This is a genomic window from Streptomyces sp. NPDC047130 (assembly GCF_040643475.1).
Lineage (GTDB): Bacteria > Actinomycetota > Actinomycetes > Streptomycetales > Streptomycetaceae > Streptomyces.
This window is the reverse complement of record NZ_JBEYUK010000019.1, coordinates 1-57,671: the sequence shown is the minus strand read 5'-3', so window position 1 is coordinate 57,671 and position 57,671 is coordinate 1. Positions and strand designations below refer to the sequence as shown.

Below are 57,671 nucleotides of genomic sequence, written 5' to 3'. Positions count from 1 at the left end.
CACCGAGTTCGCCTACTTCGCCGAGATGGCCCGGGCGGCCTCCTCGGCGGCACTGGACCGCGGCTACGCCCTGGTGATCCTGCCGGCGACCTCACGGCACGACGTCTGGTCCAACGTGGCCCTGGACGGCACGGTGGTCGTCGACCCGTCGGACCACGACCCGGTGGTCGCCGAACTGGCCCGGCAGGGTTTACCGGTGGTCTCCGACGGCCGCCCGGACGGCACCCTCCCGGTGACCGCCTGGGTGGACAACGACCACGAGGCCGCGGTGCTGGGCATCCTCGACCACCTGGCCGCGGCCGGCGCGCGCCGCATCGGACTCCTCACCGGCACCAGCACGGACACCTACACCCGTCTCTCCACCACCGCCTACCTGCGCTGGTGCGAGAACGTCGGCCAGGACCCGGTCTACGAGTCCTACCCCGCGCACGACCCCTGCGCGGGCGCCGTCGCGGCCGACCGGCTGCTGGCCCGCCCGGACCGGCCGGACGCGGTGTACGGCCTCTTCGACCCCAACGGCACCGACCTGCTCGCCGCCGCCCGGCGGTACGGGCTCCGGGTACCGGAGGACCTGCTGCTGGTGTGCTGCAGCGAGTCCATGGTGTACGCCAGCACGGAGCCGCCGATCACCACGCTCTCCCTGAAGCCGCGCCGCATCGGCACGGCGGTGGTCCAGCTGCTGATCGACGCGATCGAGGGGGTCGCCTCGGACCAGCCGGTCGAGCAGGTCATACCGACGGAGCTGATCGTCCGCGCCTCCTCCCAGCGCCGCCCCACCCGCACCACCGTCAGCCCCCCGCGCACCCCGAACTCCGGCTGAATCGGGGCGCCGTGCCGTGGAACGACCCGGACCGCGCCGACCGTGGCGCCGGTCCGGGTCCCACTCGGTCCGGGGCCTGGTCCGATCCCGGTCCGGTCCGGGTCCCACTCGGTCCGGGGCCTGGTCCGATCCCGGTCCGGTCCGGGTCCCGTCCGGGTCCCGGTCCGGTCTGGGTCCGGGTCCGGGTCCCGGCCTGGGGTCGGGGTCGGGGTCGGGTGCAGGGCCGAGGTCCGGTCCGGGACTTGGTCCGGGGCCGGGCCGGGAACCAGGCCGGAGCGAGGCGTCCGCCGTGCTCTCGGAGACGTGGTCCGGGGGGCCAGGGGTCCGAAGCTCCGGGGGTGGGTCCGATCCGGGGTCGCTTCCGGTCCGGGGCCGGGTCCGGATGACAGCGTCCGTCGCGCTCACGGAGATGTGCGCCGGGGCCAGGGGTCCGAGGGCGGCGTCCGGGAGCCAGGGGACCGCCCGGACACGCGGGCGGTCCCCCGCGCACGCCGACACCGCCGGACGGGGGCCGGTGGCCGCCGGTGCCCGCGTCGCAGGGCCCGGGCCTTCGTGCGCGCCCGCGCCGGCTCGCACACACCGGCTCGCGCACAAAGGGCCCGCAACGGTGACATCCGTCCCGGCGGCGACGTCCCGCAAAGGGCGGCGTCAACCCGCGCACACCGTGCGATTCGACCGAAATCCCGCACGCCACAACGCTTTGCCGCAGGATTCACCACCCCTGGGTCGTCCCACGGCACGATCCGCGTTCCTATGATGGGCGCACGACACCGCGGGCCGCTGCCACCAGGCAGTCCGATGCGGTGCAGACGCGGCGCGATGGTGGAGGGGTCGATGACTCAGGGGGCCGGTCGGGGACCCGAGGTGGAGCGTACGGCGACGCTGCGCGACTTCCGGGTGCCCGCATACGTCCACGAACCCGCACCGCACCCCGCGGCGGGACAACCTCCGGCGCCCCCGGCCCCTCCCGTTCACCTGGCGCCCCCGGCGCCGACGGCCCCTCCGGCGCAGCCGGTGCACCCGGCCCACCCCGCACCGCCGGCACCGCCGGCACCCGCGGCGCACCCGGCCGCTCCCGGGCATCCGGCGGCGTCGGCCCGCCCGGCCGCCCCTCGGGCTCCCCTGGCGCCGCCCGCGCCCGCGGGGCACGCCGCGCCCCCCGCCGAGCCGCACCCCGGTTCCGTGCCCCCGGAGGCCTTCCCGGACGGGATGCCCGAGGACTACACGCCGACCGAGCGCGACCTGCCGGTGATCCGCCGGGGCGACACGCTCCAGCTCGGCCCCTCCGTGGCCGCCGCCGCGGAGCCCGCCGAGGCCCCCGCCGCCGGCAAGCCCGCCCCCGGACCGCTCTACGTGGTGGGCGACGTCCACGGCTACCTCGACGAACTCCTCGCCGCCCTGCGGGAGCAGGGGATCGTCGACGAGAACGGCAACTGGTCGGCCGGCACCACCCGCCTGTGGTTCCTCGGCGACTTCACCGACCGCGGCCCGGACGGCGTCGGCGTGATCGAGCTGGTGATGCGGCTGTCGGCCGAGGCCGCGGCCGCGGGCGGCTACTGCAAGGCGCTGCTGGGCAACCACGAACTCCTCCTGCTCGGCGCCAAGCGGTACGGCGACACCCCCGTCAACTCGAGCGCCGGCACCGCCACCTTCCAGGCGGCCTGGCTGCTCAACGGCGGTCAGAAGGCCGACATGGAGCGCCTCCAGGATCACCACCTGCAGTGGATGTCCCGGCTCGCCGCCATGGAGGAGGTCGACGGCCACCTGCTGCTGCACTCCGACACCACCGCGTACCTGGAGTTCGGCAACTCCACCGAGGAGGTCAACGACACCGTCCGGGAGACGCTGACCCGCAACGACCCCGACGAGGTCTGGGACCTCTTCCGCAAGTTCACCAAGCGGTTCGCCTTCCGCGACGCGGGCGGCGTCGAGGCGGCCCGCGAGCTCCTCGACGCCTACGGCGGCACCCGGATCGTGCACGGCCACAGCCCGATCCCCTACCTCACCGGCGAGGCCGGGGCGGAGGACGGGGAGTCCGGCTCGGGCCGCCCGCAGATCGACGGCCCGCACGTCTACGCCGACGGGCTCGCCATCGCCATGGACGGCGGCGTCACCATGGCCGGCACCCTCCTGGTCCGCCGCCTGCCGATCACCTGACCCGCCCCTGCCCAACCGCCCGAACCGGCCGGGCGGGGCCGGGGCGTCGACCCTCACCGTCAGGTCATGGGTGACCCGTCGTGGCGCCAAGTCCCTTGCGCCCTAGGGGTGTTCATACGCCCCAACGCCCGTCCGAACCGGCCCGATTCCGGCGGGGAAACCGTGAAACTCCCCGTAATCCCCTTGTCATCACCCGCCGCCGCGGCACTACCATCGGACTATCCGTAGCAGGCTCCCCTCCGTCCCAGCCAGACGGCTCGTCGGTATGCCGAGCCACAGCCTTACGGAGCATCGGGGGATGCACATGACCAGCCACCCGCGGCACCTGCGGAACGAGGACCGCCTCGATTTCGAGCACGCCCTGGACGAGGCCCTCCGCGCGATCCCGCGCGAGGACCACCCGGCGGCCCCTTCCGCCCGGCCCACCACCGAGCAGTTGCGCTCGCACGCCCTCTCCTGCGCGGTCGAGATCCTCGCGGAGGCGGCGCCCGAGTACGACCACTACGTCGACCTGCGCGAAGGCCTCCGGAGCCTGGCGGCGGTGGAACGGGAACCGGGATCCGAGGCGGACGACCTCAGCACGGTGCGGGAGGCCGACGACTCCGGGCCCGGGGCCGCCGCCGTGGCGGTCGTCCTGGCCCCGCTGCTGGCGGGGGCCTCCGCGGTCGTCCTGCTGCTGATCGGCTACCTGCTGAAGATGCTCACGCCGGAGCCCGCGATGGCGGGAAAGCTGCTGACCGCCGGCTGGGTCTTCGGCGCGCTGGCCGCGGCCGGGCTGCTGGCCGCGGCGGCCGGGCTGCTGGTCACCGCCCTGCGCAACGGTTCCCGCGCCTACCACGTGGAGCCGCGGCGCCGACGGGACGCGGACCTCGAGCGGGCCCGTACGGAATGGCTCGAGGCACTGCGCGAGCGCGGCCTACAGCCCTTCCTGGAGCGGGCGTCGACCTCGTCCCCGCAGGTTTCCCCGGCCGGTGCGCCCCTGCCGGACCTGGGCGACCGTGACGGCTACCCCGGCCCCGGCCGGGAGTCGAACCGGATCACCAGCCCGCGCTTCAGCAGCCCCGGATACAGCAGCCCGGACTTCTCCAGCCGCAACCGCCGCCCCAGGTAGTCCCCGCGCCGCACGACGCGGAGACACACCCGGCTCGGCAGCCGCCGCCGGAGCCCGGAACCCCGAAGCCCTGAGCACCGGGTTCCGGGCATCGGACTCCGGGCCTCGGGCCTCGCGCGCCGGAACCCCGGGCACCGGAGCTCGGGGCCCCGGAGCTCGGGGGGCAGGCCAGGTCTCAGAGGAACCGGACCTGGCCTGCCCCGTCCGCACCTCCCGCACCGGTCCCGCACCGGTACTCGGCGGCCTGAACCGCGCAGACAGGCCGCCGACGGGTCAGGCCCGGCCCGCCCCCTCCGGCTGTCCGGGCCGCTCGGCGCGTTCCGGCCGTTCCGGTCGTTCCGTCAGCGGCACGTAGACCCGGTTGCCGCCCGCCGCGAACTCCTTCGACTTCTGGAGCATCCCCTCGGCGACCTCCTCCGCCGAGGCGGCCGCCCCGGCGTCACCACCGAACCGCTCGTTGATGTCCCGGCTGATCCGCATGGAGCAGAACTTCGGCCCGCACATGGAGCAGAAGTGCGCCGTCTTCGCCGGTTCGGCCGGCAAGGTCTCGTCGTGGAACGCCCGCGCCGTGTCCGGGTCCAGCGAGAGGTCGAACTGGTCCTCCCACCGGAACTCGAACCGCGCGTCGGAGAGCGCGTCGTCCCACTCCTGCGCGCCCGGATGCCCCTTGGCCAGGTCCGCGGCGTGCGCGGCGATCCGGTAGGTGATCACACCGGTCTTCACGTCGTCCCGGTCGGGCAGCCCCAGGTGTTCCTTGGGGGTGACGTAGCACAGCATCGCCGTACCCCACCAGGCGATCATCGCGGCGCCGATGCCGGAGGTGATGTGGTCGTACCCCGGAGCGATGTCCGTGGTCAGCGGGCCGAGCGTATAGAACGGAGCCTCATCGCAGACCTCCTGCTGCAGGTCGATGTTCTCCTTGATCTTGTGCATCGGGACGTGTCCCGGGCCCTCGATCATCGTCTGCACTCCACAACGCCTGGCGATACGGCCGAGTTCCCCCAGCGTGTGCAACTCGGCGAACTGCGCCTCGTCGTTGGCGTCGGCGATCGACCCGGGCCGCAGACCGTCGCCCAGCGAGTAGGTGACGTCGTAGGCGGCCAGGATCTCGCTCAGTTCCTCGAAGTTCTCGTAGAGGAAGCTCTCCTTGTGGTGCGCGAGACACCAGGCGGCCATGATCGACCCGCCCCGGGAGACGATGCCCGTCTTCCGCCCGGCCGTCAGCGGCACGTACGCCAGCCGCACACCGGCGTGCACGGTCATGTAGTCCACGCCCTGCTCCGCCTGCTCGATCACCGTGTCCCGGTAGATCTCCCAGGTGAGCTCCTCCGCCTTGCCGTCGACCTTCTCCAGCGCCTGGTAGAGCGGAACGGTACCGATGGGGACGGGGGAGTTGCGCAGCACCCACTCGCGGGTGGTGTGGATGTTCCGCCCGGTGGAGAGGTCCATGACCGTGTCGGCGCCCCAGCGGGTCGCCCAGGTCATCTTCTCCACCTCCTCCTCGATCGAGGAGGTCACCGCCGAGTTGCCGATGTTGGCGTTGACCTTCACCAGGAACCGCTTGCCGATGATCATCGGCTCGATCTCCGGATGGTTCACGTTGGCCGGCAGCACCGCCCGTCCCGCGGCGATCTCCTCGCGCACGACCTCCGGCGGGACGTCCTCCCGGATGGCCACGAACTCCATCTCGGGCGTGATCTCACCCCGTCGCGCGTAGGCGAGCTGGGTGACGGGGCCGCCGTCCCGGGCGCGGCGCGGTCGCCGAGGCTGGCCCGGGAAGACCGCGTCCAGGTTCCGCAGTCCGCCCCGCGGCGTGGTGTGGCGGATGCCGTCGTCCTCGGGGCGGACCGGACGGCCCGGATACTCCTCGGTGTCCCCGCGGGCGATGATCCAGTTCTGCCGCAGCGGCGGCAGGCCCCGGCGGACGTCGGTGTCCACCGCCGGATCGGTGTACGGGCCGGAGGTGTCGTACAGCGACACCGCGCGGCCGTTGGTGAGGTGGACCCGTCGTACCGGCACGCGGATGTCGGGGCGGGAACCCTCGACATGGCCCTTGTGCCAACGAGCAGGCGTGCGTGCTTCCTTGTCGGTCATGAGACCTACTCCCTACGCCGGCATTACCCGGTAACAGGTTCGGCGGTCGACGCAGCGGTCTCCGGCGCGATGTTTCCCGTGAAACATCGTCTGTGCGCCCTGTGAACCAGGGCGGAACGGAGGTCAGCGTCCTCTCAGCCCGGTGCTCCGAGCTCCCGCGTGTGCAAAGGTGACCCCACGCTAGCGTCCCGCCGGGCGCGGTGAACAGTAGGCCTCTGTCACTCTTGGGATGATCTGTCCGTGAGCACCATGCAACCGCCTCCCGAACCGCAGCGTCCCTCCTCCGACGCACACGTGCCTCACGGCCATGCGCAGCACGGCCCCCGCCCCGACCGCGGTCGCGGCCCCGGCCCGGCGCCCGAACCCGCCGCCCCCGGACACGGGCACGGGCACGGGCACAGTCACAGCCACAGCCACGCCCATGGACCGGCCGCACCGGCCTCCCGCCGGCTCCGGCGGATCATCGCCGCCGTCCTGGTGCCGTTCGCCGCCGCCGTGGTGGTGGGGCTGCTGGCCCTCTGGCCCGGCGGCGCCCCGGACCACGAGCGTTCCGGCGTGGGCTTCGACCGGCACACCGAGCAGGCCACCGTGACCCGCGTCGAGAAGACGACCTGCGGGCAGCAACAGGACCAGAAGCAGGAGTGCACGCTGGCCACGGTGCGCATCGACACCGGCAAGGACCAGGGCCGCACCTTCGTCGAGACGGTCCAGCGCGACCAGTCACGGCAGTTGGCGAAGGGCGACTCGGTGATCGTCGCCTACGAGCCGACGGCGCCCAAGGAACTGCAGTACTCCGTGATGGACATGGACCGCAAGTTGCCGCTGACACTGCTGGCGGGCATCTTCGCGGTGGCGGTCGTGGTCGTGGGCCGGCTGCGCGGCCTGATGGCGCTGATCGCGCTGGCGGTGAGCTTCCTGGTGCTCACCCTGTTCATCCTTCCGGCCATCCTGCAGGGATCGAATCCCCTGCTGGTGGCGGTGGTCGGCTCCAGCGCCATCATGCTGATCGCGCTCTACCTCTGCCACGGGCTGTCGGCCCGGACATCGGTGGCGGTCCTGGGCACCCTGGTGTCGCTGCTGCTGATCGGCGTCCTGGGCTCGGTGTTCATCGGCTGGGGCGACCTCACGGGCAACACCGACGACAACACGGGCCTGATCCACGGTCTCTACCCGCAACTCGACATGAGCGGTCTGCTCCTGGCCGGCATCATCATCGGTTCCCTCGGTGTCCTCGACGACGTCACCGTCACCCAGACCTCCGCGGTGTGGGAACTCCACGAGGCCAATCCCTCGCTCGGGCCGCGCGGGCTCTACCGGGCCGGTCTGCGCATCGGCCGGGACCACATCGCCTCGGTGGTCAACACCCTGGTCCTCGCCTACGCGGGTGCGGCGCTGCCCCTGCTGCTGCTCTTCTCCATCGCGCAGAGCAGCGTGGGTTCGGTGGCCAACAGCGAGCTGGTCGCCCAGGAGATCGTGCGCACCCTGGTCGGTTCCATCGGACTGGTGGCCTCGGTGCCGGTGACCACCGCGCTGGCCGCCCTGGTGGTCTCCGCCGACCGTCCCGGGCCGGGCGGCTCCGGCGCTCCCCGGCCGGCCGGCCGGGGAGTCGGGCGCTCGGCCGGGCAGGCCTCCGGCCGGAGCTCCGGCGGGCGGGGGACCCGGGGGCGTCGCCGCCGCCGCTGATCCTGCTGCTCCTGCTGATCACCGGGCGTCGTCCCGCGTCGGGTTCCGGCGCGGGCGCCCGCGGCCGGTGGGGCGGAGGAGGAGCCCCGGCGCCCTTCCGGCCGCCGGGCGGAAGCGTTCCTTCACAGGCAGCGACGCGGGCCACGGCGACGGGGTCAGCCGGCGCTCTGCTCCTCGGCCAGGATGCGGTCCAGCGCCTCGTCCAGGTGGGCGTCGAAATCGGCCAGCGCGCCCTCCTGGCCGAGCGGAACCAGCTTGTCCGTCCGGTCCAGGAAGGCCACCAGGGGGGCGGCTCCGGAGCGGAACAGCGCCTGGTCTCGGCCCACCTGCAGCCGGATCAGCACCTCGCCCAGCATGTCGGGGTCGGCGGGCGACACCCGGACGTCACCGTCCCCGCAGGGCCGCCCCACCCCGTCGATCAGCAGCTCGCGACCGAAGGCCCAGGTCACCGGTGCGTCACCAGGAAGGTGAAAGGTCAGCCGCACGGCGAACGGATCAGAGGTCTCGTAGCGCAGCTCGACCGGAATGCGGAACGAGAGCTCGTCCGAGACGAGAAAGTTCATCATGACCTCTGCCTGCACCGACTCGCGCATCGCCTACCCCGTCTTTTGTCCTCGGGTTGTCCGGGACTCATCCTGCTGACCCTGCGCGCCATCTTGCTGAACGTACACGGCGAATCACAAGGAGTGATTTTTCAGATACTGAAAGACAGGGCCAGGACGCCGGGCTCACGCCCGATCTCGGCCTGCAGCCGACGGGCCGCGGGAAGCAGGTGATCGGCCTGCTGGACGGGCAGCGAGACCGCCACCGTGGCGACGAGCGTGCCGATCCGGATGGGGATCGCGGCGCACACCGTGCCCAGCGCGTACTCCTGACGCTCGATCACTGGCTCCCCATGGCGACCGGCCGCCAAACGCCGCAGCAGGACCGGCTCGTCCTCGACGGTGTACCGCGTGAGCGGCTGCACCGGGTGGCGGGCCAGATGGTCCCGCCGGGCGTCCTCGTCGAGCTGCGACAGGAGACACTGCCCGATGGCGTGCGCGTGCCCGGTGGCCCGGAAGTCGGCCCACTCCTCGACGGCGGGGGCCTCGGGGGAGTCCGCGACACCGAGCACCTCGATCTCGCCGTCGTGGTACCGGGCGCAGTACAGCGGCGCGCCGATGGCGTCGTGCCAGTGCGCCATCGCGTCGGCGACGACGCGACGTTTCTGCCGGGCCAGCCTGCGGCCCAGCCGTTCGGAGGCGTCCCCGAGGTGGAAGAGCCCGCTGTCGCGCCGCAGGTAGCCCTCGTGGACCAGGGTGCGCAGCAGGTGGTACGTCGTCGGCAGCGCCAGTCCCGTCTGCCGGGCGAGCTGCTTGGCTGGCGCGCCGCTCTCGTGCTCGGCCACGGTTTCCAGCAGCCGCATGGCCCGCTGGACGGAACCGATCAGCGTCGCCGGCCGGCCCTGCGCCGCTCCGCCCGTGGACCCGCCCCTTCTGCCTCTCGCGGAGCGCTCCTCGGCGGGGGCGGCGGCGTGGCCCGCCTGGGTGGGCTGGACGGGCACGGAGGGGGCGCGTCGTGCGGCGGACGCGGTGTCGGCCGTGGCCAAGGGTCACTCCCGGAGCGCGAGGGGGCTGCCCGTGCCGGGGAAACACGGGGGCTGTGCAGGCCGCCCGCGGGGGCTCGGACTCCCCCGCGACGAGTTCCGGACTCTAACGGTCCGTCACCTGCGGGATACACCCCGCGGACCACACTTCCCCCTCACGAGGGATCCACCCCTTGCGCTCCCGGCTACCACTTCTCGTCGGACGACGAGGACGAGGAGCCCTTGAACTTCCGCACCACGAAGATCAGGCCGCCCACCAGCGCGACGAAGAGCAGCACCTTGAACAGCAGCCCCACGAGGAAGCCCAGCACGCTCGCTATCAGGCCTCCGAAGACCACCAGGGCGATCACCGGGATCGCGACCCACTTCACCCACCACGGCACGTCCGCGAGGATCTCACGCATCGCCCAGCCCCTTCTCCCTGCACGTCTTCCGGTACGCCTTCGATGCTAGGCGTGGACGGGGCCCGGCAGGGGCCCCGGGCACCCTCGTTCGTCCCTGATCGCTCCCCTAGGGGTCGGCGGGTCAGCCCTCCGGGGGCGAGAAGACCACCATGACCCGCAGGTCCTCGCTGATGTGGTGGAACTTGTGGGGCACCCCGGCCGGCACGTAGACCACGCTGCCCCGCGCCACCTCCGTGGTCTCGGTCCCCACCGTCAACCAGCCGCGTCCGCTCACCACGAAGTACACCTCGTCCTGATGGTGCGGCTGCTGCGGGTCCTGCGCGCCGGCGTCCAGGGCGTAGAGCCCCACCGACATGTTCCGCTCGCGCAGGAACTGCAGGTACGCGCCGTCGTTGGCGGCCCGCTCCGCCTCCAGTTCGTCCAGCCGGAATGCCTTCATAGCCCCGCTCGCCCCTTGAGGTCGGCACCGAAATCGATCTCGTCTGCCACGATCAGACCCATGATGAACTTCTTGGTCAAGACGCTCGCCAACGCCGGCGCACTGGCGGTCGCCGTCTGGCTGATCGACAAGATCAGTCTCGAGGGCGGCAGCACCGGCAAGAAGGCCGGCACCCTGATCCTGGTGGCGCTGATCTTCGGTCTCGTCAACCTGCTGGTGAAGCCGGTCGTGCAGTTGCTCACACTGCCGCTCTTCATCCTCACCCTCGGCCTGATCACCCTGGTCGTCAACGCCCTGATGCTGATGCTCACCTCCTGGATCGCCGGGAAGCTGGACCTGAGCTTCCACGTCGACGGCTTCTGGACCGCGGTCCTCGGTGGCCTCGTCATCGCGGTGGTCTCCTGGGCCCTCAACCTGGTGCTGCCCGACAAGGACTGACTCCGCCCGCCCTTCCCCGCCACCCGTCCGCCCTTCCGCGCCACCCGTCCGCCCGCCGGCCCGGCCGCCCTGAGACAGTGGGGGCCGGTGGGCCCGGCAGGCCGCACCGGACGTGAGCAGCAGGAAGGACGGGCCGCATGAACAACGACTCCCCGGCGAACGCGGCGGGCGACGCCGACGGCACGGGGGCCACCCCTGCCGAGAAGGGCGACGGTACGCGCGCGGTGCGTGCCGGTCTGCCGGAACCCCTCAAGCACGAGCCGACCCTCCCGGGCCCCGTCTTCGCCGCCCACTTCCACCTTCCGGGCGAGCCCACCGGCCCGTACACCTACGGCCGCGACGAGAACCCGACCTGGACGCTGCTGGAGAACGCCATCGGCGAACTCGAGGCGCCCGGCCGGAACGACATCGAGACGCTGGTCTTCCCCTCCGGCATGGGCGCGATCTCCGCGGTCCTGTTCTCCCAGCTGAGGACCGGTGACGCCGTCGTCCTGCCCAGCGACGGCTACCAGGTCTTCCCCCTGGTGCGCGCCCAGCTGGAGGCCTTCGGCGTGGAGGTGCGCACCGCGCCCACCGGCGGGGACGCGCAGCTGGAGGTGCTCGACGGCGCCAGGCTGCTGTGGATCGAGACGCCCTCCAACCCCGGCCTGGACGTCTGCGACGTACGCCGGCTCGCGGAGGAGGCGCACGCCCGGGGGATCGCGGTCGCCGTGGACAACACCCTGGCCACCCCGCTCGGCCAGCGGCCGCTGGAGCTGGGCGCGGACTTCTCGGTGGCCAGCGGCACCAAGCAGCTCACCGGCCACGGAGACGTGCTCCTCGGCTATGTGACGGGCGCGCGCGGCGAGGCGATGGACGCGGTCCGGCGCTGGCGGAAGATCGTCGGCGTGATCCCCGGCCCGATGGAGGCCTGGCTGGCCCACCGCTCCCTCTCCACCCTGCACCTGCGGGTGGACCGGCAGGCGGCCACCGCCCTCACCCTGGCCCGGACCCTCAAGGAGCGGCCCGAAGTGGCCGACCTGCGCTACCCGGGGCTCCCCGACGACCCGTCGCACGCCGTGGCCGCGCGCCAGATGCGCCGTTTCGGCTGCGTCGTCTCCTTCACCCTCCCCGACCGCGAGCACGCGGAGCGGTTCCTGGGATCGCTGCGGCTGGTCGACGAGGCGACCAGCTTCGGCGGGGTGCGGTCCAGCGCCGAGCGGCGCGGCCGCTGGGGCGGTGACGCGGTGCCGGCGGGCTTCATCCGTCTCTCGGTGGGCGCCGAGGACCCGGAGGACCTGGTGGCGGACGTCCTGCGCGCCCTGGACGAGGCCGCCCGGCCGGCGGTCTCCGGCGGCTGATCCCGTGACGACGCGGACGCCCGGTCCGAGCCTCCCCCCTCGTGGCTCGGACCGGGCCGCCTGCGCGCCGTGCGACCGTGGCGTCGCACCGCGCCACCAAGGCTAGTTGACTCTGTGTCAGTGTCCAATCACTGTAGCGACAGAGACCTATCGACATATTTATCGTTGTACGCGGCCGACGGGCCGTCAGGGGCGGACCCGCACCGCCCCGGCAAGCCGAGGGGGCGCCCATGGACCTGGCCTTGCTCCGCACCTTCGTGGCGGTGTACCGGGCCGGATCCTTCACGCGCGCCGCCGCACTGCTCGGCCTCTCCCAGCCGGCCGTGACCTCCCAGATCCGCACCCTGGAACGGCAGCTCGGCCGTCCGCTCTTCCTGAGACAGGCCCGTGGCGTCGTCCCCACCACGGTCGGCGACGAACTGGCCCACAAGGCCGCGCCCCACCTCGACGCGCTGGTGGAGATCGCCGAGACCGGCCTCGAGTCCGGTGGCCCCAGCACCCTCCACCTCTCGGGGCCGCCGGAGTTCCTGGCGGAGCGCGCCCTTCCCGCCCTCGCCGCCCTGGCCGCCGAGAAGGGCCGGCCCCTCTCCCTGCGCGCCTCCTTCGGCAACGACCAGGAGAACCTCGACGGCCTGGCCGCGGGTCACTGCGACCTGGCCGTCGCGACGGCCCGCCCGCGCGGCACGCTGCTGAGCTCCACCCCGCTCTGCGACGAGGAGCACGTACTGGTCGCCTCCCCCGCCGTGGCGGCCTCGGCAGGGCTGCCGGTCGGCGTTCCCACGACCGATCCCACCGGTCCCACCGGCCTCCTGGGCGCACCGGACCCCCTGGAGGAACTGCGGGCCCGGCTGGATCCGCTGCCCGTGCTCGAGGTGCACGAGTCGCTCCCCTTCGTGTCCCGGTACTGGTCCTCCGTCTTCGGCGCCCGGCCCACCGTGGCCTCCGGCGCGGTGGTGGTCCCGGACCTGCGGGCCGTGCTCACCTGCGCCCTCCACGGCGCCGGGATCGCCGTGCTGCCCCGCTACCTCTGCGCCACCGCACGGGAACAGGGCTCGCTGGTGGCCCTGTACGAGCCCGATGTGCCCCCGCTGCGGACCTACTTCCTGGTGGTGCGCGCCGGCACCCTCGCCCTCCCGCACATCGGCCGCGCCCACGAACGGCTCCAACGGGCCGCGGCCGCCTGGGCCTGACCCGCGCGGGGCACGGTGAACGGCCGGGGCCGATGTTTCACGTGGAACATCACGGGCCAGATTCCCCCCATGACCGTCCGCCCCGTGGTCAAGCGCACTGCCCGCGCCGTCCTCCTGGACGGCGACGACCTGATCCTGATCAAGCGCACCAAGCCCGGTGTCGATCCCTACTGGGTCACCCCCGGCGGCGGTGTGGAGCCCGAGGACGCCACCGTCGTGGACGCTCTCCACCGCGAGGTGCACGAAGAGCTGGGCGCCAAGATCACCGGCGTCATCCCCTGCTTCGTGGACACCGTGGAGCACATCGGCCCGGACGAGGCCTCGACCGGTGTGAAGGTGCAGCACTTCTTCGTCTGCCGGCTGGAGTCCATGGACCCCGCGCTGCGGCACGGCCCCGAGGTCGAGGAGCCGGCGGGTGAGTACGAGATCGTCCGGGTGCCGTTCACCCGGGTCGGGATCGCCGGCGTCCATCTGGTGCCGCTCTCCCTGCGGCACTACCTGGACGGCAACATCGAGGGCGTCCGCACGCTGCACGCCTCGGACCTCGTCTGACCGTCCCCGGTCCGACCGTCCCTCGTCCGACCGCGTGGCGGGCGGCGCCGGGCCCTAGGGTGCCCCCATGGACGATCTTCTGATACGCCGGGCCACCGCCCAGGACGTGCCCGCCCTCGTCGCGATGTACGCCGACGACCCCCTGGGCGCAGGCCGTGAGACGCCGGACGACCTGGCCCCCTACCTGGAGGCCTACCGGCGGCTGGCGGGGGACCCGAACCAGTACCTGATGGTGGCCGATCGGTCCGGGAAGGTCGTCGGCACGCTGCAGCTGACCGTGATCCCGGGCCTGTCCCGCCGTGGCACCACCCGCTCGGTCATCGAGGGCGTCCGGGTCCATTCCGACGAGCGGGGCGGCGGCCTCGGCTCACGTCTCGTCCGGTGGGCCGTCGAGGAGTCCGGGCGGCAGGGCTGCGGGCTGGTGCAGCTGACCTCCGACGCCACCCGGACCGACGCCCGCCGGTTCTACGAGCGCCTCGGCTTCACCGCCTCGCACATCGGCTTCAAGCTCCAGCTCTGAACCCGGCCCCGGATCACGTGCCCTGCCGCAGCCCCCGCCAGCCGCCCTCGTCGACGCCGCCCGGCACGGGCGCGGCAGGGTCGTAGGGGGTGCGGGTGAAGAAGAAGGACCCGAGGTCGAGGTGGCTCACCGTGCCGTCCGGGCGGCGGACGGCACGCAGGGTCTCCCCGGCGTAGTAGCCCTCCAGGCCGGTCCAGGCGCCGTCGCCCGCGGCACGGAAGCGGGACCGGCGGCCGGAGGCGCCCACCGGGTCCAGGGAAACACCACCGTCGGGGAGCAGGCGCAGCAGGTAGGCCTGGGTGCCCCAGTACCAGGGCCCGGTCAACGCCAGAACCTCCTGGTCGACCTCCGGAAGAGGACGCCACGGCTCGGGGATGCGCGGCTCGGCCTCCGCCACGATGCGCACCAGGTCCGGCCCCACGCTCCAGAAGGGCGCGCTCGAGGTGCAGTTGGCCAGGACCACCGCGGCCACGTCGTCCTCCACGCCGACGGAGAGGTTGGCGAGGAAACCGGGGACCGATCCGGAGTGGCCGACCAGGCGCCGCGGACCCCAGTGCTGGATCTGCAGCCCCAGCCCGTAGCCCGACCCGGCCGCCAGGTCGCCGGGCTCCGGGGGCGCCGCCGGAGCCCGCATCTCGGCGACGGAGTCCGCGCTCAGCACCCGGTCGTCGCCGCGCATCAGGAAGACGGCGAAACGGGCCAGGTCGGCCGTGGTGGACCACAGCTGCCCGGCGGGCGCCATCCGGCCCAGCTCCTCCACCTGCTCGGGCAGCAGCACGTCGGCCCACGGGTGCACGGCCCAGCCACCCGCGGCCGGGGCGACCGGGTCCGTGCCAGTGCGGTGCAGTCCGAGCGGCTCCAGAACCTCCCGGCGCAGCACCTGGTCCCACGGCTCCCGGCGCAGTTCCTCGACCAGCGCGCCGAGCAGCGCGAAGCCGGGGTTGGAGTAGTGGAACCGGCGTCCGCCCGGGTGCAGCACGGGATTCTCCCCCAGGACGTCGGCGAGCTCGGGCCGCAGCGCTCCCGGCGTCCGCTCCCACCACGGCCCGGGCGTCTCGGCCGCCAGCCCCGCGCTGTGGGCCAGCAGTTGGGCGATGGTGGCCTGCCCCGCCGGGGTCCCGGGCAGGTGCTTGTCCAGGGGGTCCTCGAGGGAGAGCCGGCCCTCGTCCCGCAGCCGCAGCACCAGGACGGCGACGAAGGTCTTGGTGATCGAACCGATCCGGTACTGGACGTCGCCGTCGGGCGCGTGCCCGTCCACCGAGGTGCGCGATCCGCTCCAGACGAGCTCTCCGCCCCGGACGACCGCCGCGGCGAGCGAGGGTGCCCGGCCGTCGGCCTGGGCGACCGCGATCCGGTGCAGCAGCGCCCGCCGGGTGGCGGGGAGGAGGGCGTTCTCTTCCTGCTCTTCCTGAGGTGTCGTCATGGGGTCAGTGCACCATCCCCGGTCCGACCGGGGCGAACCGGATTCCGGGGCCGCGCGGAAATTCGTTTGACCGGGCCAGTACCGCGGACTGCACTGGGGCGGGGCGCCACGGAGTCGTGGCACCGTGAGCCGGGGAGGCAGCACCAGCGATGGAGATCCGTTCCACGACCGACCAGGACTTCGAGGTCTTCCTCGACACGCTCCACTGCGCGTTCGGGAGCTTCCGGGACACCCCGCCCGAGGGCAGCGAGGGCTGGTGGGCCGGGTACGAGATGGACCGTGGCCTGTTCGCGCTGGCGGACGACGGGCGGCCGATCGGCACCGCCGGGGCCTACTCCTTCGAGCTCACGCTGCCCGGGGGCGCCGTGGTACCCGCGGCGGGGGTGACCGCGGTCGGTGTCCTGCCCACCCACCGGCGCCAGGGCGTCCTCAGCGCCCTGATGCGGCGCCAGCTCCAGGACGTCCGCGAGCGCGGCGAGACGCTCTCGGTGCTGCTGGCGTCCGAGGCCCTGATCTACCGCCGGTTCGGCTACGGGCCGGCGACCTACACACAGCGCCTGACCGTCCAGCGCCGCCGGGACGACTTCGCCCCCGTCCGGGCACGCGGCGCGGCCGAGGCGGCCGCGAGCGGCTCCGTCGAGGTGCTGCGCCGTTCGGAGTGCACCGACCTCCTCGAGGAGATCTACGACCGGTACCGCCGCGTCCAGCCCGGCGCGCTGTCCCGGCAGCACCACGTGTGGAGCCGGGGCGCGGGACACCCGCCGATCTCCACCGAACCGCGCTACATCGCCGTCCACCGGGACGCCGACGGCGTCCCGGACGGGTACGCCAGCTATGTGCGCGACAGGGACAGCACGCTGACGGTGGACGAGACCATCGCCGTCGACGACACGGTCTTCACGGCCCTGGCCCGCTTCCTCCTCGGCCACGACCTGGTCAAGCAGGTCGTCTTCAAGCACTTCCCGCCGGAACATCCGCTGCGGTGGCAGCTCGCCGACTTCCGAGCCGGTGAGGTGAGCGACAGCACGGACTGGCTCTGGGTCCGTCTGCTGGACGTCCCCCGCGCCCTGGCCAGCAGGGGCTGGTTCTCCGACGGCGAGCTGGTGCTGGACGTCGACGACCCGTTCCTCGGTGAGCGGAACCGGTACCTGCTGACCGTCCGGGACGGCAAGGCCGAGTGCGTGCCGACGGAACGGGAGCCCGACCTGACCCTGGACGTGAGCGATCTCGGTTCGGTGTACCTCGGTGGCACCGCCCCGAGCACGCTGGTGCGCGCCGGGCACGTCCAGGCGCACCGGCCGGACGCCGCGGCCCTCGCCGACGCCCTCTTCCGCGCCGAACGTCCGGCGCACTGCCTGCACTTCTTCTAGGCCCGACGACGGCTACCAGGGTTACCGGGGCTCCGTCGCGGCGACCGGGGCTCCCTCGGGGCGGCCTGGGCTCCGTCGCGGCGACCGGGGCAGCGGGCCGGCCTGGCGGGGCCGGCCCGCGGTCAGCTCTGGGCCATGTCCACGAAGCGCGAGTAGTGACCCTGGAACGCCACGGTGATGGTGGCCGTCGGGCCGTTACGGTGCTTGGCGACGATCAGGTCAGCCTCACCCGCGCGCGGGGACTCCTTCTCGTAGGCGTCCTCGCGGTGCAGCAGGATCACCATGTCGGCGTCCTGCTCGATGGAGCCGGACTCACGCAGGTCGGAGACCATCGGCTTCTTGTCGGTCCGCTGCTCGGGGCCTCGGTTCAGCTGGGAGAGCGCGATCACCGGGATCTCCAGCTCCTTGGCCAGCAGCTTGAGGTTCCGGGACATGTCCGAGACCTCCTGCTGGCGGTTCTCGGCGCGCTTGGAGCCGCCGGACTGCATGAGCTGGAGGTAGTCGATGACGACCAGCTTGATGTCGTTGCGCTGCTTGAGCCGACGGCACTTGGCCCGGATCTCCATCATCGACAGGTTCGGCGAGTCGTCGATGTAGAGCGGCGCCGCCGAGACGTCCGGCATCCGGCGCGCGAGCCGGGTCCAGTCGTCGTCCGTCATGGTGCCGGAGCGCATGTGGTGCAGCGCCACCCGGGCCTCGGCGGAGAGCAGGCGCATGGCGATCTCGTTGCGGCCCATCTCCAAGGAGAAGATCACGCTGGGCAGCTGGTGCTTGATCGACGCCGCCCGCGCGAAGTCCAGCGCCAGGGTCGACTTACCCATGGCAGGACGGGCCGCGATGACGATCATCTGGCCCGGGTGGAGGCCGTTGGTCAGCGCGTCGAAGTCGGTGAAACCGGTGGGGACGCCGGTCATCTCGCCGCTGCGGGAGCCGATGGCCTCGATCTCGTCGAGGGCGCCCTCCATGATGTCGCCGAGCGGCAGGTAGTCCTCGCTGGTGCGCTGCTCGGTGACGGCGTAGATCTCGGCCTGGGCGCGGTTGACGATCTCGTCGACGTCGTCGTCCGCCGCGTACCCCATCTGGGTGATCCGGGTGCCGGCCTCCACCAGACGCCGCAGCACGGCCCGTTCGTGGACGATCTCGGCGTAGTACTCCGCGTTGGCCGCGGTGGGGACCGTCTGGACCAGGGTGTGCAGGTAGGCGGCGCCGCCCACCTTGTTGATCTCGCCGCGCTTGGTGAGCTCCGCGGCGATGGTGATCGGGTCGGCCGGCTCGCCCTTGGCGTAGACGTCGAGGATCGCCTGGTAGATCAGTTCGTGCGCGGGCTTGTAGAAGTCGTGGCCCTTGAGCACCTCGACCACGTCGGCGATGGCGTCCTTGGAGAGGAGCATGCCGCCGAGCACGGACTGTTCGGCGTCGAGGTCCTGGGGCGGGACGCGTTCGAAGGGGGAGACCTCCTGGTCGCCCCACCTGCCGTCCCCCGAGCGGTCGCCCCGGCCGCCGGAGCGGCCCGGGCCCATGTCCTCACGGCGGCGCGACGCGGGGAGACGATCACTGGGACCGCTCTCGGCCCAGGGGTCGTCCAAGGGCTCGGAAATGCTCACCGAGCGACCCTCCTCCCGTCCGCCGCGCGGACCTCGCCGTGCCTCTCCGTTCTACGGCACAGCTCTGACAGATCGAGCTTCCCGCACCCCTCCGACGCTCCGCTTCCGCGGTGGATTTCCGCACGGTGGAGGGGGCGAGCACCGCACCACGCTAAGCCCGTCGGCACCTGCAGCCAATCTGGTTATCCACAGGCCATGTGGAAGACCGCCCGTATGCTGTGGACAACCCCCGGAATCCTGTGCACGAGTCGGTGGACAGGGCTGTGAACAAGCCCGCAGCCGTCCCACCGTTCCCTCTCTGACCTGCGTCGATGCGCTCACCAGGCTGTGCAGAAGAAAAAAATCGGCCGCCCGGCCAAGAACTACCGGAACGCTGTGCGAGAACACACGCCGAACCGCCGAAAGTAAGAGCCCAATCGGCATTGCACCTCTTACCTGTGGAAGATTAGATTGGTGCTTATGACACAGGCTTCCGCGACCGGCCGGGCAGGCCGCCGCCGACACGACCGCGAGATCATCGCGCTGGCCGTCCCGGCCTTCGGCGCCTTGGTCGCCGAGCCCCTGTTCATCCTCGCGGACAGTGCCATCGTCGGACATCTGGGCACCGCTCAGCTGGCCGGGCTCGGGGTGGCCTCGGCCCTCCTCACCACCGCGGTCAGCGTCTTCGTCTTCCTCGCCTATGCGACCACCGCCGCGGTGGCCCGGCGGGTCGGTGCCGGTGAACTCGGTGCCGCGATCCGCCAGGGCATGGACGGCATCTGGCTGGCGCTCCTCCTGGGAAGTGCCGTCATCGCCGTGGTACTGCCCACCGCCCCCGCCTTGATCGACCTGTTCGGGGCCTCCGAGACCGCGGCTCCCTACGCGGTCACCTACCTGCGTATCTCCTCGCTCGGCATCCCCGCGATGCTGATCGTTCTGGCGGCGACCGGAGTGCTCCGAGGACTGCAGGACACCAAGACGCCCCTCCGCGTAGCCGTCGCCGGCTTCGTCGCCAACGGGGTCCTCAATGTGCTGCTGGTCTACGGGTTCGGCTGGGGGATCGCGGGGTCCGCCTGGGGAACGGTCATCGCCCAGTGCGGCATGGCGGCCGTCTATCTGGTGGTGGTCGTCCGCGGTGCCCGGAGGCACGGCTCCTCACTGCGTCCCGACGCTGCCGGGATTCGGGCGTCCGCCCAGGCCGGTGTCCCGCTTCTGGTCCGCACCCTCTCCCTGCGGGCGATCCTGATGATCGCCACTGCCGTCGCCGCCCGCCTGGGCGATGCGGACGTGGCCGCCCACCAGATCGTGCTCTCGCTCTGGAGTCTGCTGGCCTTCGCCCTGGACGCCATCGCCATCGCCGGCCAGGCGATCATCGGACGGTACCTGGGAGCCGGCGACGCCAAGGGGGCGCGGGAAGCCTGCCGCCGCATGGTGGAGTGGGGGATTGCCGTCGGTATGGCCCTCGGTCTCCTGGTGGTGCTGGCTCGGCCGCTGCTCCTGCCGCTCTTCACCGGTGACGCGACGGTGAAGGACGCCGCGTTCCCTGCGCTGATCGTCATCGCGCTGACGCAACCGCTCTGTGGAGTTGTCTTCGTGCTCGACGGTGTCCTGATGGGCGCCGGAGACGGCCCCTACCTGGCGTGGGCGATGCTGGTCACGCTGGCCGTCTTCGCACCGGTTGCACTGCTGGTCCCCATGGCGGGCGGCGGCCTCACGGCCCTCTGGGGTGCGATGACCCTGATGATGGCGGTGCGGTTGGTGACGCTGTGGTGGCGGGCCCGGTCCGGACGGTGGATCGTCACCGGCGCCACCCGCTGAGCCGAGCTGGCGCGCGTTTCACGTGAACATCCCGTTCTCCGCGGTTCTCCGCAGTTCACCGCGATTCTCTGCGGGAAGGTCGTTTCACGTGAAACATGCCGCCGGCGAGCAGCAAGAAGGGCCGCACCCGGTGGATGCGGCCCTTCTCAGAAGTCGCTGAGCCGAAACTCAGACCCGAGCCGAAGCTCAGGCGGCGACGACCTCGACGCTGACCTTGGCAGAGACCTCGGGGTGCAGACGCACCGAGGTCTCGTGGGCGCCCAGGGTCTTGATGGGCGCGCCCAGCTCGATGCGGCGCTTGTCGACCTCGGGGCCACCGGACGCCTTGATCGCGGACGCGACGTCGGCGGGGGTGACGGAACCGAAGAGACGGCCGGCGTCGCCGGAGCGAACGGCCAGACGGACCTTGGTGCCCTCGAGCTGCGCCTTGATGGCGTTGGCCTGCTCGATGGTCTGGATCTCGTGGATCTTGCGGGCGCGGCGGATCTGCGCCACGTCCTTCTCGCCACCCTTGGTCCAGCGGATAGCGAAGTTCCGCGGGATCAGGTAGTTGCGAGCGTAGCCGTCCTTGACGTCGACGACGTCGCCGGCGGCACCGAGGCCGGAGACCTCGTGGGTGAGGATGATCTTCATTCTTCGGTCACCCTTCCCTTATCGCGCGGTGGACGTGTAGGGCAGCAGCGCCATCTCACGGCTGTTCTTCACGGCCGTGGCGACGTCACGCTGGTGCTGCGTGCAGTTGCCGGTCACGCGGCGGGCACGGATCTTGCCGCGGTCGGAAATGAACTTCCGCAGCATGTTCGTGTCCTTGTAGTCCACGTACTGGACCTTGTCCTTGCAGAACGCGCAGACCTTCTTCTTCGGCTTGCGCACAGGCGGCTTCGCCATGGTGATTCTCCTGTGTGATCAAGAAGTGTGGGTGACGACCCCGCCCTAGAAGGGGGGCTCGTCCGAGTAGCCACCGCCGGAGCCGCCGCCCCAGCCGCCTCCACCACCCTGGCCACCGGCGGGAGCCCCGCCGCTCGCCCAGGGGTCGGACTGCTGCGAGCCGCCGCCCTGCTGACCGCCGCCGGGGCCCCCGCCCCAGCCGCCGCCACCCTGGCCGCCCTGGCCGCCGTAACCGCCCTGGCCGCCACGGGCACCGCCGCCGGAGGTCTTGGTGACCTTCGCCGTGGCGCTCCGCAGGCTGGGGCCGACTTCCTCGACGTCCAGCTCGTAGACCGTCCGCCTGACGCCCTGGTTGTCGTCGTAGGACCGCTGCTTCAGCCGGCCCTGAACGACGACGCGCATGCCCTTGGTCAGGGACTCCGCGACGTTCTCCGCCATCTGCCGCCAGACCGAGCAGCTCAGGAACAGGCTCTCGCCGTCCTTCCACTCATTGGTCTGCCGGTCGAAGGTGCGGGGGGTGGACGCGACACGGAAGTTCGCGACCGGCGCACCGGACGCGGTGAAGCGCAGCTCGGGGTCGTCGACGAGATTGCCGACGACCGTGATGACGGTCTCGCCTGCCATGGGGGAACCTCTCAGCGGGTTTGCTGCTGGCTGGTGGTGCTACTCGATTCCCGGGATCGACCGAGCCGGCAGGCTCAGTGCATCTCGGGACGGAGGACCTTGGTCCGGAGGACCGACTCGTTCAGGTTCATCTGGCGGTCGAGCTCCTTGACGACCGCAGGCTCGGCCTGCAGGTCGATGACCGAGTAGATGCCCTCGGGCTTCTTCTTGATCTCGTACGAGAGACGACGACGGCCCCAGGTGTCGACCTTCTCGACCTTGCCGTTGCCCTCACGGACGACGGAGAGGAAGTTCTCGATCAGGGGGGCGACAGCGCGCTCCTCCAGATCGGGGTCGAGGATGACCATCACCTCGTAGTGACGCATGTGGAACCCACCTCCTTTGGACTCAGCGGCCACGGTCGATCCGTGGCAGGAGGGTTGTATGCGTGGTGGTGCGTGAGCAACGGTATCGGGACCCACTGACAGTCGAGCTGACAGTCGAGCTGGTCGCCGTCGTGACGTGGGCAGACACCGGTGCAGACGGTACAGACTACCCGCACACCGGCTTCCGGTTGAAATCCGTGCGCGAACAGCGTCAATCCCTCTCATATCGGGTACTCGCCGACTAGGATGCGCCGCTTCCGTCAGGAGGTGCTCATGGCACAGACAACGCGCTCGCAGCCTCGGCCCGGCATCCACGGGTCCCTCTTCGCGACCGATCACCAGCCCCACCGGAAGGTCAACACCCTGCTCGGGGTGACCCTGGTGCTCGGTGTGCTGGCCCTGGTGACGGCCGGATTCCACCACCTGCACCTGATCACGTCGTGGGCCGGTCTGATCGGGATCATCACCGGCGCCTTCGGCCAGTTCATCTCGGCGACCACCCGAGAACGGTTCGGTCTGATCGTCGGGCTCGGCGCCTGTGCGCTGGGGTTCTTCCTGGGCATGTCCCACGGAGGTCTCTTCGGCGGGGTCTTCTCCTAGGCCGGACGGTCCAGGAGGGGCGCTGAGGGCGCTCCCGCGGCTTCCCCGCATGTCCCGTCCGCCCCGGTCCGTTCCGGCCCCGCCGGTCACGGACCGGGGCGGACCCCCTACGTGTCCGTCAGTACGTTCGGCAGGCACAGTAGGCTTCGGCGCGAGAGCCGGAGCCCCTACATGTGGGGACACGCCAGCCCGAGGAGCGCCCCGAACATGAGCCTGACCCTGAGGACGATCAGCCGAGAACAGCATCTGGCCTACATCCAGAGCCTGCCCTCGGCCAGCCACATGCAGGTACCGGCGTGGGCCGACGTGAAGGCCGAATGGCGTGCTGAGAGCCTCGGGTGGTTCGACGACCGCACCGGTGAGCTGGTCGGCGCGGGTCTGGTCCTGTACCGGCAGCTCCCCAAGATCAAGCGCTACCTGGCGTACCTGCCCGAGGGCCCGGTCATCAACTGGTTCGCGCCCAACCTGACCGACTGGCTCGAGCCGATGCTGGCCCACCTCAAGGCCCAGGGCGCCTTCTCGGTGAAGATGGGCCCGCCGGTGATCATCCGCCGGTGGGACGCCCCCTCCATCAAGAAGGGCATCCAGGACACCGATGTGAAGCGGCTGCGGGACATCGAGCCGGACTTCATCGAGCCGCGGGCCTTCGAGGTCGCCGACAAGCTGCGCCGCATGGGCTGGCAGCAGGGTGAGGACGGCGGTGCCGGCTTCGGCGACGTCCAGCCCCGCTACGTCTTCCAGGTTCCGCTGGAGAACCGTTCGCTGGAGGACGTCCACAAGAACTTCAACCAGCTCTGGCGCCGCAACATCAAGAAGGCCGAGAAGGCCGGCGTCGAGGTCGTGCAGGGCGGCTACCAGGACCTGGAGGAGTGGCAGCGGCTCTACGAGATCACCGCGGTCCGCGACCACTTCCGGCCCCGCCCGCTCTCCTACTTCCAGCGCATGTGGACGGCGCTCAACGCCGAGGACCCCAACCGCATGCGGCTGTACTTCGCCCGCAAGGACGGGGTGAACCTCTCCGCGGCCACCATGCTGATCGTCGGCGGCCACGTCTGGTACTCCTACGGCGCCTCCGACAACATCGGCCGCGAGTTCCGCCCCTCCAACGCCATGCAGTGGCGGATGCTCCGGGACGCCTACGCCCTGGGCGCCACCGTCTACGACCTGCGCGGCATCTCCGACTCGCTGGACGAGTCGGACCACCTCTTCGGTCTGATCCAGTTCAAGGTCGGCACCGGCGGGCAGGCCGCGGAGTACCTGGGCGAGTGGGACTTCCCGCTCAACAAGCTGCTCCACAAGGCCCTCGACATCTACATGTCGCGCCGCTGACCGTCCCGGTGTTTGCTTCCATAGTCAGCTGAGGCCGCCACCGGGCGGCCTCGGCACTCCACACCTCTCATCCGAAGCCACGAGAAAGGGTCCGGACCGGCCATGGCGCTCACGCTCTACGTCGACACCGCGCGCTGGCGGGCACACCACAAGCACGTGCAGGATTCGTTCCCCGGCCTCGTCCCCGTCTGCAAGGGGAACGGTTACGGCTTCGGTCACGAGCGTCTGGCCGAGGAGGCGACCCGACTGGGCTCCGACATCCTCGCCACCGGCACCACCTACGAGGCCGCCAGGCTCAAGGACTGGTTCGGAGGGGACCTGCTGGTCCTGACGCCGTTCCGGCGCGGCGAGGAGCCCGTGCCGCTGCCCGACCGTGTCATCCGCTCCGTCTCCTCGGTGGACGGGGTCTACGGCCTGGTGGGGGCGCGCGTGGTCATCGAGGTGATGTCCTCGATGAAGCGCCACGGCGTCAACGAGGCGGAACTCGCGCAGCTGCACGCCGCCATAGAGAACGTCCGCCTGGAGGGCTTCGCTCTCCACCTTCCCCTGGACCGCACCGACGGCTCGGACGCCGTCGAGGAGGTCATCGGGTGGATGGACCGCCTCCGGGCCGCCCGCCTGCCGCTGCACACCATGTTCGTCAGCCACCTCAAGGCCGACGAACTGGCCCGTCTGCAGCAGCAGTTCCCGCAGACCCGCTTCCGCGCCCGGATCGGCACCCGGCTGTGGCTCGGCGACCACGAGGCGACCGAGTACCGCGGCGCCGTCCTCGACGTCACCCGCGTCTCGAAGGGCGACCGGTTCGGCTACCGCCAGCAGAAGGTCGCCTCGGACGGGTACCTGGTCGTGGTCGCCGGCGGCACCTCGCACGGCGTCGGTCTGGAGGCCCCCAAGGCACTCCACGGCGTGATGCCGCGGGCCAAGGGCGTCGCCCGGGCCGGTCTGGCCACCGTCAACCGCAACCTGTCGCCGTTCGTCTGGGGCGGCAAGCAGCGGTGGTTCGCCGAACCCCCGCACATGCAGGTGTCCATCCTGTTCGTCCCTGCGGATGCCCCCGAGCCCAAGGTGGGCGACGAGCTGGTCGCCCACCTGCGCCACACCACCACGCAGTTCGACCGGCTCGTCGACAACTGAGCCGTTCCGGGCGCGGCGCCGCCGCGCCCGGCGCCGTCCTAGGCGTTCCCGTTCCCGGCGGTCTCCTCCTTGCGGAGGGGGCCGCCGCGGTGCTTCCAGGGGTTGTCGTCGTCGCCGGGATCCTCGCCCGCCCCGTCCCTGCCCTCGACCCCGTCCGCGTCCTGTCCCTGGGGCGCGCGACGCAGGACGAAGACATCGTCCGCCCCGTCGAGGACGCCGCCCGACGGGTCGTCCTGACCCGTGTGCCGCACCACGTCGTCCTCCGGGCGGAGGATGTCGCGAACGATCATGAAGCACAGGTAGAGCGTGCCCAGCAGGTGGACGATGATCACGAAGTGGTACCCCTCCGGCGGCAGCCCCTTGGCCTTGTCGCCGCCGCTGGTGTACGCGAGGTGCATCCAGATGCCCAGGAAGTACAGGACCTCGCAGGCCTGCCAGATGAGGAAGTCGCGCCAGCGCGGACGGGCCAGGGCGGCCAGAGGCACCAGCCAGAGGACGTACTGCGGCGAGTAGACCTTGTTGGTGAGGATGAACGCCGCCACCGCCAGGAAGGCAAGCTGGGCGAACCGCGGCCGCCGGGGCGCGGCCAGAGCGAGAGCCATACCGCCGGCCAGCGCGACGACGGTGAGGACCAGGGCGATCGGATTCACCGTTTCCGGGGTGAGCCCCAGATCCAGGCGCTGGTTCAGGAGCAGCCAGAAGGAGCCGTAGTCGACCGACCGCTCCTGGCTGAAGCGGTAGAACTTCGACCAGCCTTCGAAGGCGAAGAGCATCACCGGCAGGTTCACCACCAGCCAGGCGCCCGCCGCACCCGCCACGGCGGTCGCGTACTCCCGCACGCGCCCGGCCCTCCAGCAGAGGGCGAGCAGAGGCACCAGCAGGAAGACCGGATAGAGCTTGGCGGCCGTGGCCAGGCCCAGCAGGACACCGAAGGCCAGCGGGCGGGAGCGCGCCCACATCAGCATCGCCGCGGCCGTCAGGGCCACCGCCAGCAGGTCCCAGTTGATGGTGGCGGTCAGCGCGAAGGCCGGGGCCAGGGCGACCAGCAGGCCGTCCCAGGGCCGCCGCGCGTGGGTGCGGGCCGCGCACACGGCGATCACCGCGGCGCAGACCATCAGCATGCCGGCGTTGACCATCCAGTAGTTCTGGCTCTGGTCCTGGTAGCTGCCCCCGTCGGGGGTGAGCCAGGAGGCCACCTCCATGAAGACCCCGGTGAGCACCGGGTATTCGAGGAACTCCATCTGGTCGGGCAGCCGGTCGAAGTACGGCACCAGATCCTGGGCGAATCCCCGTGCGTGGTACAGGTGCGGGATGTCCGAGTAGCAGGCATGGGTGTACTGCGCGCCGGCGCCGAAGAACCAGGCCCCGTTGTAGCAAGGCGCCTTCTGGATCAGCCCCAGGGCGAAGAGGGCCATCGCCAGCAGCACCACCACGCGTGTGGGCGACCACCAGGAGCCACCGGTCAGGGCGTGGCGTCCCAGGGGACCCCCCAGGAACTCACTGCCGGAGGCAGCCACCGGGTCCTCGCGGGTGGGGGCCACGGGCTCCTCCGCGTCCCGCGCCACGGTGGCGCCGGTCCCGGGCTCGGGGATGCTCTCGTGCGTCGTCTCAGCGCTGGGCATGGCGCACATCCTGCCGTACCGACGCCCGGAAAGGGCGAGGGCCGCCGCACCCGAAGGTGCGGCGGCCCATGTTTCACGTGAAACGGACGTGACGGCCGAAACCGACGCTAACCGGTGGATCCGCCTCTGCCGTTACTTCCGCCGCTGTTGGTATTGCCGAAGATGCTGCCTTCGCTGACGGTGCCGGAGTCATTGCCGTCGGTGGTTCCACCGTTGTCGGTGTCGCCGTTCATGCCTCCGCCGTCCGTTTCGCCGAGGGTTCCACCGTCGGTGGTCTGCCCGTCGGTGGTGCCACCGTCCTCTTCACACCCGAAGTCGAAGGGGCGGCAGGTGGTCGACGGCTGGGCCGGCGCACTCGGAGTCGGCTTGTCGTCCTCCTTGTCCTCCTCCTCGGTCGCGCTCTCCGAGGGGGTCGGCTCCGGGCTCGGCGACGGGTTGTACACGGTGCCCAGGGGCGCCGGGTCCGGGAAGGGCTGCGGGTTGTAGTCCTTGTCCTGCATGGCCACCGACATGTACTCCTTCCACACGTCGGCGGGGATGTCACCACCGTGGATGGAGGGCAGGCCACCCACCATCTTCATGGAGAGCAGTTCCTTGTCCTTGGGGTTGGTCCGGAACATCGCCACCGCGGTGGAGAGCTCCGAGGTGTACCCCACGTACCAGGCGGACTTGTTCTCGTCGGTGGTACCCGTCTTGCCTGCGTTCGGGAAGGGAAGGTCCGCCAGGGCCTTGGCCGTACCGTTCTGGACGACGTTCTCGAGGACCTTGGTCACGTTGTCCGCGACGGCGGGGTCGAGTCCCTTCTCCTTCTTCGGCTTGTCGAAGTTCGGCAGTTCCTTGCCGGTCTTGGTGTCGACGACCTTGGTCACCGAGAACGGCTCGTAGTGCTTGCCGGAGGAGGCGAAGCCGGCGTAGGCGTCCGCCATCCGGATCGCGCTGGGGGTCGAGGTGCCCAGGGAGAACGAGGCGTTGTTCATGTTCCCCGAGTCGAAGCTCTCCTCGAGGATGCCCAGGTTCATGGCCGTCTTGCGGGTGTTGTCCAGCCCGACGTCGATGCCCAGCTGCACGAACGGCACGTTGACCGAGTGCTGCATGGCCTTGTCGAGCGTGATCATGCCCCACTGCTCGGTGCCCTCGTTCTTCTGCCGGAACGGGCCGCCCTTGGCGTTGGGGATGGGCTTGCCGTTCTGGTCGACGATCACCGTGAGGTCGTTGCCCTGGTAGAGGCTCTGCGGGGAGAGGGGCTGGCCATCGGTGTGGATGGTGCCGTACTCCATGGCGGAGGCGAGCACGAACGGCTTCCAGGTCGACCCGACCGGCACGCCCAGGGTGTCCGCGTTGTTGGTGTAGTGCCCCTTGTCGTACCCCTCACCGCCGTAGACGGCCACGATCGCCCCGGAGTCGGGGTCGATGGAGGCGCCGCCGAACTGCACGTGGGTGTCGGTGTCGGGGCGCTTCTTCTCGTCGAGGAGCTCCTCGCTCGACTTCTGGACGGCCTTCTCCAGCTCCCGCACGCGGTCCTTGTCGAACGTGGTGTAGATCCGGTAGCCGCCCCGCTTCTCCAGCTCGTCCTGCGAGATGCCCGCCGTCTTCGCGACATAGCTCTTGGCAATGTCGATCAGGTAACCGGTCTGGCCGGAGAGCTTGGACTTCTGCTTCTTGAGCTCGGGAAACTCGGTGATCTCACTCCGCTCGGCGGCGGTCAGACTCCCGACCTCGACCATGCGGCCCAGGATCCAGTTCCAGCGCTTCTCGGCGCGCTCGGTGTTCGCCTTCGGCGTCGCGGCGGAGCCCACACCACCGTCGGGGTTGTAGAGGTTCGGCCCCTTGAGGACCGAGGCGAGGAAGACGCTTTCCGCAGGAGACAGCTTCTTGGAGTCCTTGCCGAAGTACGCCTGCGCCGCGGCCTGGACGCCGTAGGCGTCGCGGCCGTAGTAGGCGGTGTTCAGATAGCCGGCGAGGATGTCGTCCTTCTCCATCTTCGCGCCGACCTTTATGGAGATGAACAGCTCCTTGAACTTGCGGGTCAGCGTCTGGCTCTGGTCCAGGTACGTGTTCTTCACGTACTGCTGGGTGATGGTGGAGCCACCCTGGACCTCTTCGCCCTGGGCCATGTTGAAGAGCGCGCGGGCGATACCCATCGGGTCGACGCCCTTGTCCTTGTAGAAGGACGCGTTCTCGGCGGCAATCACCGCCTGCTGCAGCTCCTTCGGGATGTCGTCCAGCGGCACGATCTGGCGGTTGGCCTTGCCGCCCGTGGTCGCCATCTGGCTCCCGTCGGCCCAGTGGAAGACGTTGCTCTGGGCCGTCGCCGCGGCCAGCTCCTGGTCCGGCACTTCCACCATGGCGTAACCGATGCCGCCCACCAGCAGCAGGCTGGCGAAGAAGCCCACGAACATGCCCGAGACCAGGCGCCAGGACGGCACCCAGCGGGCGGCCCCGTACTTCCCCGCGCGCGGGTAGTCGATGAAGCGGTCCCGGGACGCGGATCGGCCACGCCGTCCCTCGGGGGCCGCACGGCGGCGCCCGCCGCCGGTTCCCCCGGACCTCTGCGCGGCGCGCCGGGCCTCGGCCCGACCGCCGTACGGGCGCTCCTCCGCCTCCGGCCCCTGATACGAGCCGGAAGCGGAGCCGGTGGCTCCTCGCGGTGCCGCGCGGCGGCCGGAGGACGAACCGGACTGGGCGCGTCGGGCCGCGGCACGTCCGCCTCCCTGCGGCTGTGGCGGTTTGCGACGGTGCTCGCTCATCGAACGATTACTCCTCGGGCAGGCGCGCAGACACGCGCCTGGAAACAGCGGCTGGTTTCCGGTCCCCCCGACGTACGGCCGACGGTCATTCGCTCAGCCGTACTACACCTGGGACGTGGACGTATCACGGACGTCACTTGGTTCCCGGCGGTATGCATGCCGCACAGACTACGCATCTTCGAATTGCGCCAAATCGGGTTCTCGGCCACGAACACCGCATAGCACTGCACCCGAATCGGCGATGTGACGCCGGTCACCGGGTCTCCCCTTGTACGCCGCTCGGAGCCGACCTATCGTCTGGATGTATCGAGTCGATACATCGGGGGAACATAAAGTCCACCGCGACAGTCCGCGGCAGAGAGGAGGCGACGATGAGCCGGCGATCCGGGATCCTCGAGTTCGCCGTACTCGGCCTGCTCCGCGAATCACCGATGCACGGCTATGAGCTGCGCAAACGGCTCAACACGTCGCTGGGCGTCTTCCGTGCCTTCAGTTACGGAACCCTCTACCCGTGCCTCAAGACGCTGGTCGCAAACGGCTGGTTGATCGAGGAGCCGTCGGCCGAGCCCGTGGACGCCCTGGCCGCCCCCCTCACCGGGCGTCGCGCCAAGATCGTCTACCGGCTGACGGCGGAAGGTAAGGAGAGGTTCGAGGAGCTGCTCTCGCAGACCGGACCCGACTCCTACGAGGACGAGACCTTCGCGGCTCGCTTCGCCTTCTTCGGGCAGACCTCCCGCGACGTGCGCATGCGCGTGCTGGAAGGCCGCCGCAGTCGGCTCGAGGAGCGCCTGGAGAAGATGCGCGCCTCGTTCGCGCGGACCCGGGAGCGCCTCGACGACTACACCCTCGAGCTCCAGCGCCACGGCATGGAGTCCGTGGAGCGCGAAGTGCGCTGGCTGAACGAGCTCATCGAGAGCGAGCGGGCGGGGCGTGACCAGAAGCGGTCGCCCTCCCCGGACTCCGCTCAGCAGGACACGTCATCCGGAGCGACGGGCGACCAGACCCGGCGTGGGGACGGCACCCCGCCCGAGACGCCCGAAGACAACAACACGTGAAGCCACAGGGTTTCACCGAGTACACACAGGGAGCCACCGCAATGGGTTCGGTTCGCGTAGCCATCGTCGGCGTGGGCAACTGCGCCGCCTCGCTGGTGCAGGGCGTCGAGTACTACAAGGACGCCGACCCGGCGTCCAAGGTGCCTGGCCTGATGCACGTCCAGTTCGGCGACTACCACGTCGGTGACGTCGAGTTCGTCGCCGCCTTCGATGTCGACGCGAAGAAGGTCGGTCTCGACCTCGCGGACGCCATCGGAGCCTCCGAGAACAACACCATCAAGATCTGCGACGTTCCGCGCACCGGCGTCACCGTCCAGCGCGGTCACACCCTGGACGGTCTCGGCAAGTACTACCGCGAGACCATCGAGGAGTCCGCCGAGGAGCCGGTCGACGTCGTCCAGGTCCTCAAGGACCAGAAGGTCGACGTCCTGGTCTGCTACCTGCCCGTCGGCTCCGAGGACGCCGCGCGCTTCTACGCCCAGTGCGCCATCGACGCCAAGGTCGGATTCGTCAACGCCCTCCCGGTCTTCATCGCCGGCACCAAGGAGTGGGCGGACAAGTTCACCGAGGCCGGTGTCCCGATCGTCGGCGACGACATCAAGTCCCAGGTCGGCGCCACCATCACCCACCGCGTCATGGCGAAGCTGTTCGAGGACCGCGGCGTGGTGCTGGACCGCACCATGCAGCTGAACGTCGGCGGCAACATGGACTTCAAGAACATGCTCGAGCGTGACCGCCTGGAGTCCAAGAAAATTTCCAAGACCCAGGCCGTCACCTCCCAGATCCCCGACCGGGACCTCGGCGAGAAGAACGTCCACATCGGCCCCTCCGACTACGTGGCCTGGCTCGACGACCGCAAGTGGGCCTACGTCCGCCTCGAGGGTCGTGCCTTCGGTGACGTGCCGCTGAACCTGGAGTACAAGCTGGAGGTCTGGGACTCCCCGAACTCCGCGGGTGTGATCATCGACGCCCTGCGCGCCGCGAAGATCGCCAAGGACCGGGGCATCGGTGGCCCGATCCTCTCCGCGTCCAGCTACTTCATGAAGTCCCCGCCGGTCCAGTACTTCGACGACGAGGCCCGGGCCAACGTCGAGAAGTTCATCGCGGGCGAAGTCGAGCGCTGACCCTCGTCCCCGTCCACGACGGGAGCACCACAGGGACCCTGGAGGGGCCCCGGGCATGTCACCCGGGGCCCCTCCCCCCGTTCCGCGGCCCGGGTATGTGAGGCTGAGCGCCATGTCCGCCGTACGCGACCTGTCCGTCCTGCTACGCCTCCGGGACTTCCGCCGCCTCCTCGGTGTGCGACTGCTCTCCCAGGGGGCGGACGGGGTCTACCAGGTGGCGCTCGCCACGTATGTGGTCTTCTCCCCGGAGCAGCAGACCTCGGCGGTGGCCATCGCCTCCGCCATGGCCGTACTCCTGCTGCCGTACTCGTTCGTCGGCCCGTTCGCCGGTGTCCTCCTGGACCGGTGGCGTCGCCGGCAGGTGCTCTTCTTCGGCAGCCTGCTGCGGGCGCTGCTCGCTCTGGTGACCGCCTTCCTGATGCTGGGCGGCGCGCCGGGCCCGCTGTTCTACGCCTCCGCCCTCTGCGTCACCGCCGTCAACCGTTTCGTGCTCGCCGGCCTCTCCGCGGCTCTGCCCCGGGTCGTCGAGGGCGAACACCTGGTCACCGCCAACTCCCTCACCCCGACCGCCGGCACGCTCGCGGCAACCGCCGGGGGCGGGCTGGCCTTCGTGGTCCGGCTCACGGGGGCGGATTCCGACGCGGTGGTGGTGCTGCTCGGCGCCTTCCTCTATCTCTGCGCCGCCCTGGCCTCCCTCCGGATGGCCCCCGACCTCCTGGGGCCCGACCGCGACGGTGAACCTGCCCCTCGGCTGCGGCAGTCCCTCACCGGCACCGCACGCGGGCTCGCCGACGGGCTGCGGCACCTGGCGGAGCCCGGTCGGCGCCAGGCCGCCTCGGCGCTGGCGGCGATGACGGCCATGCGTTTCTGCTACGGCGCCCAGACGGTGATGGTCCTGATGCTGTGCCGCTACGCGTGGAACGAGGACGCCACCGTCACGGGTCGGCAGGACGGCCTGGCGCTGCTGGGAGTGGCGGTCGCCGTCTCCGGCGCGGGCTTCTTCGCCGCAGCCGTGATCACGCCGTCCTCGGCCGGCCGCTTGGGGCCGGTGCGCTGGATGACGTTCTGTGCGGCCTGCGCCACCGTTCTCGCTCCCGCACTGGTCCTGCCGTTCGCCCCGACCTCCGTCATGGCGGCCGCCTTCGTCCTGGGCCTCGTCACCCAGGGGGCGAAGATCTCCACCGACACGGTGGTGCAGTCGAGCGTCGAGGACCGCTTCCGGGGGCGGGTCTTCTCCCTGTACGACGTCCTCTTCAACGTCGCCTTCGTGAGTGCGGCGGGTGTGGCCGCGCTGATGCTGCCGCACGACGGGCGGTCGCCCGCACTGGTCCTGACGGTGGCAGCGCTCTACGGCGTCACCACGCTTGCACTGCTGCGGCTGACGCGGAGGCACTGACGACGACAGAGCGTCTGGACGCACGATGGGCGATGTTTCACGTGAAACATCGCCCATCGCCACATCGCCCCCCGGAGCGGGCACCGTTGTTTCACGTGAAACGACGAGGCCCTCGCCGACCCTTCAGCTCTGCGCAGCCCACCAGTCCTTGAGTGCGGCCACGGCTGCCTCGTGCTCCATGGGGCCGTTCTCCAGGCGCAGTTCCAGCAGGAACTTGTACGCCTGACCGATCACCGGGCCGGGGCCGACACCCAGAATCTCCTGGATCTGGTTGCCGTCGAGGTCCGGGCGGATGGAGTCCAGCTCCTCCTGCTCCTGGAGCTGGGCAATGCGCTCCTCCAGCCCGTCATAGGCGCGCGACAGGGCGGTGGCCTTCCGCTTGTTCCGCGTGGTGCAGTCGGAGCGGGTCAGCTTGTGGAGACGATCCAGGAGGTGGCCCGCGTCCCGCACGTAACGGCGGACCGCGGAGTCGGTCCACTCGCCGGTGCCGTAGCCGTGGAAGCGGAGGTGCAGCTCGACGAGGCGGGAGACGTCCTTCACCATCTCGTTGGAGTACTTCAGCGCCGTCATGCGCTTCTTGGTCATCTTGGCCCCCACCACCTCGTGGTGGTGGAAGGAGACCCGGCCGTCCGACTCGAAGCGGCGCGTCCGCGGCTTGCCGATGTCGTGCAGCAGCGCGGCCAGCCGGAGCGTGAGGTCGGGGCCGTCCTCCTCCAGGTCGATGGCCTGCTCGAGGACGATCAGCGTGTGGTCGTAGACGTCCTTGTGCCGGTGGTGTTCGTCGCGTTCCAGGCGCAGCGCCGGCAGTTCGGGGAGCACCCTGTCGGCCAGCCCGGTCTCGACCAGCAGGCTGAGCCCCTTGCGGGGGTGCGCGGAGAGGATCAGCTTGTTCAGCTCGTCGCGCACCCGCTCGGCGGAGACGATCTCGATCCGCCCGGCCATCTCGGTCATCGCGGTGACGACCCCGGGATCCACCACGAAGTCGAGCTGCGCGGCGAAGCGGGCGGCGCGCATCATCCGCAGCGGGTCGTCGGAGAAGGACTCCTCCGGGGTGCCCGGCGTCCGCAGCACCTTGCGGGCCAGGTCCTCCCTGCCACCGTGCGGGTCGATGAACTCCTTCTCGGGCAGGGCGAGCGCCATGGCGTTGACCGTGAAGTCGCGGCGCACCAGGTCCTGCTCGATGGAGTCCCCGTAGGACACCTCCGGCTTGCGGGAGGTGCGGTCGTAGGCCTCCGAACGGTAGGTCGTGACCTCGATCTGGTAACCGCCCTTCTGGCAGCCCACCGTGCCGAAGGCGATGCCCACCTCCCAGACGGCGTCGGCCCAGGGCCGCACGATCTTGAGCACGTCCTCCGGGCGGGCGTCGGTGGTGAAGTCCAGATCGTTGCCCAGCCGGCCCAACAAGGCGTCCCGGACCGATCCGCCGACCAGGGCGAGCCGGAACCCCGCCTCCTGGAATCGGCGTCCTAGGTCGTCGGCGACAGGGGCCACGCGCAGCAGTTCGCTCACCGCGAGGCTCTCGGCCTGGCTCAGGCTGGACTTGTCTTCGTTGGCGTTCGGCACAACAGAAAAGAGTACGTGTACCGGCACGCGGGACGCCCGCCAGTAAATTCGGGGAGACGACGTGACGGGCCGCACAGCGACCGGAGGCCCGCTACAGCGGTCCGTGGCACGTCCTCTTCTCCCACCTCGTTACCATGCCTGGACGCACACTCGGACAGGCGCCGACGAGCGGCACGAGCCCGCGACCGGACGCCGTACGAACGGCAGCCGAAGATCCGGTACCGAAGACCATCACCGACGACGAGGGACGGACGAGCGCGTGGCCCAGGCGGCAGACTTCCAGGGGATGAGTTCCTCACCTGGCCGCCGGTTGTTGCGGCGCACCGGCGCAGTGCTGGCCGGAGCTCCGCTGCTGGCCGGCTTTCTCCACCTGCCCTCCGCGGAGCAGGCCGCAGCCGCTCCCGCGACCGCCCCGGCAGCCTCTGAGGCCGCTCAGGACGCCTCGGGGCCGGTCTCGGTCTCCCTGGACAGGGTGACGCCCGGCGTCGTCTCCGAGGGCGACACGCTGACCGTCTCGGGCACGGTCACCAACACCGCCAGGCAGGCCGTCACCGACGCCCGCGTGGACCTCCGGCTGGGACAGGCACCCCTGCAGACGCGCTCGGCCATCGACGGCGTCTCCCGGCGGACCACGTTCCAGAACGGGGTGGACGGCAACCCGGTCGGCGGCAAGTACACGACCGCCTTCGACCGGCTCGAGCCGAAGGTGTCGCAGCCCTTCACCATCACCGTCCCGGCGGACGAGCTCGGCCTGGGCCAGGCGGGGGTCTACCAGTTCGGCGCCTCCGTGTCGGGTCGTACCGCCGACCAGCCCTGGGCGGAGCAGGTCCTGGGCATCCAGCGCACGGTTCTGCCCTGGCAGCCGGAGGACCAGGGCGCCACCACCCGGACCACGTTCCTCTGGCCGCTGATCTCCGAGGTCCGGATGACCGCGGAGACCGGCTCCGACGAGCAGCAGTCCCCGGTGTTCCTCGACGACTCGCTCGCCGCGGAGATCGCTCCCGGCGGTCGCCTGGACCGGATGGTCGCCCTGGGCGACCAGCTGGACATCACCTGGGTGCTGGATCCGGACCTGCTCGCCACCGTCGACGCCATGGCGAACGGCTCCTACGAGGTCAAGACGGAGGACGGCCGGGTCGTCGCCGGAGCCCACCGCGACGAGGCCGTCCGCTGGCTGGCCAAGCTCTCCGCGGCCGTCAAGGACGAGGAGGTCGTGACGCTTCCCTACGGGGACCCGGACCTGGCCTCCATCGCGCACAACGGCCGCAACGTCAGCGGCACGCTGAACCAGCTCAAGGAGGCCACCGACGTGGCCGCCGGCACGGTGTGGACCGTCCTCCACGTGAAGGCCAGCACCGAGTACGCCTGGCCCGTCGAAGGGGCCCTGGACCCGGCGATCAAGAACGTGTCGACCTCGGCCGGCGCCGACAAGATCATCACCCGGAGCGACAGCCTCAGGGACGATCTCGCCTACACCCCCTCGGCCGCCCGGCCCATCGGCGGCGGTACCACCGCCGTGGTCGCCGACGCGTGGCTGTCCACGGCATTCGAAGGGGACCTCGCCCGGGCGGAGAGCTCCACCCTGGCCGTGCAGCAGTTCCTCGGGCAGAGCGTCGCCATCAGCCAGCAGTCCAGCCGGGAACGCGACATCGTCGTCGCTCCGCAGCGGACGCCCTCCGCGAGCCAGGCGCAGGCGATGGCGGAGGCCCTCACCGCGCTGGGGAACGGCGGATGGGCGGCGCCCCAGGCACTGGCGGATGCCGTGGAGGCCGATCCCGACCCCCGGGCCTCTTCCCGCGTGCCTCCGGCCTCGGCGTACCCGTCGTCGCTCCGGAAGAAGGAACTCCCCCGGGAGGCCTTCGAGCAGATCGCGCAGACGCAGACGAAGCTCAACAACTTCAAGGTGATCCTCAGCAACGAGGGCCGTGTGGTGATCCCCTTCGGCCGCGCCATGAACCGCGCCATGGCGGTCTCCTGGCGGGGTCACGCCGCGGCGGCGCGTGACTACCGCGCCGATGTGAAGGCGTACCTGGACGACCTCGCGGACCAGGTCTCGCTGATCGACAAGTCGGAGACCAAGCTCTCCGGACACAGCGCCACCATCCCCGTGACGGTGCAGAACAACCTGGTGCAGGGCGTCGAGGGCCTGGTCCTCCGGCTGACCTCCACCAACCCGTCCCGGCTGGAGATCAACGGCAAGAAGTACGACGAGCAGCCGATCACCGTGTCCGGCGGACACAGCCACTCGGTGAAGTTCACCACCTCGGCCAACGCCAACGGCCCCGTCAACGTCACCGCCCAGCTCTACACCGAGGACGGGCGGGCGTACGGCCGGCAGGTGTCGTTCGTGGTCCGCGCCACCGAGGTGACCGCCACGGTGATGCTGGTGATCGGCGGTGGCGTGCTGATCCTGGTGCTGGCCGGCTTCCGGATGTACACGCAGCGCAAGCGCGCCGCCGCCCGCGGCGAGGCGGAGACCGCAGCGGCCGTGGCCGGCGACGGCACGGCGGACGCCCCGGACGCCCCGGAGCAGGCGAGTGACCCCGGCCCGGACACCTCGGCCGAAAGCGCCGACCCGTCCGCCACGGGTGAGAAAGTGGACCGTTGAGCGATGTCGTGGCCGGTGGGCCCGGGAAACCATGAGGTGGGGTAACCATGAACGCGCCGTACGACGGTGACCGCGGCCGGTCCGCGAGCGGCTCGGGCCACCCCGGCGTGCCGCCGACCGAGCACGGGCAGGTGCCGCCGCACCCGCCCGCGGACATGTATCTCCAGGACGCCTACGACCAGGACCCCTACCGAGGGCAGGATCTCTCGACGCAGGACCCGGTCGGCGAGGCGCTGTACGACCGTGGGGTGCGGCCGCCGGCCACGCCGGAGCCCTACGCCTCGTACGGGCACCACCAGCCCCAGGAGCCGCCTCGCGCCCCGGACCCGCGTGTCTGGGCCCCGCCGCCCGGCCACGGGCCTGACGACCGGCAGCAGCCGTCGCCCGGGGACCCCACCTCCCCGTACGTCGGCGTCGACGAACTGGTGACCGGGGCGTCCTCGCCCCAGCAGAACACCGACGCCTTCGCCAACCTCTACCGCGACCAGCAGCCGAACGGAACCAGGCCGCCGGGCGACCCCGCGGCGGGTCCGGGCATGCCCCCGGTGGGCGTCCCCGGCCCGGTGCAGCCCCCGACGGTCCCCGGCGTGCCCGCGGGGCCCGCCGGGCCGGCCGGGCCTGCTGGGCCGCCCCGGCCCGTCCCCCAGCCGCCCGGCCCTCCGGCCCCCGGACCCGGCCCTGAGTCCGGAGCCGCGCCGGCACCGGCACCGGCGGCCAAGAAGGGCGGCCGCGCCTCCAGCCTCCTGAAGTCGAGCGCCGTGATGGCCGCCGGCACCCTGGTCTCGCGCCTCACCGGCTTCGTCCGCTCGATGCTGATCGTCAGCGCCCTCGGCCTCGGCCTGCTCGGCGAGTCCTTCCAGATCGCCTACCAGCTCCCCACGATGATCTACATCCTCACCGTGGGCGGCGGCCTGAACTCGGTGTTCGTGCCCCAGCTGGTGCGGGCCATGAAGAACGACGAGGACGGCGGCGAGGCCTACGCCAACCGCCTCCTGACCCTGGTGATGGTGGCCCTCGCCGCACTCACCGGGCTCGCCATGCTGGGCGCCCCACTGCTGGTGCGCGCCATGTCGGACTCCATCGCGGGCAATCCGGCCGCCAACGACGTCGCCGTCACCTTCACCCTGTACTTCATGCCCTCGATCTTCTTCATGGGCGTCCACGTGGTGATGGGCCAGATCCTCAACGCGCGCAACCGGTTCGGCGCGATGATGTGGACGCCGGTCCTGAACAACATCGTCATCATCGTCACGCTCGGCATGTTCATCTGGGTCTACGGCACTGCCGCCGACTCGAGCATGAAGGTGAACACCATCCCGCCGGAAGGCCTCCGCCTGCTCGGCATCGGCGTGCTCCTCGGACTGGTCGTCCAGGCCCTGGCGATGATCCCCTACCTGAAGGAGAGCGGCTTCAAGCTGCGGCTGCGCTTCGACTGGCGGGGCCACGGCCTGGGCAAGGCGGCCAAGCTGGCCAAGTGGACCATCCTCTTCGTCCTCGCCAACCAGCTCGGCGCCGTGATCGTCTCCCAGCTGGCCACCGCGGCCTTCCTGGACGGCCGGCAGGTCCCCGGCACCGGCTTCAGCGCCTACGCCAACGCGCAGCTCATCTGGGGTCTGCCGCAGGCCATCATCACGGTCTCGCTGATGGCCGCGCTGCTGCCCCGGCTGGCCCGTTCGGCCGCCGAGGACGACGCCGGCGCGGTCCGCGACGACATCTCGCAGGGCCTGCGGACCACGGCGGTCGCGATCGTGCCGGTCGCCTTCGGCTTCATCGCGCTCGGCATCCCGATGTGCACCCTGATGTTCGGCGGTTCCGGCACCACCGCGGCGACCAACATGGGCTACATGCTGATGGCCTTCGGCCTCGGCCTGATCCCCTATTCGGTCCAGTACGTCGTCCTCCGCGCCTTCTACGCCTACGAGGACACCCGGACGCCCTTCTACAACACGGTGATCGTGGCGGCGGGCAACGCCGGTGCCTCGTTCCTCTGCTTCCTGCTGCTCCCCGCCCGCTGGGCGGTGGTCGGCATGGCCGCCTCCTACGGCATCGCCTACGGCATCGGCGTCGGTGTCGCCTGGCGGCGCCTGCGCAAGAAGCTGGGCGGCGACCTGGACGGCGCCCGCGTGCTGCGCACCTACGCCAGGCTCTGCATCGCTTCGGTGCCGGCCGCGGCGCTCAGCGGAGCCGTCTGCTACGGGATCGGTCAGACCCTCGGCTGGAGTTTGCTCGGATCGCTGAGCGCGCTCGTCCTGGGTGGGATCGTTCTCCTCGTGGTCTTCTTCCTCGCCGCGCGGCGGATGCGGGTGGAGGAGCTCAATTCTCTGGTCGGCATGGTCCGGGGACGCCTCGGGCGGTGAGTCCGGGGTAGGCGCACAACCATCGGCCGCCACCGCTTGTCGTGCGGAGCGACGGACTGTGGGCACAATGGGTTTCGGCGTGGCGAGCACGCGATGGATGGGGAGGCAGGAACGACGGTGGCGGAACGAAGCACAGCTGCCGTCGACGTGGCAGGCAACAGCGGCGACGAGCCGCTGACCGCCGAGGCGGACCAGTCCACGGCCGACGGGGTGGCCCAGAAGCGGCGACCGGGCACGGAGCACGACCAGTCACAGGACGACCCCGCGGCGGCGGACTCCGTCCCTGCCCGGGCGCTCGACCTCCACAGCGGCCACAAGCTGGCCCGGCGCTACCGCCTGGAGGAGTGCGTCACCCGCCTGGACGGCTTCAGCAGCTGGCGAGCGATGGACGAGATGCTCCGCCGCGCCGTCGGCGTGCACGTCCTTCCGGCCGACCACCCCCGCGCCCGTTCGGTCCTCTCCGCCGCCCGCTCGGCGGCCCTCCTCGGCGACCCCCGGTTCGTCCAGGTCCTCGACGCCGTCGAGGACGACGACCTGGTCTACGTGGTCCACGAATGGCTCCCCGACGCCAGTGCGCTCACCGGCCTGCTGGCCTCCGGGCCGCTGGAGGCGCACGAGGCCTACCAGATGGTCCTCCAGGTCTCCCAGGCCATGGCGGCCGCGCACCGCGAAGGGCTCGCCCACCTCTGCCTCACCCCGAGCACCGTCCTGCGCACCTCCACGGGTCAGTGGCGGATCCGTGGCCTCGCCGTGAGCTCCGCGCTGCGCGGCATCAGCACCGACACCCCCCAGCGCGCCGACACCGAAGCCATCGGCGCCCTGCTCTACGCCTCGCTCACCCACCGGTGGCCTTACGAGACGGATGCCCACGGTCTCGCCGGCCTGCCCAAGGACCTCGGACTGATCCCCCCGGACCAGGTCCGGGCCGGTGTCCACCGGGGCCTGTCCGAGCTCGCCATGCGCGCCCTCGCCAACGACGGCGCCACCGCCTCCCGCCACGAGGCCGCCTGCACGACGCCGGAAGAACTCGCCAAGGCCGTCGTCGAGATGCCCCGCGTCCGGCGGCCCGAACCGGCCTTCACCACGCCCTCGGAGTACCCGCGCCCCCCGTACGCGCAGACCGCGTACACGGCGGCAGGGCCCGTCCCACCGCCTGTGCCGCCGCCGCCCGCGCCCCTGGAGACCCGCACCGGCAAGGCGCTCAAGTGGACCGTCTCGGCACTCCTGATCGCAGCCCTCGGCCTCGGCAGCTGGCAGCTCGCGGACGTCCTGATGGGCAAGAACAAGAAGCCGCTCGACACCGTGGAGCAGACCGAGCAGCAGGACGAGAAGCCGAAGAAGCCCGAGGCCATAGCGATCAAGGGCGCCACCGACTTCGACCCCTACGGAAGTGACGGCAGGGAAAAGCCTGCGGACATAAGCAAGGTCTACGACAGCAAGTCCGGCACCTACTGGCAGACGGACTACTACGAGACCTATCCCGAGTTCGGCAACCTGAAGCCGGGCGTCGGGGTCATCCTGGACCTCGGCAAGGTCCAGCCCGTCAGCAAGGTCACCGTCGAGTTCATGGGCGAGACCTCGGTGGAGCTCCGAGCCGCGTCCAGCAAGGCCGCCTCGCAGCCGACCGCCTTCGACGACTTCACCAAGGTGGCCAAGGGGTCCGGCACCACGGTCACCCTCACCCCGGGCAAGGAGCTCGAGTCCCGTTACCTCCTGGTCTGGCTGACCAAACTGCCACCGGAGAGCGCCGGCACCTTCCGCGGGCGGGTCGTGGACGTCAAGGTGACCGGCTGACACACCGACACGGGTCGCGGCCCCCGGCCCCGCCGGGCCGCGGCCCACCGGGGGGAGCGGACCACAGGGGGAGGACCGGATGGCCGACGCCGTCAGGTACGAGGGAACGGGCGACCAGGATCTGCTCGGTCTCCATCTCGAGGGGGATCCCGATGCCTTCGGGGAACTGGTCCGCCGGCACCGCGACCGTCTCTGGGCGGTGGCGCTGCGCACCCTCGGCGACCGTGAGGAAGCCGCGGACGCCGTCCAGGACGCCTTGGTCTCCGCCTACCGCAGCGCACACACCTTCCGCGGCCACTCCGCCGTGACCACCTGGCTCCACCGCATCACCGTGAACGCCTGCCTGGACCGCCTCCGCAAGACCGCCACCCGGAAGACCTCTCCGGTGGAGGACACGGAGCGCCTGGACCAGCTGCTCGAGCCGCACGAGGCCGCATCGGCCCCCGCCGAGCGCAACGATCTCCACCGGGAGCTCATCTCGGCCCTCGGCACCCTGCCTCCCGACCAGAGGGCCGCCCTGGTCCTGGTCGACATGCAGGGTTATCCGGTCGCCGAGGCAGCGGGCATCCTCGACGTCCCGGTCGGCACGGTGAAGAGCCGCTGTGCCCGCGGCAGGGCCAGACTGCTCCCTCTGCTGGCTCACCTGCGGCCCTCCGGCGAGCGATCGAAGCACCCGCCGGGTGCGGGACGGAACCGCTCGCGCCCCGCTTCCGTCCCACCCAGGGCGACAGAGACGCCCACCCCTGCATCCACCGATTCTGCTACCGCGAAGGGCGGAGGTGAACGAGCGTGACCTCCACCCAGGACACGGCCGGGCACCCGGACGTCACGGAGATCTCCGAACTGGTGGAAGGCGTGCTCGCACCCGACCGCACAGTCTCGGTGCGCGAGCACCTCGACGACTGCGCCCTGTGCGCCGATGTGCGGGCGGCACTGGAGGAGATCCGGTGCTCCTTGGGAACCCTGCCGGGGCCGGTCCGGATGCCGGCCGATGTGGCCGGCCGCATCGACGCCGCCCTCGCCGCCGAGGCACTGCTCAGCGCCTCGGACAGCGGGACAGCACCGGCACCGACGTCGGCACCGGCACCGGCCATGGGTGCCACGCACACCAGTGCCACCACTCGCCGCCGCCGTACCGATGTTTCACGTGAAACATCGCCGTCCTCCGCGGCCACCGGAGAGCGCTCGGCAGGAGCGGCCGGATCCCACCCGGCACGCCGGACCGGCTCGACCGGCCCCGGTCGTGACGGCCGGGCCACCCCGCGCTCCCGTGCGGCACGCCGGCGCACGCTGGCCCTCGGCACCGTGCTCGCCGCCGGCGCTCTCGGTATCGGTGTCCTCCTCACGCAGCCGTTCCAGGAGGACCCGGCCTCCCCGGCCGCGGCGTCCTTCTCCGGTCGGCCCTTGGACCAGCAGGTGACCGGACTCCTCACCGAAGCCGGTCGCTCCCAGGAGTCCTCCCCGCAGCCCAGGACGATGATCCGGCCCGCCGTAGAGGTCCCGTCCTGCATCCGGGCGGGCATCGCCCGCACCGAGGACGCCGTCGCTGCCCAGAAGGGGAGGTTCGACGGCAAGGACGCCTACCTGGTGCTCCTGCCCGACCCCGAGGCGGACTCCCGCGTGACCGCCTATGTGGTGGACGCCTCCTGCATCAGGGAGTCGTCGGCGGGCAAGGAGACAGAGGGAGACGTCCTCCTGAAGCGCTCCTACGCCCGCTCCTCGGACTGATACGGGCGGGCAGCCGAGCGTCACGTGCCCGGGCAGCGAGACACTCGCGTGCCCGCGCACAGCGGGGAATGCCCGGCCTCTAGGATCCGTTGGGGTGATGTGAAAGCACCGCACCAGGCGCACCGCATCCGACGAGCCCGCTAGCGAGCCCGCTAGAAGACGTATCCCAGAGACGAGGAACCCTGCCGTGAGCGACGTCCGTAACGTGATCATCATCGGCTCAGGGCCCGCCGGCTACACGGCGGCGCTCTACACCGCGCGCGCGTCGCTGAAGCCGCTGGTGTTCGAGGGCGCCGTCACCGCTGGTGGCGCGCTGATGAACACCACCGAGGTGGAGAACTTCCCCGGCTTCCAGAGCGGCATCATGGGCCCCGAGCTCATGGACAACATGCGCGCGCAGGCCGAGCGCTTCGGCGCCGAGCTGATCCCGGACGACATCGTCTCCGTGGACCTCGCCGGTGAGATCAAGACCGTGACGGACACCGCGGGCACGGTGCACCGCGCCAAGGCCGTCATCGTCGCCACCGGCTCCCAGCACCGCAAGCTGGGTCTGCCCAACGAGGACGCGCTCTCCGGCCGGGGTGTCTCGTGGTGCGCCACCTGTGACGGCTTCTTCTTCCGGGAGCACGACATCGCCGTCATCGGCGGCGGCGACACGGCGATGGAAGAAGCCACCTTCCTCTCCCGGTTCGCCAAGTCGGTCACGATCGTCCACCGTCGGGACACCCTGCGCGCCTCCAAGGCGATGCAGGAGCGCGCCTTCGCCGACCCGAAGATCCGTTTCATCTGGGACAGCGAGGTCGCCGAGGTGCAGGGCGACGCGAAGCTCACCGGCCTGAAGCTGCGCAATGTGAAGACCGGCGAGCTCTCGGACCTGCCTGTCACCGGCCTGTTCATCGCGATCGGCCACGACCCCCGCACCGAGCTCTTCAAGGGCCAGCTCGAGCTCGACGGTGAGGGCTACCTCAAGGTGGCCGCGCCCTCCACCCGTACCAACGTGACCGGCGTCTTCGCCGCCGGCGACGTGGTCGACCACACCTACCGTCAGGCGATCACCGCGGCCGGCACCGGTTGCTCTGCCGCGCTGGACGCCGAGCGGTACCTGGCTTCCCTCTCCGACTCCGAGCAGCAGGCGGAGCCGGAGAAGACCTCCGCCTGATCCCCGTTCCCCCCCCATCCTGTAGTTAGGAGCCCTCAGTGGCTGGCAGCCTGAAGAACGTCACCGACGAGACTTTCGAGGAAGAGGTCCTCAAGAGCGACAAGCCCGTCCTCGTGGACTTCTGGGCCGCCTGGTGCGGCCCGTGCCGCCAGATCGCGCCCTCGCTGGAGGCGATCGCTGCCGAGCACGCCGACAAGATCGAGGTCGTCAAGCTCAACATCGACGAGAACCCGGCGACGGCCGCCAAGTACGGCGTCATGTCGATTCCGACGCTGAACGTCTACCAGGGCGGTGAGGTCGCCAAGACCATCGTCGGCGCCAAGCCGAAGGCGATGATCATGCGTGATCTCGACGAGTTCATCTCCGAGTGAGCGACTCAGCCTGAAAGCCCGAGGGCCATGTTTCACGTGAAACCAGATTTCACGTGAAACATGGGGGGATCCGCACACCCCCGCACGATCGAAGAGGGCCGACCCTGGCAGCAGGGTCGGCCCTCTCGCATTCTCCCGGTCTCCTGTCCGTCACAGAGGGCGGAGGGCCGGTTCCTTCTGCACGGCACCCAGCAGGCGGTCCAAGGCCATCTCGACGTCTTCCTTCCAGGAGAGCGTCGACCGCAATTCGAGACGCAGCCGGGGATAGGTCGGGTGCGAACGGACCGTCTTGAAGCCCACGGCCAGGAGATGGTCTGCGGGAAGCAGGCAGCCGGGTTCCTTCCATCGCGCGTCACCGAAGGCCTCGATCGCCTTGAACCCACGCCGCAGGAGGTCCTTGGCAACCGTCTGGACCAGGACCCGGCCGAGCCCTTGCCCCTGATACTCGGGAAGTACAAAGGCTGTGATCAGCTGCACCGCGTCGGGAGAGACGGGACTGGTGGGAAACGCCGTCGAGCGCGGGACGTACGCCGGTGGGGCGTAGAGCACGAAGCCGGCAGGAACGTCGTCCACATGGATCAGGCGGCCGCACGATCCCCAATCCAGCAGCACCGCGGAGATCCAGGACTCCTTCTCCACCTCTGCGGTGCCCTCCTTGAGCGCTGTCTCCCCACTGAAGGGATCGAGCTCCCAGAAAACGCATCCCCGGCAGCGCTGGGGAAGGTCCTGGAGATTGTCCAGCGTGAGCGGTACCAGCCGACGCCCCATGAACGCTCTTCCTCGCTTCCTGTCGTCCCACCCTCCACCATGAGGCTCCGACGCTCTTCCTTCAAAGCAAAGCGCGGGTCGTGTCCGGAACTCGTCGGACACGACCCGCGCCTGCGGGGTACTGCCTGAGGTGGAGGGCTCGGCTACTCGGCCGTGGCCTCGGCCGGTTCGCCTTCGCCCTCTGCCTCGACCTCGCCCGCGGAGAGCGTCTGGAGCACCGGCGTCGCGTCGGGCGCCAGCGTGGTCAGGATGCGCTCCAGATCCTCCATGGAGGCGAACTCGACCGTGATCTTGCCCTTCGACTTGCCCAGGTCCACCTTGACCCGGGTCTCGAAGCGGTCGGAGAGGCGGGTCGCGAGCTCCGAGAGGGCCGGGGAGACCCGGGAGCCGGCCCGCGGGCCCTTGGCCCGGGCAGGCTTCTCGGGGCTGGTCCCCATCAGAGTGACGATCTCCTCGACGGCACGGACCGAGAGTCCCTCGGCGACGATCCGCCGCGCCAGCCGGTCCTGCTCCTCGGCGTCGTCGATGGAGAGGAGCGCTCGGGCGTGACCGGCCGAGAGTACCCCGGCGGCCACCCGGCGCTGCACCGCAGGGGACAGCTTCAGCAGCCGCAGCGTGTTGGACACCTGCGGCCGGGAGCGGCCGATCCGGTCCGCGAGCTGGTCATGCGTGCACTTGAAGTCCTGCAGGAGCTGGTCGTAGGCGGCGGCCTCTTCCAGCGGGTTCAGCTGAGCACGGTGGAGGTTCTCCAGCAGCGCGTCCAGGAGGAGCTTCTCGTCCTCGGTGGCGCGGACGATGGCCGGGATCGCCTCCAGGCCGGCCTCCCGGCAGGCACGCCAGCGGCGCTCACCCATGATGAGCTCGTAGCGGCCCGATCCGATCTGCCGGACCACCACGGGCTGGAGCAGGCCGACCTCCTTGATGGAGGTGACGAGCTCCGCCAGCGCGTCCTCGTCGAAGACCTCACGAGGCTGGCGCGGGTTGGGAGTGATGGAGTCCAGGGGCAGCTCGGCGAAGTGGGCACCCATTGGGGAAGCCGGGAGATCGGACCCGCCCTGGCTGCTGTCCTCCGCCTCGCGCTGGGCCTGAGGAAGAGACGCCAGCTTGGCCGCCGGCACACCGCGCTCACCCACGCCCCTGGGGACACCCGGGACCGTCTGGGTGGCCGTGCTCGCGGGGGACGCGACGGTCGCCGGACCGCCGACCGTCCTGTCTCCCGTCGGCGCTGCGGGGATCAGTGCGCCAAGCCCGCGGCCCAGCCCTCTGCGTCGTTCACTCACTGGATCCCCTCCACCATGCTCTGTCCGCTCATCATCTGACCGTCCACGCCCTGACCGCCCTGCGGTTGCCCGCTGGGCAGCTGACCCATCGCAGCGCCCGTGTGGGCCTGCGAGCCGTCGTAGTGGATGCCCACACCCCGGAGTGCGATCTCCCGGGCCGCCTCAAGGTAGGAGAGGGCACCACTCGAACCTGGATCGTAGGTCAGAACAGTCTGTCCGTAACTCGGGGCCTCCGAGATGCGGACCGACCGCGGGATGCTCGTCCGCAGCACCTCACTGCCGAAGTGGCTCCGGACCTCTTCAGCCACCTGGGACGCCAGCCGGGTACGGCCGTCGTACATGGTGAGCAGGATGGTGGAGACGTGCAGGTCCGTGTTCAGGTGGCCGCGGATCAGCTCGACGTTCCGCAGGAGCTGCCCCAGGCCTTCCAGGGCGTAGTACTCGCACTGGATCGGAATCAGCACCTCGGCGCCGGCGACCATCGCATTGACGGTCAGCAGGCCCAGTGACGGCGGGCAGTCGATGAGGACGTAGTCCAGCGGCTGCTCGTAGGCCTGGAGGGCGCGCTGCAGGCGGCTCTCACGGGCCACCAGGGAGACCAGTTCGATCTCGGCGCCGGCCAGGTCGATCGTGGCGGGTGCGCAGAACAGGCCCTCCACGTCCGGGACGGGCTGCACCACCTCGGAGAGGGGACGGCTGTCGACCAGGACGTCGTAGATGGACGGGACCTCGGCGTGGTGGTCGATACCCAGTGCCGTCGAGGCGTTGCCCTGGGGATCCAAGTCGACAACCAGGACCCGGTTGCCGTGCAGAGCCAAGGAGGCGGCGACATTGACCGTGGTGGTGGTCTTACCTACGCCGCCCTTCTGGTTGGCGACCACGATGATCCGGGTCTGCTCCGGACGGGGCAGACCTTCCCCGGCGGCACGCCCCATGGCGTCCACCGCCTGCTGGCTGGTGTGTCCCATGGGGGTGTCGTCCATAGGGGGCGGTGTTTCACGTGAAACATCGTCCCCCAACGACTCGGTGCGGGGGCCGGGGACCGGATCGGTCATCGGTCCCGCGATGTTGGCGTCGGACCGCAAGGATTCACTCTCCTCGACTTCAGGCTCTCTCTGTACAGAGCGTCCCATGCCTTCGGGGGTGCGAACCAGTGAGGCCGGTTGTTCTGTGGAGAGATCCGCCTCTGTGGACAACTTGACACCCCTGGACGGTGAACCGCTTGAGGGCTTCCGCAGGGGAGAGGGCTTACGGTCGCGCGGTTCGGCGGCGGCGTGACTGCGGCCAATGATGCCTTGGAGCAGTGAGCGACGTTTCACGTGAAACAACGATGCCGAGGTCGGGGCAAGGGAGCCTTCCGACACTCCGGGCGACAACTACGTGGGTCGCCACAGGAACCGGGGTGGACCATCCAGACCGCCCATGGGAGGACCCTCAGGCTCTCAGGGCTCGCAGGGCTCACCCAGCCTCTCAGCCCTCTGGTCGGCCCTCCCATGGGTCGAGGCTCGTCAGCGGCGACGACGCGAGGGGCGAGCCGGGCGGGCCGCCTTGGCCCGCTTCGCGGCGAACCGGACACCTCCAGGGCTCTCGCCGACCTTCACCTGGACCACCGTTGACAGCGGGTCCACCACACCCTCGCCGACCTGGAGGACGTCCGTCTCCACCGCTCCCAGCTTGCTGAGCGCGGAGGCAGACGCCTTCAGTTCCTCGTCGGCGGTGTCGCCCTTCAGCGCCAGCATCTCGCCGTACGGGCGCAGCAGCGGGATGCCCCAGGTCGCCAGGCGGTCCAGCGGCGCGACGGCCCTGGCGGTGACCACATGGACCGGCGGCAGCTTGCCGAGGACCTCCTCGGCACGCCCACGGACCACTGTCACGTGATGCAGGCCGAGCAGCTCCACCACTTCGGTGAGGAAGGTGGTCCGCCGCAGCAGCGGCTCCAGCAGCGTGATCTTCAGGTCGCCGCGGACCAGGGCCAGGGGGATGCCCGGGAGACCCGCACCCGAGCCCACGTCGCACACGGTCACACCCTCCGGCACGACCTCGGAGAGCACCGCGCAGTTGAGCAGGTGGCGCTCCCACAGCCGGGGCACCTCGCGCGGGCCGATGAGCCCGCGCTGCACACCGGCGTCCGCCAGCAGTTCGGCGTACCGCACCGCATCGTCGAAGCGATCGCCGAACACTTCACGCGCCTGCTCGGGCGCAGGGGGAAGCTCTGCTGCCTCCGTCACGGGGGGACCGTCCTTCCGTACCGCAAAGAGCGCACTGGGCGCTGACCACGAGAACTACCAGGCTGACAAAGTACGGCCCCGTCTGCTCAACAGACGGGGCCGGTGGAACGTACGCGGACCGATCAGGCAGGCAGTACGACCACGAAGCGCTGCGGTTCCTCGCCCTCGGACTCGCTTCGCAGACCCGCGGCCTTGACCGCGTCGTGGACGACCTTGCGCTCGAACGGGGACATGGCCCGCAGCCGCACCGGCTCGCCGGTGCTGCGCGCCTCCGCGGCGGCCTTGGCGCCGATCTCGGAGAGCTCGGCACGCTTGCGCGCCCGGAAGCCGGCGACGTCCAGCATCAGCCGGCTCCGGTCACCGGTCTCCCGGTGCACGGCCAGGCGCGTGAGCTCCTGGAGGGCCTCGAGCACCTCACCGTCACGGCCGACCAGCTTCTGCAGGTCACGACTGCCCGAGTCGCTGATGATCGACACGGACGCCCGGTCCGCCTCGACGTCCATGTCGATGTCACCGTCGAGGTCGGCGATGTCGAGCAGACCTTCCAGGTAGTCGGCCGCGATCTCGCCCTCCTGCTCCAGGCGGGTCAGGGCGTCCGCACCGTCGGCGGCGGAGGGGATGGTGCCTTCCGTCACGGGATGGGCTCCTTCTTACTTCTTGGACGAGGACTTGGAGCGCTGCTGCGGACCCTTGCGACCCGACTGGGCGCGGCTGCGGCCGCCGTTTCCTGGACCGCCGGCCTTGGTGGCACCGCCCTGCGGCTTCTTGCCCTGGGGCTTGGCGCTCTCCGGGTGGTCGGCCTCCGCCGCTTCGGCGTCGGCCTCGGCCTGAGCGTCCTGAGCCGCCTTGACGGCCGCCTGGCGCTGGGCCTTGGTCTGGCGCTTGGGCTGCTGGCGCTTGGCGGTGCCGGTGGGCGTGGCGCCCGAGCCGTCGTGCGCCTGGTCGGCGGCGAGCTTGTCGCTCTTGACCACGCTGCCGTCGGGCTGTGCGGCGAAGCCCAGCTTGTTCAGGCCGTTCACGAACTTCCGCTCGGCCGGGTTGCGGTCACGGCCCTTGGCGACGATGGCCTTGACGATGGCGCGACGGCCACGGCCGCGGATCGTGCCGCTGCGCTCGACCTTCTTGGTCAGGCGCTCGAGGTAGGCCGCCTGAGCCGTGGAACCGGGGGTCGGGTTGTTGTGGATGACGTACATCTGCTGGCCCATGGTCCACACGTTGGTGGTCAGCCAGTAGACGAGGACACCGACCGGGAAGTTGATGCCGAAGACGGCGAAGATGATCGGGAAGACGTACATCAGCATCTTCTGCTGCTGCATGAACGGCGTCTTCACCGTGGTGTCGACGTTCTTCGTCATCAGCTGGCGCTGGGTGAAGAACTGCGACAGCGACATCAGGACGATCATGATCACGGTCACGACGCGGACGTCGGTGACGCTGGCGTTCAGCTGCCCGATGACGTCGGCACTGTCGGTGAACTTGCTCGCCAGCGGAGCGCCGAAGATGTGCGCCTGACGGGCGCTGTCCACGAGGTCCTGGTTCAGGACGCCGATGGTCTTGCCCTGGGCGATGGTGTTCAGGACGTGGTACAGCGCGAAGAAGAAGGGCGACTGCGCCAGGATGGGAAGGCACGAGGAGAGCGGGTTGGTGCCCGACTCCTTGTACAGCTTCATCATCTCTTCGGACTGGCGCTGCTTGTCGTTCTTGTAGCGCTCCTGGATCTTCTTCATCTCGGGCTGCAGCGTCTGCATGGCCCGGGTCGCCTTGATCTGCTTCACGAAGAGCGGGATCAGGCAGATGCGGATCAGGATCACCAGGGACACGATCGAGAGACCCCAGGCCCATCCGCTGGACTGACCGAAAACGGCGCCGTACAGCGAGTGGAACTGGACGATGATCCAGGAAACGGGTGTGGTGATAAAGCTGAAGAAGCTGGCAATCGTGTCCACTAATCATGCTCCTTGGGCATGGGACGGGGTCTCTGCGGCCGGGCTCGGGGAGAGGTCGGGCCGGCTGCCCGTCTCTCCACGCTCCTCGGTGGCGGAATCGGCGGAGGGCCCGCCCTTGCGTGCGCGCCACGAGGCCCGCAGCATCTCGTGCCACCGCGGGCGCTTCCGCGGAGGCACATGGTCCACGCCGCCGAGCGACCACGGGTTGCAGCGCAGGATGCGCCACGCGGTGAGCGCCGATCCCTTGATCGCACCGTGCCGATCGATGGCCTGGTAGCCGTAGTGGGAGCACGACGGGTAGTACTTGCACACCGGCCCGAGCAGCGGACTGATCGTCCACTGGTACAGCTTGATCAGAGCCAACAGCGGGTACTTCATCGGTTGCCCCCTCCCAGCAGCCGCTGGAGGGCGGCGTCCAGGTCTCGGGCCAGTTCTTCGTAGGCCGCACCGCCCGCAGGGGGCAGCGCGCGTACCACTACCAGGCTACCGGGGGGCAGCAGAGCGACCCGCTCGCGCATCAGATGGCGAAGTCTGCGCTTCACCTTGTTGCGCACCACCGCTCCGCCCACGGCTTTGCTCACGACGAAACCCGCACGTGCTGGGGAAGCGCTCTCCCCCTGCGCGTGCGGGTCCGTGGCACCGCTACGAAAGTGGACGACGAGGTGCGGGCGGCCGGCCCGGCGCCCTCGTCGTACAGCGGTCGCGAAGTCCTCGCGCCGCCTCAGCCGGTTGTCGGTGGGCAGCACGACGTCATGACCTGACCGGAATCAGGCGGACAGGCGGGCGCGACCCTTGCTGCGGCGGGTCGCCAGGATCGCGCGGCCGGCACGGGTCCGCATACGCAGCCGGAAGCCGTGGGTCTTCGCGCGACGACGGTTGTTCGGCTGGAAGGTGCGCTTGCTCACTCGGGGGCTCCAGAAATGAATCGGTGGGTGGCGGGTGTCGTCTGGCTGTCACCGTGCGCCCACGAGTAGCTCGCTTACGCCCGAGTGCACCGCTTCTCGACCACTGGTGCGTGATCTTTGCCCATCGGAGGCAGGCGGCAGCAGCCATCGACAACTCGACCTGGTCACGGTACGCGCGGCTGCGCCATCCGGTCAAACCCGACGGTTGTGTGACCCCGGCAGCTTACCCGGTGAACGCTGGTCACGACGGGTCCGGGGGCAGTTCCGCGGCACCTGGCGCGGGGCCCGCTCACCGCTCGATTTCCGGCCCGACGTGGGGCGGCGGCACACTGTCCACAGGCTGGGGACAACGACTTGATGCACAGCCGTCGGCCTGACTACCGTGGGCGGACTCCCGATTCGTTCGGTTCCCCCCGGCCCCTACTGATTCGTTACCCGCCGTCCGCCGGACGGCCGACCCTGATCGTCCCGCGCACCACGCAGACGTGGGACCTGTGAGAGAGCGTGCACTGTGGCTGACGTACCCGCTGATCTTGCCGCAGTGTGGCCTCGGGTGCTGGACGGGCTCCTGGGAGAGGGCCGCGGGCAGGGAGTGGAGCCGAAGGACGAGCGGTGGCTGCGCAGCTGCGTGCCGTTGGCCCTGGTGGCCGACACCGCCCTGCTCGCGGTGCCGAACGAGTTCGCCAAGACGGTGCTGGAGAACCGGCTCGGCCCCCTGGTCAGCGAGACGCTGACCCGTGAGTGCGGGCGCCCGATCCGGATCGCCGTGACGGTGGACACCTCGATGGGTGAGCCGCCGGCGCCTTCCTCGGCCGCGGCCGCCGGGTCGCAGGACGACGCGGAGGGGCCGGCTTCCGCGCCGGAGTCCCGGCAGGAGCCGCTGCCCACGGCGCGTCCCGCCTATCCGGAACACCAGCGCCCCGAGCACCAGCGCTCCGAGCACCAGCGTTCGGAGCACCAGCGCCAGGAGCACCAGCGCCAGGAGCCGGGTGCCTGGCCGCGGCCGGGACAGCAGCAGGACTACGGCTGGCAGCAGCAGCCGCTCGGCTTCCCCGACCGTGACCCGTACGCCTCCCCCTCGTCGCAGGAGTACGGCGGCCAGGACTACGGGGCCCAGGATTACGGCACCCCGGAGTACGGCGGCCAGGACTACGGGCGGCCCCGTCCTGCCTACGGCCGGCCCGCCGAGTACGAGCGCCAGGACTACCCGCGCTCCGAGTACGGCCGCCGGGACCACGACCGCCGCGACTACGACCGGGGCGAGTACGACCGCGGCTCCGCGGACCGCTCCGAGTACGAGCGTCCGGACTACGACCGTGCCGACCGCAAGGAATACGAGCGCAAGGAGTTCGAGCGCAAGGAGTTCGAGCGCCCGGAGTACTCCCGGTCCGACTACGACCGCCCCGCCGAGGCGCGCAACGACCGCGACGCACGGCAGGAGCGCCAGGACCGCGGCGAGTACGAGCGCCCGCCGCGCGGCGACGGCGGTCGGCCCGACTTCGACCGCGGCGGGTACGAGGGCTACCCGTCCGGGCCGTCCTCGGTCTCCTCGATGCCGTCGATGTCCTCCTCCTCGCCCTCGGCCTCCTCGCTCGTCGGCGCCGGCAGCGGTTCCGGCTCCGGCTCCGGCGGCGCGGGGACTCCCGGCGTGGGCGAGCCCGCGGCACGGCTCAATCCCAAGTACCTGTTCGAGACGTTCGTCATCGGCGCCTCGAACCGCTTCGCGCACGCCGCCGCGGTGGCCGTGGCGGAGGCGCCGGCGAAGGCGTACAACCCCCTCTTCATCTATGGGGAGTCGGGGCTGGGCAAGACCCATCTGCTGCACGCCATCGGGCATTACGCGCGTAGCCTCTACCCCGGCACCCGGGTGCGGTACGTGAGCTCCGAGGAGTTCACCAACGAGTTCATCAACTCGATCCGCGACGGCAAGGGCGACAGCTTCCGCAAGCGCTACCGGGAGATGGACATCCTGCTGGTCGACGACATCCAGTTCCTCGCGGACAAGGAGTCGACGCAGGAGGAGTTCTTCCACACCTTCAACACCCTCCACAACGCCAACAAGCAGATCGTGCTCTCCAGCGACCGGCCGCCCAAGCAGCTGGTGACGCTGGAGGACCGACTGCGGAACCGGTTCGAGTGGGGTCTGATCACCGACGTACAGCCGCCGGAGCTGGAGACGCGGATCGCGATCCTCCGGAAGAAGGCGGTGCAGGAGCAGCTCAACGCCCCGCCGGAGGTGCTGGAGTTCATCGCCTCGCGGATCTCGCGGAACATCCGTGAGCTGGAGGGCGCGCTGATCCGGGTGACGGCCTTCGCCTCCCTCAACCGCCAGCCGGTGGACCTGGGGCTGACCGAGATCGTCCTCAAGGACCTGATCCCCGGGGGCGAGGACTCGGCCCCCGAGATCACGGCGTCGGCCATCATGGCGGCCACCGCGGACTACTTCGGGCTGACCGTCGAGGACCTGTGCGGGACCTCCCGGGGCCGTGCGCTCGTGACGGCGCGACAGATCGCCATGTATCTGTGCCGTGAGCTCACCGACCTGTCGCTGCCGAAGATCGGCGCGCAGTTCGGCGGACGCGACCACACCACGGTGATGCACGCCGACCGGAAGATCCGCGCGCTGATGGCGGAGCGGCGCTCCATCTACAACCAGGTCACCGAACTGACCAACCGCATCAAGAACGGCTGACAGGGCCCGCAGCGCCTGCACCGGCTGTACCGGCTGCACAGCACGACCGAAGCGCCCCGGAGACCCCGGGGCGCTTCTCGTTTCCCGCGCCCCGCCCCACGGACCGTCCTCCCGCGGCACCCACGCGATGCGGTGCTCACGCGATGCGGCACCCATGCGATGCGGCTCTCACGGGACGCGGAGCTCGCGGGACGGGTGCCGACGCGGGACGGGTGCCGGCGCGCGGCCGGTGCCTCGCCAGGTCCTCGCCCTCGCCCCGGCTCCGCCTCGCACCGCTCCACCCCGCCGGAGCCCAACGCTCCCAACGCCCCCAACGCCCCCGCCCGGAGGCCCGTCAGCGAGCCGTCGGCGCCCGGCCGGAGGCGGCCGAGGAGGGGAACACCCGCCCAACGTGTTCGAGCCGGACCGGGGTTACGGTCTTCCTCCACAGATTCGGGCACTTTCTGGCGTCCACAGCCTGGGGAGGGCCAAGTTGTCCAGAATGTGTCCACAGGTAACGGCCGTGAAGTCTCATCAGAACAGGTCAGCGCCATGTGGATTCGTGGACGAAGACTGTCCACAACCTGTGGACAGTCTCGATGCCCACAACCCCCGCTTCCGGTTGTCCACCGGCAACCCACAGGATGGGGCCCGTTGTCCCCAGCGAACCGCCGGTTCTCCACACCACTGTCCACTGTTCGGCAACAACGAGGCCCCGATCACTGCTCGGAGTGAAAGGCGTCACACGAGGCTGCTGGAGTGGGGTGTGGGAAACCTGGGAAAAGCTGGGGACGCAGCTGGGGAGAAGTCGCCCCTCCCTGTGCACGGGCTGTGCAGAACTTTCCCCCGTCCACAGAGACCCCGAGTTGTCCACCGGCCACACCCACAGGCCCAGTGGATAAAAAACCGGCGCTGACCTGGGAAAACGGGGTTATCCACGGTATCCACAGCCCCTACTACTACTCCCAACCTGAGAGAGCCGGGAATTCGTTTCGAAGTGGGTCCTGTGCACAACTCGGCTCCGGCCGCTCGAGCGGCCTCCGGTCCGACTTGACCCGAGGGGCAACAGCTGTCAGCGGGATGCGTCAGACTGGTCCCCGGTGGTTCTCCCCTCCCGGGGAGCGAGCTACACCACCGACGAAGGCCAGCAGGGCGAGGGACGCCGGCAACAGCAGGAGGCGGCAACGGTGAAGATCCGGGTGGAACGCGACGTACTCGCGGAGGCGGTGGCCTGGGCTGCGCGCAGCCTGCCCGCCCGTCCGCCGGCCCCGGTCCTCGCGGGCCTGCTGCTGAAGGCCGAGGACGGGCAGCTGAGCCTCTCCAGCTTCGACTACGAGGTCTCGGCCCGTGTCTCCGTCGAGGCCGAGGTCGAGGAGGAGGGCACGGTGCTCGTCTCCGGCCGCCTCCTGGCCGACATCTGCCGCGCCCTCCCCAACCGCCCGGTGGAGATCTCCACCGACGGCGTGCGGGCCACCGTGGTCTGCGGCTCCTCCCGCTTCACGCTCCACACACTGCCTGTGGAGGAGTACCCGGCGCTCCCGCAGATGCCGAACGCCACCGGCACGGTCCCCGGCGACGTCTTCGCCGCTGCCGCCGCCCAGGTCGCGATCGCCGCGGGCCGCGACGACACCCTCCCGGTGCTCACCGGTGTGCGCATCGAGATCGAGGGCGACACGGTCACCCTGGCCTCCACCGACCGCTACCGCTTCGCGGTCCGCGAGTTCCTGTGGAAGCCGGAGAACCCGGACGCCTCCGCGGTCGCCCTGGTCCCCGCCAAGACGCTGCTGGACACCGCCAAGGCGCTGACCAGCGGTGACAACGTCATCCTGGCGCTCTCCGGCTCCGGCAAGGGCGAGGGCCTGATCGGTTTCGAGGGCGCCGGCCGCCGCACCACCACGCGGCTGCTGGAGGGCGACCTCCCGAAGTACCGGACGCTCTTCCCGACCGAGTTCAACAGCGTGGCCACCATCGAGACCGCGCCGTTCGTCGAGGCCGTCAAGCGCGTGGCCCTGGTCGCCGAGCGGAACACCCCGGTGCGGCTCTCCTTCGAGCAGGGCGTGCTGATCCTCGAAGCCGGATCCAGCGACGACGCACAGGCTGTGGAAAGGGTCGACGCCAACCTGGACGGCGACGACATCTCCATCGCCTTCAACCCGACCTTCCTGCTGGACGGCCTGAGCGCCATCGACTCCCCGGTGGCCCAGCTGTCCTTCACCACGTCCACCAAGCCGGCGCTGCTCAGCGGCAAGCCGTCCGTGGACGCGGAGGCCGACGAGGCCTACAAGTACCTGATCATGCCGGTCCGCCTCAGCGGCTGACCTGCTGTCTCTCCGCGGTGCAGGGCGTCCGTCCCGCGCACCGCGGAGCCGTTTTCCGGACGGGTCCGCCCTGCGCGGGCCCTCTCCGGACGGGTGTCGCCGCGTACGGCGAGGCCCGCACCGGTCGAAGCACTAGGTCAAGGGGCCGCCCATCGGGTGGCGGTGCGGAGCCGGGTTTACGCTCGGACGTGGGTGCCCACCAGCATCCACACCCCACCTCGCAACCAAAGGGAACAACTGATGGAGCTCGGTCTCGTCGGCCTCGGCAAGATGGGCGGCAACATGCGCGAGCGGATCCGCCGCGCGGGCCACACCGTCGTGGGATACGACCGCAACCCGGACGTCTCGGACGTCCACAGCCTGCGTGAGCTTGTGGACAGCCTGCAGGCCCCTCGGGTGGTGTGGGTGATGGTCCCGGCCGGCGCCGCGACCCAGTCCACCGTCGACGAGCTGGCCGAGCTCCTCGAGCCCGGTGACGTGGTGGTGGACGGCGGCAACTCGCGCTGGACGGACGACGAGAAGCACGCCGCGGAGCTGGCCGAGAAGGGCATCGGCTTCGTGGAC

Annotated in this window: 49 protein-coding genes, 1 pseudogene and 1 riboswitch (1 of these 51 running past the window's edge); of the genes and pseudogenes, 27 read left to right on the top strand and 23 right to left on the bottom strand. The window is 70.5% G+C overall.

Features of this window, described 5'->3' with window-relative positions:
- From ABZ836_RS21840 to ABZ836_RS21830, 3 genes are all read left to right on the top strand, one after another.
- On the top strand, positions 1–820 hold the 3' portion of the coding sequence (locus tag ABZ836_RS21840; protein WP_356132541.1) for a LacI family DNA-binding transcriptional regulator. Its footprint begins 293 nt before the window's first position; only the last 820 of its 1,113 coding nucleotides appear in the window; its start codon lies beyond the left edge, outside the window; its stop codon occupies positions 818–820.
- Between the two features lie 819 nt (positions 821–1,639).
- Entirely contained in the window at positions 1,640–2,977 is a 1,338-nt protein-coding gene (locus tag ABZ836_RS21835) for a metallophosphoesterase (RefSeq protein ID WP_361144678.1), read from the top strand.
- Between the two features lie 304 nt (positions 2,978–3,281).
- Entirely contained in the window at positions 3,282–4,088 is an 807-nt protein-coding gene (locus tag ABZ836_RS21830; protein ID WP_361144546.1) for a hypothetical protein, read from the top strand.
- Positions 4,089–4,424: 336 nt separating this feature from the next.
- Here the strand turns inward: ABZ836_RS21830 and thiC are convergent.
- A pseudogene (gene thiC / locus ABZ836_RS21825) lies at positions 4,425–6,182 on the bottom strand (phosphomethylpyrimidine synthase ThiC); the annotation flags it as partial.
- A riboswitch (TPP riboswitch) is annotated at positions 6,175–6,351 on the bottom strand. It overlaps the preceding pseudogene by 8 nt.
- 71 nt (positions 6,352–6,422) lie before the next feature.
- Between thiC and ABZ836_RS21820 the strand changes: the two are divergent.
- Entirely contained in the window at positions 6,423–7,865 is a 1,443-nt protein-coding gene (locus tag ABZ836_RS21820; RefSeq protein WP_361144543.1) for a YibE/F family protein, read from the top strand.
- A gap of 155 nt (positions 7,866–8,020) precedes the next feature.
- Here ABZ836_RS21820 and ABZ836_RS21815 read toward each other — a convergent pair whose 3' ends face one another.
- The 4 genes from ABZ836_RS21815 to ABZ836_RS21800 form a co-directional block, all read right to left on the bottom strand.
- Entirely contained in the window at positions 8,021–8,458 is a 438-nt protein-coding gene (locus ABZ836_RS21815; RefSeq protein WP_108956397.1) for an SsgA family sporulation/cell division regulator, read from the bottom strand.
- A 101-nt stretch (positions 8,459–8,559) separates the two neighbouring features.
- The gene (locus ABZ836_RS21810) at positions 8,560–9,294 is read right to left on the bottom strand and encodes a helix-turn-helix domain-containing protein (protein WP_356132641.1); all 735 of its coding nucleotides are present in this window, start codon (positions 9,292–9,294) and stop codon (positions 8,560–8,562) included.
- A gap of 341 nt (positions 9,295–9,635) precedes the next feature.
- Positions 9,636–9,854 (bottom strand): DUF5326 family protein, encoded by a 219-nt coding sequence (locus tag ABZ836_RS21805; RefSeq protein ID WP_356132548.1) that lies wholly within the window; start codon positions 9,852–9,854, stop codon positions 9,636–9,638.
- A 121-nt stretch (positions 9,855–9,975) separates the two neighbouring features.
- The gene (locus ABZ836_RS21800) at positions 9,976–10,293 is read right to left on the bottom strand and encodes a cupin domain-containing protein (protein ID WP_356132550.1); all 318 of its coding nucleotides are present in this window, start codon (positions 10,291–10,293) and stop codon (positions 9,976–9,978) included.
- Between the two features lie 60 nt (positions 10,294–10,353).
- On the opposite strand from ABZ836_RS21800, the gene ABZ836_RS21795 reads away from it, so the two are divergent.
- The 5 genes from ABZ836_RS21795 (at position 10,354) to ABZ836_RS21775 (ending at position 14,333) form a co-directional block, all read left to right on the top strand.
- Positions 10,354–10,731, top strand: coding sequence for a phage holin family protein (locus tag ABZ836_RS21795; protein WP_356132552.1), 378 nt, complete (start codon positions 10,354–10,356; stop codon positions 10,729–10,731).
- Between the two features lie 137 nt (positions 10,732–10,868).
- A complete protein-coding gene (locus ABZ836_RS21790; protein WP_356132554.1) occupies positions 10,869–12,071 on the top strand; it encodes a cystathionine gamma-lyase in 1,203 nt (400 codons plus the stop codon).
- A 230-nt stretch (positions 12,072–12,301) separates the two neighbouring features.
- Positions 12,302–13,261 carry a LysR family transcriptional regulator gene (locus tag ABZ836_RS21785; RefSeq protein WP_361144538.1) on the top strand — a complete coding sequence of 320 codons (960 nt, stop codon included), beginning with the start codon at positions 12,302–12,304 and terminating at the stop codon, positions 13,259–13,261.
- Between the two features lie 69 nt (positions 13,262–13,330).
- Positions 13,331–13,813, top strand: coding sequence for an NUDIX hydrolase (locus ABZ836_RS21780; RefSeq protein ID WP_361144535.1), 483 nt, complete (start codon positions 13,331–13,333; stop codon positions 13,811–13,813).
- Between the two features lie 67 nt (positions 13,814–13,880).
- Positions 13,881–14,333 carry a GNAT family N-acetyltransferase gene (locus ABZ836_RS21775; protein WP_361144532.1) on the top strand — a complete coding sequence of 151 codons (453 nt, stop codon included), beginning with the start codon at positions 13,881–13,883 and terminating at the stop codon, positions 14,331–14,333.
- A 13-nt stretch (positions 14,334–14,346) separates the two neighbouring features.
- On the opposite strand, the gene ABZ836_RS21770 is transcribed toward ABZ836_RS21775, so the two are convergent.
- Complete coding sequence (locus tag ABZ836_RS21770) at positions 14,347–15,756, bottom strand: serine hydrolase domain-containing protein (protein ID WP_361144529.1); 1,410 nt, start codon at positions 15,754–15,756, stop codon at positions 14,347–14,349.
- A 149-nt stretch (positions 15,757–15,905) separates the two neighbouring features.
- Between ABZ836_RS21770 and ABZ836_RS21765 the strand changes: the two genes are divergently transcribed.
- On the top strand, positions 15,906–17,126 hold the full coding sequence (locus ABZ836_RS21765) for a GNAT family N-acetyltransferase (protein ID WP_361144526.1): 1,221 nt from the start codon (positions 15,906–15,908) through the stop codon (positions 17,124–17,126).
- Between the two features lie 122 nt (positions 17,127–17,248).
- On the opposite strand, the gene dnaB is transcribed toward ABZ836_RS21765, so the two are convergent.
- Positions 17,249–18,730, bottom strand: a complete 1,482-nt coding sequence (gene dnaB, locus ABZ836_RS21760; protein ID WP_356132566.1) for a replicative DNA helicase — start codon at positions 18,728–18,730, stop codon at positions 17,249–17,251.
- A 459-nt stretch (positions 18,731–19,189) separates the two neighbouring features.
- Between dnaB and ABZ836_RS21755 the strand changes: the two genes are divergently transcribed.
- A complete protein-coding gene (locus ABZ836_RS21755; protein ID WP_361144522.1) occupies positions 19,190–20,527 on the top strand; it encodes an MATE family efflux transporter in 1,338 nt (445 codons plus the stop codon).
- Positions 20,528–20,713: 186 nt separating this feature from the next.
- Here the strand turns inward: ABZ836_RS21755 and rplI are convergent, their stop codons facing one another.
- The 4 genes from rplI to rpsF all read right to left on the bottom strand — a co-directional run bounded on the left by rplI (position 20,714) and on the right by rpsF (position 22,404).
- Complete coding sequence (rplI, locus tag ABZ836_RS21750; RefSeq protein ID WP_356132570.1) at positions 20,714–21,160, bottom strand: 50S ribosomal protein L9; 447 nt, start codon at positions 21,158–21,160, stop codon at positions 20,714–20,716.
- A gap of 18 nt (positions 21,161–21,178) precedes the next feature.
- Positions 21,179–21,415, bottom strand: coding sequence for a 30S ribosomal protein S18 (gene rpsR, locus ABZ836_RS21745; protein ID WP_006381652.1), 237 nt, complete (start codon positions 21,413–21,415; stop codon positions 21,179–21,181).
- 45 nt (positions 21,416–21,460) lie between these two features.
- Positions 21,461–22,039, bottom strand: a complete 579-nt coding sequence (locus ABZ836_RS21740) for a single-stranded DNA-binding protein (RefSeq protein ID WP_356132572.1) — start codon at positions 22,037–22,039, stop codon at positions 21,461–21,463.
- 74 nt (positions 22,040–22,113) lie between these two features.
- Positions 22,114–22,404, bottom strand: coding sequence for a 30S ribosomal protein S6 (rpsF, locus tag ABZ836_RS21735; protein WP_086797674.1), 291 nt, complete (start codon positions 22,402–22,404; stop codon positions 22,114–22,116).
- A 273-nt stretch (positions 22,405–22,677) separates the two neighbouring features.
- On the opposite strand from rpsF, the gene ABZ836_RS21730 reads away from it, so the two are divergent.
- The 3 genes from ABZ836_RS21730 (at position 22,678) to ABZ836_RS21720 (ending at position 25,467) form a co-directional block, all read left to right on the top strand.
- The gene (locus ABZ836_RS21730; protein WP_356132574.1) at positions 22,678–23,004 is read left to right on the top strand and encodes a hypothetical protein; all 327 of its coding nucleotides are present in this window, start codon (positions 22,678–22,680) and stop codon (positions 23,002–23,004) included.
- Positions 23,005–23,211: 207 nt separating this feature from the next.
- Entirely contained in the window at positions 23,212–24,333 is a 1,122-nt protein-coding gene (gene femX / locus ABZ836_RS21725) for a peptidoglycan bridge formation glycyltransferase FemX (RefSeq protein WP_356132576.1), read from the top strand.
- 102 nt (positions 24,334–24,435) lie between these two features.
- On the top strand, positions 24,436–25,467 hold the full coding sequence (locus ABZ836_RS21720) for an alanine racemase (protein ID WP_356132578.1): 1,032 nt from the start codon (positions 24,436–24,438) through the stop codon (positions 25,465–25,467).
- A gap of 38 nt (positions 25,468–25,505) precedes the next feature.
- Here ABZ836_RS21720 and ABZ836_RS21715 read toward each other — a convergent pair whose 3' ends face one another.
- Both ABZ836_RS21715 and ABZ836_RS21710 read right to left on the bottom strand, forming a co-directional pair.
- On the bottom strand, positions 25,506–27,098 hold the full coding sequence (locus ABZ836_RS21715; RefSeq protein WP_356132580.1) for a glycosyltransferase 87 family protein: 1,593 nt from the start codon (positions 27,096–27,098) through the stop codon (positions 25,506–25,508).
- A 98-nt stretch (positions 27,099–27,196) separates the two neighbouring features.
- Positions 27,197–29,836, bottom strand: a complete 2,640-nt coding sequence (locus ABZ836_RS21710; RefSeq protein ID WP_361144514.1) for a transglycosylase domain-containing protein — start codon at positions 29,834–29,836, stop codon at positions 27,197–27,199.
- A 371-nt stretch (positions 29,837–30,207) separates the two neighbouring features.
- Between ABZ836_RS21710 and ABZ836_RS21705 the strand changes: the two genes are divergently transcribed.
- The 3 genes from ABZ836_RS21705 to ABZ836_RS21695 all read left to right on the top strand — a co-directional run bounded on the left by ABZ836_RS21705 (position 30,208) and on the right by ABZ836_RS21695 (position 33,411).
- Positions 30,208–30,891 (top strand): helix-turn-helix transcriptional regulator, encoded by a 684-nt coding sequence (locus ABZ836_RS21705; RefSeq protein ID WP_356132584.1) that lies wholly within the window; start codon positions 30,208–30,210, stop codon positions 30,889–30,891.
- Between the two features lie 41 nt (positions 30,892–30,932).
- Positions 30,933–32,015, top strand: a complete 1,083-nt coding sequence (locus tag ABZ836_RS21700) for an inositol-3-phosphate synthase (protein ID WP_356132586.1) — start codon at positions 30,933–30,935, stop codon at positions 32,013–32,015.
- A 112-nt stretch (positions 32,016–32,127) separates the two neighbouring features.
- Positions 32,128–33,411: an MFS transporter gene (locus ABZ836_RS21695; protein WP_361144511.1), complete on the top strand. Its 1,284-nt coding sequence runs from the start codon at positions 32,128–32,130 to the stop codon at positions 33,409–33,411.
- 123 nt (positions 33,412–33,534) lie between these two features.
- On the opposite strand, the gene ABZ836_RS21690 is transcribed toward ABZ836_RS21695, so the two are convergent.
- Positions 33,535–34,974, bottom strand: coding sequence for a CCA tRNA nucleotidyltransferase (locus ABZ836_RS21690; protein ID WP_361144508.1), 1,440 nt, complete (start codon positions 34,972–34,974; stop codon positions 33,535–33,537).
- Between the two features lie 259 nt (positions 34,975–35,233).
- On the opposite strand from ABZ836_RS21690, the gene ABZ836_RS21685 reads away from it, so the two are divergent.
- The 7 genes from ABZ836_RS21685 (at position 35,234) to trxA (ending at position 44,991) form a co-directional block, all read left to right on the top strand.
- Positions 35,234–37,582 (top strand): DUF6049 family protein, encoded by a 2,349-nt coding sequence (locus tag ABZ836_RS21685; protein WP_361144506.1) that lies wholly within the window; start codon positions 35,234–35,236, stop codon positions 37,580–37,582.
- Between the two features lie 47 nt (positions 37,583–37,629).
- Positions 37,630–39,939 carry a murein biosynthesis integral membrane protein MurJ gene (gene murJ / locus ABZ836_RS21680; RefSeq protein ID WP_361144503.1) on the top strand — a complete coding sequence of 770 codons (2,310 nt, stop codon included), beginning with the start codon at positions 37,630–37,632 and terminating at the stop codon, positions 39,937–39,939.
- A gap of 117 nt (positions 39,940–40,056) precedes the next feature.
- Positions 40,057–41,733: a protein kinase family protein gene (locus ABZ836_RS21675; protein ID WP_356132595.1), complete on the top strand. Its 1,677-nt coding sequence runs from the start codon at positions 40,057–40,059 to the stop codon at positions 41,731–41,733.
- A 79-nt stretch (positions 41,734–41,812) separates the two neighbouring features.
- On the top strand, positions 41,813–42,526 hold the full coding sequence (sigM, locus tag ABZ836_RS21670; protein ID WP_361144500.1) for an RNA polymerase sigma factor SigM: 714 nt from the start codon (positions 41,813–41,815) through the stop codon (positions 42,524–42,526).
- A complete protein-coding gene (locus ABZ836_RS21665; protein WP_361144497.1) occupies positions 42,523–43,461 on the top strand; it encodes a hypothetical protein in 939 nt (312 codons plus the stop codon). Before sigM ends, ABZ836_RS21665 begins: the two co-directional genes overlap by 4 nt.
- Before the next feature lie 187 nt (positions 43,462–43,648).
- Positions 43,649–44,620, top strand: coding sequence for a thioredoxin-disulfide reductase (gene trxB, locus ABZ836_RS21660; protein WP_361144494.1), 972 nt, complete (start codon positions 43,649–43,651; stop codon positions 44,618–44,620).
- A 38-nt stretch (positions 44,621–44,658) separates the two neighbouring features.
- A complete protein-coding gene (gene trxA, locus ABZ836_RS21655) occupies positions 44,659–44,991 on the top strand; it encodes a thioredoxin (protein ID WP_356132603.1) in 333 nt (110 codons plus the stop codon).
- A 150-nt stretch (positions 44,992–45,141) separates the two neighbouring features.
- On the opposite strand, the gene ABZ836_RS21650 is transcribed toward trxA, so the two are convergent.
- From ABZ836_RS21650 to rpmH, 9 genes are all read right to left on the bottom strand, one after another.
- Positions 45,142–45,759 (bottom strand): GNAT family N-acetyltransferase, encoded by a 618-nt coding sequence (locus ABZ836_RS21650; RefSeq protein ID WP_356132605.1) that lies wholly within the window; start codon positions 45,757–45,759, stop codon positions 45,142–45,144.
- Positions 45,760–45,902: 143 nt separating this feature from the next.
- The gene (locus tag ABZ836_RS21645; protein WP_356132607.1) at positions 45,903–47,039 is read right to left on the bottom strand and encodes a ParB/RepB/Spo0J family partition protein; all 1,137 of its coding nucleotides are present in this window, start codon (positions 47,037–47,039) and stop codon (positions 45,903–45,905) included.
- Positions 47,036–48,172 (bottom strand): ParA family protein, encoded by a 1,137-nt coding sequence (locus ABZ836_RS21640; RefSeq protein WP_361144489.1) that lies wholly within the window; start codon positions 48,170–48,172, stop codon positions 47,036–47,038. The genes ABZ836_RS21645 and ABZ836_RS21640 overlap by 4 nt, the downstream gene beginning before the upstream one ends.
- Before the next feature lie 375 nt (positions 48,173–48,547).
- Positions 48,548–49,267 carry a 16S rRNA (guanine(527)-N(7))-methyltransferase RsmG gene (gene rsmG, locus ABZ836_RS21635; protein ID WP_356132611.1) on the bottom strand — a complete coding sequence of 240 codons (720 nt, stop codon included), beginning with the start codon at positions 49,265–49,267 and terminating at the stop codon, positions 48,548–48,550.
- Positions 49,268–49,389: 122 nt separating this feature from the next.
- Positions 49,390–49,902: a R3H domain-containing nucleic acid-binding protein gene (locus ABZ836_RS21630; protein WP_356132613.1), complete on the bottom strand. Its 513-nt coding sequence runs from the start codon at positions 49,900–49,902 to the stop codon at positions 49,390–49,392.
- A 15-nt stretch (positions 49,903–49,917) separates the two neighbouring features.
- Positions 49,918–51,213, bottom strand: coding sequence for a membrane protein insertase YidC (gene yidC, locus ABZ836_RS21625; protein ID WP_361144485.1), 1,296 nt, complete (start codon positions 51,211–51,213; stop codon positions 49,918–49,920).
- Positions 51,214–51,216: 3 nt separating this feature from the next.
- Entirely contained in the window at positions 51,217–51,591 is a 375-nt protein-coding gene (gene yidD / locus ABZ836_RS21620; RefSeq protein ID WP_356132617.1) for a membrane protein insertion efficiency factor YidD, read from the bottom strand.
- Entirely contained in the window at positions 51,588–51,959 is a 372-nt protein-coding gene (gene rnpA, locus ABZ836_RS21615; protein WP_356132619.1) for a ribonuclease P protein component, read from the bottom strand. The genes yidD and rnpA overlap by 4 nt, the downstream gene beginning before the upstream one ends.
- A gap of 21 nt (positions 51,960–51,980) precedes the next feature.
- A complete protein-coding gene (rpmH, locus tag ABZ836_RS21610; RefSeq protein ID WP_003975051.1) occupies positions 51,981–52,118 on the bottom strand; it encodes a 50S ribosomal protein L34 in 138 nt (45 codons plus the stop codon).
- Between the two features lie 511 nt (positions 52,119–52,629).
- On the opposite strand from rpmH, the gene dnaA reads away from it, so the two are divergent.
- The 3 genes from dnaA to ABZ836_RS21595 all read left to right on the top strand — a co-directional run.
- Complete coding sequence (dnaA, locus tag ABZ836_RS21605) at positions 52,630–54,810, top strand: chromosomal replication initiator protein DnaA (protein ID WP_361144482.1); 2,181 nt, start codon at positions 52,630–52,632, stop codon at positions 54,808–54,810.
- Positions 54,811–55,976: 1,166 nt separating this feature from the next.
- Positions 55,977–57,107, top strand: a complete 1,131-nt coding sequence (gene dnaN, locus ABZ836_RS21600) for a DNA polymerase III subunit beta (RefSeq protein ID WP_361144675.1) — start codon at positions 55,977–55,979, stop codon at positions 57,105–57,107.
- 93 nt (positions 57,108–57,200) lie between these two features.
- Positions 57,201–57,671: NAD(P)-binding domain-containing protein (locus ABZ836_RS21595; RefSeq protein ID WP_361144479.1), on the top strand; the 471-nt coding region annotated here is incomplete at its 3' end.

Bases quoted from the DNA above. Each gene is read 5' to 3' on its own strand.
- ABZ836_RS21640 (WP_361144489.1), bottom strand. From the start codon at position 48,172: ATGGGACGCTCTGTACAGAGAGAGCCTGAAGTCGAGGAGAGTGAATCC.
- femX (WP_356132576.1), top strand. From the start codon at position 23,212: ATGAGCCTGACCCTGAGGACGATCAGCCGAGAACAGCATCTGGCCTAC.
- rpsF (WP_086797674.1), bottom strand. From the start codon at position 22,404: ATGCGTCACTACGAGGTGATGGTCATCCTCGACCCCGATCTGGAGGAG.
- murJ (WP_361144503.1), top strand. From the start codon at position 37,630: ATGAACGCGCCGTACGACGGTGACCGCGGCCGGTCCGCGAGCGGCTCG.
- ABZ836_RS21650 (WP_356132605.1), bottom strand. From the start codon at position 45,759: ATGGGGCGTCGGCTGGTACCGCTCACGCTGGACAATCTCCAGGACCTT.
- ABZ836_RS21730 (WP_356132574.1), top strand. From the start codon at position 22,678: ATGGCACAGACAACGCGCTCGCAGCCTCGGCCCGGCATCCACGGGTCC.
- ABZ836_RS21765 (WP_361144526.1), top strand. From the start codon at position 15,906: ATGGAGATCCGTTCCACGACCGACCAGGACTTCGAGGTCTTCCTCGAC.
- ABZ836_RS21755 (WP_361144522.1), top strand. From the start codon at position 19,190: ATGACACAGGCTTCCGCGACCGGCCGGGCAGGCCGCCGCCGACACGAC.
- ABZ836_RS21775 (WP_361144532.1), top strand. From the start codon at position 13,881: ATGGACGATCTTCTGATACGCCGGGCCACCGCCCAGGACGTGCCCGCC.
- ABZ836_RS21830 (WP_361144546.1), top strand. From the start codon at position 3,282: ATGACCAGCCACCCGCGGCACCTGCGGAACGAGGACCGCCTCGATTTC.
- ABZ836_RS21790 (WP_356132554.1), top strand. From the start codon at position 10,869: ATGAACAACGACTCCCCGGCGAACGCGGCGGGCGACGCCGACGGCACG.
- sigM (WP_361144500.1), top strand. From the start codon at position 41,813: ATGGCCGACGCCGTCAGGTACGAGGGAACGGGCGACCAGGATCTGCTC.
- ABZ836_RS21795 (WP_356132552.1), top strand. From the start codon at position 10,354: ATGATGAACTTCTTGGTCAAGACGCTCGCCAACGCCGGCGCACTGGCG.
- ABZ836_RS21720 (WP_356132578.1), top strand. From the start codon at position 24,436: ATGGCGCTCACGCTCTACGTCGACACCGCGCGCTGGCGGGCACACCAC.
- ABZ836_RS21705 (WP_356132584.1), top strand. From the start codon at position 30,208: ATGAGCCGGCGATCCGGGATCCTCGAGTTCGCCGTACTCGGCCTGCTC.
- rplI (WP_356132570.1), bottom strand. From the start codon at position 21,160: ATGAAGATCATCCTCACCCACGAGGTCTCCGGCCTCGGTGCCGCCGGC.
- ABZ836_RS21780 (WP_361144535.1), top strand. From the start codon at position 13,331: ATGACCGTCCGCCCCGTGGTCAAGCGCACTGCCCGCGCCGTCCTCCTG.
- ABZ836_RS21805 (WP_356132548.1), bottom strand. From the start codon at position 9,854: ATGCGTGAGATCCTCGCGGACGTGCCGTGGTGGGTGAAGTGGGTCGCG.
- yidD (WP_356132617.1), bottom strand. From the start codon at position 51,591: ATGAAGTACCCGCTGTTGGCTCTGATCAAGCTGTACCAGTGGACGATC.
- rpsR (WP_006381652.1), bottom strand. From the start codon at position 21,415: ATGGCGAAGCCGCCTGTGCGCAAGCCGAAGAAGAAGGTCTGCGCGTTC.
- ABZ836_RS21800 (WP_356132550.1), bottom strand. From the start codon at position 10,293: ATGAAGGCATTCCGGCTGGACGAACTGGAGGCGGAGCGGGCCGCCAAC.
- ABZ836_RS21710 (WP_361144514.1), bottom strand. From the start codon at position 29,836: ATGAGCGAGCACCGTCGCAAACCGCCACAGCCGCAGGGAGGCGGACGT.
- ABZ836_RS21815 (WP_108956397.1), bottom strand. From the start codon at position 8,458: ATGCGCGAGTCGGTGCAGGCAGAGGTCATGATGAACTTTCTCGTCTCG.
- ABZ836_RS21695 (WP_361144511.1), top strand. From the start codon at position 32,128: ATGTCCGCCGTACGCGACCTGTCCGTCCTGCTACGCCTCCGGGACTTC.
- ABZ836_RS21770 (WP_361144529.1), bottom strand. From the start codon at position 15,756: ATGACGACACCTCAGGAAGAGCAGGAAGAGAACGCCCTCCTCCCCGCC.
- ABZ836_RS21785 (WP_361144538.1), top strand. From the start codon at position 12,302: ATGGACCTGGCCTTGCTCCGCACCTTCGTGGCGGTGTACCGGGCCGGA.
- ABZ836_RS21740 (WP_356132572.1), bottom strand. From the start codon at position 22,039: ATGGCAGGCGAGACCGTCATCACGGTCGTCGGCAATCTCGTCGACGAC.
- ABZ836_RS21715 (WP_356132580.1), bottom strand. From the start codon at position 27,098: ATGTGCGCCATGCCCAGCGCTGAGACGACGCACGAGAGCATCCCCGAG.
- ABZ836_RS21835 (WP_361144678.1), top strand. From the start codon at position 1,640: ATGGTGGAGGGGTCGATGACTCAGGGGGCCGGTCGGGGACCCGAGGTG.
- ABZ836_RS21700 (WP_356132586.1), top strand. From the start codon at position 30,933: ATGGGTTCGGTTCGCGTAGCCATCGTCGGCGTGGGCAACTGCGCCGCC.